The organism is Spirosoma utsteinense (genome assembly GCF_014282275.1).
GTDB lineage: Bacteria > Bacteroidota > Bacteroidia > Cytophagales > Spirosomataceae > Spirosoma > Spirosoma utsteinense.
The window spans coordinates 1-57,671 of the sequence record NZ_VFIA01000006.1 but is presented as its reverse complement, the minus strand read 5'-3'; the positions used below and the strand labels follow the sequence as shown (position 1 = coordinate 57,671).

The window sequence follows — 57,671 nt, the reverse complement described above, 5'->3', positions numbered from 1 at the left end:
AAACTGTGCCTTACCACCCAGCGGCTGCTGCGTGATGAGCGAGTAGGGTCCAATCGAACGGGCGTGCATCTTGTCGTCTACCAGGTGGCCCAGTTTGAGCATGTAAATGATACCAACTGTTACCGACTGATCGAAACGTTCACCCGTCAGGCCATTGTAAAGGTACGTCCGGCCAAAAGAAGGCAAACCTGCTTCGTCCAGCTCATCGGCAACCTGCTGCTCCGTTGCGCCATCGAAAATTGGCGTTGCATATTTACGGTTCAGCTTCTGACCCGCCCAGGCAAGCACCGTTTCATAGATCTGACCCAGGTTCATCCGGGACGGTACGCCAAGAGGATTCAGAACGATATCCACTTTTGTTCCGTCTTCGAGGAACGGCATATCTTCATCACGAACGATACGGGCAACAACCCCTTTGTTTCCGTGACGACCAGCCATCTTGTCCCCTACCTTCAGCTTGCGCTTTTTGGCGATATACACCTTGGCTAGTTTTACGATACCTGCTGGTAGTTCGTCACCCACTTCAAGGGCAAACCGCTCCCGCTTGAACCGGCCGGTTATTTCGCTGCGACGGTTATTGTAGTTCTTTATTAAAGAAACAATCATACCGTTCAGTTTCTCATCGTCTGTCCATCCTTCGAGGTTCAGATCTGATAACAGATTGGCTTCTTCGGGAACAGCATACGTGCTTTCGTCGCGGTAGTTGTTCTTATCGGGAAACAGATTCTCTGTAATGTTTTTACGGGAGAACTTGACGCCTTTACTAACTACCTCATCGCCAAATTTGTGCTTGACACCCTGGGTGGTTTTGCCATCCAGCAGGTCAACTATTTTGTCGATCATACGGGTCCGGAAGTCATTTAACTCACGTCCGTACCGCTTCATCAGCACTTTCACTTCGTCTTTGTGCTTACCCCGGTCTTCTTTGGCCGGGCGCGCAAATAACTTCGTGTCGATAACAATACCCTTTAACGATGGTGGTGCTTTTTTAGAAGCATCCTTCACGTCACCAGCTTTGTCACCGAAGATGGCACGCAGCAGTTTTTCTTCCGGTGTCGGATCGCTTTCTCCCTTTGGTGTAATCTTACCGATCAGGATATCGCCTTCTTTCACTTCCGTACCCACGCGAACAATACCGCTTTCATCGAGGTTACGAACAGTTTCTTCGCTTACGTTTGGAATCTCCGAGGTCAACTCCTCTTCGCCCCGCTTCGTATCACGAACTTCCAGTTCGAACTCTTCAATATGGATCGATGTGAAAATATCTTCGCGCACAACGCGCTCCGAAATCACGATAGCATCCTCGAAGTTGTAACCCTGCCAAGGCATGAAAGCAACTTTCATGTTCCGGCCCAAGGCCAGTTCACCCGCCTGGGTGGCATACCCTTCACATAATACATCCCCTTTCTTCACCTTCTGGCCTTTCAGCACAGTTGGCTTGATGTTGATGCATGTGTCCTGGTTAGTCCGGCGGAACTTGATCAGATTATAGGTCTTGCGATCTTCGTCAAACGATATAGCCAATTGATCATCATCGAGCATGTACCGGACAATAATCTTCGTTGAGTCAACAAACTCAACCGTACCATCTGCTTCTGCAATAACCAGCGTCCGGGAATCGACAGCTACGCGCCCTTCCAAACCTGTGCCTACAATTGGCGCTTCAGGACGAAGTAACGGCACAGCCTGACGTTGCATGTTCGAACCCATCAGGGCACGGTTAGCATCATCGTGTTCAAGGAATGGAATCATCGACGCGGCCACCGACACAATCTGGTTGGGGGCAATGTCCATGAAAGTTACATTCTGTGGCTCAGCAATCGGGAAGTCACCTTCAAAACGGGCTTTCAGCTTATCGACCATGAAGTTACCTTTCTTGTCGATGCCTGCATTTGCCTGCGCGATATAGTGCGTGTCTTCCTCTTCAGCCGTCAGGTACATGACCGGCTTATCCATCGATACCTTACCGTTTTCAATGATGCGATAAGGTGTTTCAATGAAGCCCATGCTATTGATTTTAGCATAGACGCAAAGCGATGAGATCAGACCAATGTTCGGACCTTCCGGGGTCTCGATCGTACACAACCGACCGTAGTGAGTATAGTGTACGTCACGAACTTCAAAACCAGCGCGCTCCCGCGACAGACCACCAGGTCCGAGTGCCGACATACGACGCTTGTGCGTCACCTCGGCCAACGGATTGGTTTGGTCCATGAACTGCGACAGCTGATTGGTACCAAAGAATGAATTGATAACCGAGGACAGTGTCCGGGCATTGATCAGGTCAACAGGTTTGAAGTCCTCATTGTCCCGAACGTTCATACGTTCTTTGATTGTCCGTGCCATACGGGCAAGGCCAACACCAAACTGAGAGTACAATTGCTCACCCACAGTCCGAACACGCCGGTTGCTCAGGTGGTCAATATCATCGACAACAGCTTTCGAGTTGATTAGTCCGATCAGGTACTTCACGATACACACGATATCGAGTGTGGTGAGTACCTTCATTTCAGATGAAATGTCGAGACCCAGCTTCTTGTTGATCCGATAGCGGCCAACATCACCAAGGTCATAACGCTTATCTGAAAAGAACAGGCTCTGAATAATTTCACGAGCAGCCTGCTCATCAGGGGCATCAGCATTCCGAAGCTGCCGGTAGATCTGTTCCACAGCCTCTTTCTCCGAGTTGGAACTATCTTTTTGCAGCGTATTGTAGATGATATTGTAATCGGCCATATTCATGTCCTCCTTATGCAGGATGACCGACTTCTGTCCCGACTCTGTAATTACATCGATATCATCTGCCTTGATAGCCGAATCACGCTCCAGGAGCACTTCATTCCGGCTAATAGAGACCACTTCACCTGTATCCTCATCTACGAAATCTTCCGTCCAGGTTTTCAGCACCCGGGCAGCAAGACGACGACCAATGGCTTTTTTCAGGTTTGCAGGCGTTGCAGGTACTTCTTCCGACAGGCCGAACAAATCAAGAATGTCTTTGTCCGAACCATATCCAATAGCCCGCAACAGCGTTGTAACCGGAAATTTCTTCTTCCGGTCAATGTACGCATACATAACGTTGTTTACATCCGTTGAGAACTCGATCCATGAGCCCTTGAACGGGATAATCCGCGCCGAGTACAGCTTGGTACCATTTGTGTGTTTGCTCATCGAGAAGAACACACCCGGCGAGCGGTGCAATTGTGAAACAATCACCCGTTCAGCACCGTTGATGACAAACGAGCCTTTCTCAGTCATGTACGGTATGTTGCCCAAAAACACTTCCTGCTCGATCGTTTCAAAATCCTCGTTATCGGGATCATTGTTGGATAAGCGTAGTTTAGCTTTCAGCGGCACTGAATACGTCAACCCCCGATCGATAGACTCATCAACTGAGTACTTCGGCGGATCGACCAGATAATCGATGAACTCCAGTTTGAAATTCTCACGAGAGTCTGAAATTGGGAAGTTTTCCTGAAAAACCTTGAACAGACCTTCTTCCGACCGTTGGTTGGAGGGGGTGTCAAGCTGGAAAAAATCTTTGAAGGATTTTACTTGAATATCCAGAAAATCAGGATACCCAATCACTGGCTGAATCGTCGCAAAATTTTTGCGCGTACTGATTTTCGCGTTTGTAGCCAAGATTGTGTTTCGTTTAGTTGCGTAACCGGTTCACCATGAGTACGTTGCGGAGAGTTGCAACGGTACCCGAACTAAGCGGTCATTCAGGCTCCGGGCGTCACCCGACCCGTGGAGCGTAAATAGACAACGTAAGGCAATACGAATAAGTTTGTCTTTTGCAAGGGCATAGACAAAAAAGTCTCCAAACAGGAAAAGACCAGACGATGGTCTGGCCTCCCCTGCCTGGAGCGATATACAAAAGGGCTTTTGCTTACTTTACTTCAACTTCAGCACCAGCTTCTTCGAGTTGTTTGCGCAGGGCTTCAGCCTCGTCTTTGCTAACACCTTCTTTCACCGGCTTCGGTGCTGTGTCAACTAGTTCTTTGGCTTCTTTCAGACCCAGACCGGTCAGATCTTTCACCAACTTCACCACGGCTAGCTTAGCGGCACCAGCCGACTTCAGAACCACGTCGAATGAGGTTTTCTCAGCAACAGCTGCTGGTGCATCAGCACCACCGCCACCACCGGCCATCATTACAGGAGCCGCAGCAGCCGGCTCGATACCATATTCGTCTTTCAGGATGGTAGCCAGTTCGTTAACTTCTTTAACCGTTAGGCCTACAAGCTGCTCAGCGAACGCTTTCAAATCTGCCATTTTAGTATTCTTATTTGATTGTGATACAATTGGATGGAGTGCAAACATCTTGTCTGCACTTTATTAGTTATTTATCGGATAGTCAGACAGTATGTCCGCAATACTAGGCTTCCTCGCGCTCCGACAGCGTTTTGAGAATGCCAGCCAGTTTGTTGCCACCACCTTGCAACGCCGAGATGACATTTTTCGCAGGTGACTGTAACAAGCCAATGATTTCGCCAATCAACTCCTCGCGGCTCTTCAGCGCGATGAGGGTATCGAGTTGGTCTGCACCAATGAATAAGCTACTATCGATAGAAGCGCCTTTCAGTTGGAGTTTGTCACTCGTCTTGCGAAATTCTTTAATCAGTTTTGCTGGTGCTTTACCATTGCTGGGGTGAAACATCACCGCCGACTGGCCTTGCAATACCGTATCGTTGAAGGGAGAAAAATCCGCTTCGAGGGTTTCGAGTGCTTTTTTGATGAAGGTGTTCTTCACCACTTTGTACTCGATGCCCCGCTCAAAACACATCCGACGGAGGTTGTTTGTTTCAGCAACCGTCATGCCATTGGCTTCCGTGATGTAGAAGAAGGGAATCGACTGGAACTTGCCGGTCAACTCCTCAATTATTGCTCCTTTTTCGTCGCGCTTCATGGCTTAAATTCCGGCTACCGTGCCTTTGTCGATGTTTACTCCTGGACTCATTGTGCTCGACAGGTAGATTGTTTTTACATACGTGCCTTTCGCCGACGATGGCTTCAGACGCATAAGCGTTGCAATTACTTCCTGCGCGTTTTCAACCAGTTTATCCGGCGTGAACGATACTTTACCAATACTTGTGTGAATGATACCCGTTTTATCAACTTTGAAGTCGATTTTACCGGCTTTCACCTCACGAACGGCTTTAGCCACATCGGGTGTAACTGTACCCGACTTAGGGTTTGGCATCAGACCACGTGGACCCAGTACTTTACCCAGACGACCAACCTTAGCCATTACGTTCGGCATCGTGATAATCACATCGATGTCGGTCCAGCCTTGTTCGATTTTCTGAATGTAGTCATCTAGACCCACGAAATCAGCACCAGCCTCTTTCGCTTCGTTCTCCTTGTCCGGTGTGCAAAGCACCAGAACGCGAACCGTTTTACCTGTACCATGGGGTAACGTAGCAACGCCACGTACCATCTGGTCGGCTTTACGCGGATCAACGCCCAGACGGACATCAATATCCACGGAAGCATCGAATTTCGTGAACGAGATCTCCTTCAGAATCTCGGCTGCCTGCGCAAGCGAGTATTCCTGAGAAGCGTCGTACTTCGATTGAGCTTCCTTTTGTTTTTTCGTTAACTTAGCCATGTGTGTGTTTGCCTCGGCAAGTCTATTAGTTCTCGAATGGCGCTGCACCCGTCACCGTGATTCCCATGCTGCGGGCTGTACCAGCCACCTGTTTCATTGCTGACTCAACCGTAAAGGCATTCAAATCGGGCATCTTCGTTTCCGCGATAGTCCGAATTTGATCCCACGATACTGTGCCAACTTTGTTCCGGTTTGGTTGAGCGGAGCCGCCTTTCAGCTTTGCCGCTTCCATCAGCAGAATTGGTGCAGGCGGGGTCTTAATTACGAAATCAAAGGACTTGTCCTTGTAATACGTAATCAGAACTGGCAACACCGTACCCATCTTATCCTGCGTACGGCCATTGAACTGCTTGCAGAATTCCATGATATTCAAACCCTTGGAACCCAATGCCGGACCGATTGGAGGTGAGGGGTTGGCTTGCCCGCCTTTGACTTGCAGCTTTACGTAGCCACCTACTTCTTTTGCCATTGTCTTGATTAATTTGCGATTGTTACCTACTGATTGCTGGATGATCCGTCACATTCACAGTCCAGTCTCATCGATGCCAATCCACTTGTTGTGGCCGTTTGTCTCCTGAGGGAAGCATAAGACGCCCGACCGATTGAAAGAAAGTTAGGTTGCCCTTAGCTTTCCTTCTCCACTTGCGCGTAACTGAGTTCTACCGGAGTATTCCGGCCAAATATCTTCACGACGACGTTCAATTTCTTGCGGTCATCGAATACTTCTTCTACTGTGCCAATGAAACCGCCGAAGGGTCCATCAACTACTTTTACGGATTCTCCACGTATGTAAGCAACCGTACTCGTGGCAACTTCCTGAGTTTCTTCTTCTACTTTACCCAGAATCCGATTCACTTCAGCTTCCCGCAGAGGTACCGGCACCTTCGATGTCGTACCAACCTGTGAATTACCTAAAAACCCTAAAACGCCCGGCATATTCAGGATCATGTCAAGCGCGCGATTATTGCCGAGATCAGCCGAAATCAGAATATAACCAGGAAAAAATGATTTTTCCCGAACGCGCTTCTTACCGTTGCGCATTTCGTATACCTTTTCCGCCGGGATTAAAACCTGCGGAATTACTTCGTCCAACTTTTGCCGGATAATCTCGTTATCGAGATAGGATTTGATCTTCTTCTCCTGTCCCGACACCGCCCGAATGACGTACCACTGTATGCCGATCATATAATTTCAAGTTTTTAAGTGTTTGATACCTACGCTTTTAATGGGCTTTAACTAAGCCACGCAACTATCAAGCGACTCAAATACCACTTTAGAATGACTGATAAAATGCGTTCAGTCCATTCTCAAACACTAAATCGATCAGCCCGACCATCATCGCAAAAATCAGCGAAGCGACCAGTACCAATGTTGAACTGGATTGCAGATCGCTGAATTTCGGCCAGGTTACGTTATGCTGAACTTCCTCCCAGGAGGCTTTCAGAAACGAGATAAACTTATCCATTGTGCGTAAGGGATTTGCACGGGTGGAGAGATTCGAACTCCCATCAACGGTTTTGGAGACCGCTATTCTACCCTTGAACTACACCCGTGTATGTGTGTTTAAACGAGAAACGCCGGAAGTTGGATAGTCGATCATTGTTGACAACTGACCGCCCTGTCTAACACCCAGCGTCTTACGTCTTCAATCCGATTTCGGACTGCAAAAGTACGAAATAATCTCAAAAAACAAGTGCATCTCCAAAGAAATGCACTTGTTTTGAGTTACTTACTTAGTCGAGGATTTCCGTTACCTGACCGGCACCAACGGTACGGCCACCTTCGCGGATAGCGAAACGGAGACCTTTTTCCATGGCGATTTTGCTGATCAGCGATACATCAATCGTGATGTTATCACCTGGCATTACCATCTCAACGTTTTCTGGCAATACGATCTCGCCAGTTACGTCGGTGGTACGGAAATAGAACTGAGGGCGGTACTTGTTAAAGAACGGCGTGTGACGGCCACCTTCCTCTTTCGAGAGTACATAGATCTCAGCCTTGAAATGTGCGTGTGGCGTTACGGAACCTGGCTTGCAGATTACCATACCACGACGGATGTCGCTTTTTTCAATACCACGGAGCAACAGACCTACGTTGTCACCGGCTTCGCCACGGTCCAGAATTTTCCGGAACATTTCAACACCCGTTACAACTGATTTCAGGTTTTCTGCACCCATACCGAGGATTTCAACTGGCTCACCCGAGTTGATGATACCCCGTTCGATACGACCCGTTGCTACCGTACCACGACCCGTGATCGAGAACACGTCCTCAACCGGCATCAGGAATGGCAACTCCGTTTGACGCGGAGGCAGTGGGATGAAGTCATCCACGTTCTGCATCAGGTCTTCGATCGTTGCAACCCATTTAGCATCGCCGTTCAGGCCACCAAGAGCCGAACCTTGAATAACTGGGATGTTATCACCGTCGAAGTTGTAGAAACTCAACAGTTCGCGGATTTCCATCTCAACGAGTTCCAGCAATTCTGGATCGTCGACCATATCCACTTTATTCATGAATACAACAAGCTGAGGCACACCTACCTGACGAGCGAGCAGGATGTGCTCACGTGTTTGTGGCATTGGACCATCTGTTGCTGCTACGACAAGGATAGCACCGTCCATTTGAGCGGCACCCGTTACCATGTTCTTCACATAGTCGGCGTGACCTGGGCAGTCAACGTGAGCATAGTGGCGGTTGGCCGTAGAATACTCAACGTGCGATGTATTGATGGTGATACCGCGCTCTTTTTCTTCGGGAGCGTTGTCGATTGAGGAGAAGTCCCGGATTGCAGCCAGACCCTTTCCGGCCAGCACTTTCGTAATGGCAGCCGTAAGCGTCGTTTTACCGTGGTCAACGTGACCAATCGTACCGATGTTAACGTGCGGTTTCGAGCGGTCAAAATTCTCTTTTGCCATGTTTTTAAAACGCTATTGTGAACTGTTGATTGTTTTGAATGAACTCGTTAAACGGCGTTTTAGCCCACGAGATCATCCCTTGCGAGATTAGATACAGCTGTGGCTTAAAACCGCACGGGCGGCCCCGTCAAAAAGACTTCACCAAGAAGTCTTGAGCCGTTACGGGGATTTGAACCCCGGACCTCTTCCTTACCAAGGAAGTGCTCTACCACTGAGCTATAACGGCTGGTTGTACTATCAATGAAAAAAGAGCAATGATTAACCTGTCGATAAAGACTGCTTATTCATTACACGTTGTTCATCGACGTTAGCAAAAACTTAGCCATTCAGAATAAGCCATTTGAAATGAGTATCACTTCTTTTACACTTATAGCTCGAAAGGCTATTGCTCTGTTAATGGAGCGGAAGACGGGTCTCGAACCCGCAACCTATAGCTTGGAAGGCTATCGCTCTACCAATTGAGCTACTTCCGCTTACTTAATTATGGTGGGGAGTGGAGGATTCGAACCTCCGAAGGCGTACACCAGCAGATTTACAGTCTGATCCATTTGGCCACTCTGGAAACTCCCCATAAATTACTTCTAAAGAACGTTTTCCGCCCCCCTTTCGAGTTTGGAGTTGCAAAATTACAAGGTTTTACGGTGTTGTCAACACAAGGAGTAAAAAAAAGTGAATTAGTTATGCGCAATCTGCCGCTGGCAAATGACTTCAACACGCTCGTCTACCCAAAAGAGCTGATTTTCTGAGTTTTGACGTTGGCACGTCTAGTCCTTTTCTTTTTGAGTATAGTTAGCTTTCTTTTTCCAGAAGTTGTGTCAAACGGCTGCCATTGGGGTAAAGCATATCCATAATGCGCCACCGTCCGGCTACCTGCTGCATGTCGATCCGTATTTCTTCGGGCTTTGCATTGTGCTCAAACGTTACATATACCACGGCCCGCGTACCAGCTACAGCGCCAGGCTCAACCCACATCTTTTTAATCGCACTTGTTGGTGCGTTGAAAAGCGGGTTGTTTTTCATCTGGTGTATTTTTTCGGGCGACACCGACATATTACGCCAGATAAGATCGGCGGTTGATTTCACAAAAAACTGATCGACCAGAGCACGGTCTTTAGTTTCCAGCAACGGGTTGGCTTTCTTGCTGTGCTCGAAGTATAAAGCTCTCACCAGCCGATCAGCCGCCGAACGTGGGGCGTCGGGACCGGGTCGTTTTGCCAGCATAGCTGCGCTGTCTTCGGGTGGAGATCCTCCGGTTGAGGCTTCCTGCTTGGGCTTTGTCTGGCACGATAGTGCTGTAATCAGCCAGACAACATATAGCATTCTGGGCATAGCTTGGAAAGTGTAGTTCAGGGAAATACAAACTGGTTTCTTTACAGAAATAACTGTATATAAACTGCGATCCTTAGCAAATCTACCCATTCCAAGCCGTTGCAGTACACAGGGTTGTGGCATAAGAAAGCCGCACTCAGTCGACATGAATGCGGCTTTCTCCACAGCGTTGTTCGTTTTTGGCCTGTTACCAGACTTTGATCCGTTGTTCTTTTGTTTTGTACATCTTGTCGCCAGGCTGCACGTTGAACGCCTGATACCAGGCATCTATATTAGACAGCGGCCCATTGCAACGGTATAGACCCGGTGCATGGGGGTCGGTTAGAATCAACTGGGCCTGCGTTTCGGGAAGGACGTTGATACGCCATACTTGCGCCCACGACAAAAAGAACCGTTGATCGGGCGTAAAGCCGTCAATCTTGGTCTTCGATTTACCCTGTGGCGTTTTCTTGAATGCATCGTATGCAATGGCAAGCCCGCCGAGATCAGCGAGGTTTTCGCCGAGCGTAAGCTGGCCGTTTACCTTCAGTGAATCGAGCACTTTAAATCCAAAGAACTGCTCTTTCACCTGATCGGCACGTTGCTTGAAATTGTCGGCGTCTGTTTTAGTCCACCAATCGCGAAGTGTACCATCGGCATCGTACTGCCGACCGGAGTCATCAAAGCCGTGGGTCATCTCATGGCCAATGACGGCACCAATACCGCCGTAGTTGACCGCATCATCAGCATTATAATCATAAAACGGAAACTGTAGAATAGCCGCCGGGAAAGCAATCTCGTTATTAACAGGACTATAATAGGCGTTTACCGTTGGTGGCGTCATGCCCCACTCTGTTTTATCGACGGGTTTACCCAATCGATTGACCATATAGTTGTATGACCACTTACCGGCCGACTGCACATTGCCATAAAAATCGTTCCGGGCAATAGTCACGCCTTCGTACGTTTTCCATTTATCGGGGTAACCGATTTTTCGTTTGAAAGCCAGCAATTTAACCAGCGCCTTCTTCTTGGTATCCTCGCTCATCCAGTCGAGGTTTTTGATATGCTCTTTATAGGACGCTTCGAGGTTGTCGACCAGCGTAAGCATTCGTTGCTTGGCTTCGGGCTTGAAATAACTCTGCACGTATAACTGACCCAGCAAGTCGCCAAGTGTACCATCGATCAGGCCACTTACGCGCTGCCATCGGGGCGTTTGTTCTTTCTGACCGGTGAGGACTTTTGAGAAGGCGAAATTTTGTTTCACAAAGGCGTCACTCAGATAAGGGGCTGCCCCCTTCAGAATATTCCAGCGCATGTAAGTCCGAAGGTCTTCGATAGGTGTTGCAGACACAAGGCTGTCGAGAGACCGGTAAAACCCTGGATTCTGGACAAGCACTGTATCCTGCCCTTTAGTACCAAACTTGACCAATTGATCGGCCCAGTTGATGCCGGGGGTTTGTTTGCTGAATTCAGCAACGGCAAACTTGTTATAGGTTTTATACGGATCCCGCATTTCTACCCGCGCCATTTGTGCTTTTGCCAGCGTCGTTTCCAAACGAATGACTACGTCGGCATCCTGCGAAGCCTGGGTTGGCTCTTCACCAATGAGAGCAAACATCTTGGTTAAGTTATCCCGATAAGCATCGCGGATTTTCTGGCTCCGGGCGTCATTTTTCAGGTAGTAGTCACGGTCGGGTAGCGTGGTTCCGCCCTGGCTTAGCTGCGGCAAATATTTGCTGACGTTCTTACGATCCTGTGCTACAAAAAAGCCGAACAGCATACCATTGCTCTGTGTACGCTGATAGGCCAGTTCGTTCAGAAAATCAACCTTGTTGTTTACTTTTTCGATACGGGCGAGGTCGGGCTTGATAGGATCGAAACCACGCTTATCGATGGTTGCACTATCCATTCCACTCACATAATAATCGCCAACCATCTGGTATAACCGACCTTTCGTTGTCGTTTTCGACGCGTCTTCGAGCAACGCCTTCATGGCGTCGAGGCTTTTCTCACGCAGTTCATTAAAACTACCCCAGGAAGTTTTAGAGGCCGGAATGGCATTTTGGCGCAACCAGTTACCATTGGCATATTGATAGAAATTGTCACCCGGCTTCGTAGCCTGATCCATATTTTGGGGATCGATGAACTTTATCGGTGCCGCCTTGAGCCAGGGTGCCGGCTTCCTGGGGGGCGTTGCCTGGCTGGGTTGAACAGTCATCAGGCCAACGGCTAGCGCTGCCAATGAGAGAAAAGTCAGTTGATGATTCATTTACTTTATAAAATCGGGTTATTGAAGGATGTAAAAATAACATACTCTCCCGAAACAAACCGGTGGTTTACGAATCGAGCGACTAAAAACAGGTGTGTTCCCGTTCTCAGTCGCTCGATTTGTAAACCACCGGTTTGGTTAATTCTCAGCCGTAAGTGATTCCTGAAATGCTTTTGTGTACGTCCCTGCTTTGTACTTGTCGAATGGTTCTTTCTGGTGGTGATTATTGCCAAAATACGTAATGATCTGATGAAACATCCGTGGTTCAAGATAGCCGGGAATAGGCTGAATGAGCTGAAATTTTTCGTCCAGAAAAACCGTCGTTGGATAACTCATCTGGTTTTTCATCAATGCCGCAGCCAGTTCATGAACGCCCCGGCTTCCTCCGCTAACGTATTTGAACGTCTGTTTACCCAGCGTGATATCGGCGGTCTGTTCGGCGTTGAGCTTCACAGCATAATAGTTCTCGTTTACGTAATCGACGATAGCTGGTTCGGAAAACGTTTTACGGTCCATCACCTTACACCAGCCACACCAATCGGTATAAACATCGACAACAAATTTCTTCGGTGTTTTCTGCGTGAGCGCATAAGCTTGCTGGATAGTGAGCCACTTGATGTGTTTAGGTTCCGTGTTTGGTAAGCGTGGAGAATCGGTAGGCAGCGTCGTTCGGAAGGCGCTGAACGTTAGCAGCACAAGTGCTGAAAAGAAGAAGAGCAAACGATTCATAGTTGGACGTTTTTAGATAAATAACGCATTGGGATAAATAAAATTAGCCTGACTTATCGATTTGTACCATTTGCGCCTGAGTCGCTTTTAGCCATTGACCGCTCGCAAAATATCGCGCTTACCGTACGGTCCCGGGTGTTTCTCAACGGTTAGTCCGGCGGCCCGCATATTTCGCTGTACATAGCTTTTTGAGCAGTAGGTAGTCATCATTCCACCAGGGAGCAATAACGTTGCCAGTTGTTGGAAAATGTTGGGCTCCCAAAGTTCAGGCTGAGCCGATGGGGCAAACGCATCGTAATAAATCAGGTGAAACCGCTTTTCCGTCTTCAGGTCCTGCAAAATTCCCTCTAGTTTTGTTAGTGTAAAATAGGGGCTGATGACCAGCGGCTCGTGCCAGGGCGATTCATGAAGGGCTGGCAGGTAGCTGGTATGAAGCAGGGCATCATAATTGAGCTGCCGGGACTCCGCTAAAGGCAAAGGATAAGTGTCGATAGCAACATAGTTGACCCGGCGCTGGTGTAACTCAGCCTCACGGACAGTTAGCAGGGCATTCAATCCTGTGCCGAACCCCATTTCAAAAATCTGCAATTCTTCGTGAGGGAATTTTTCAAGTGCAGCCTGCAAACCTACCTCAATATACACCCGCTGCGACTCCTGGATGGCTCCATGGACGGAATGATAGGGTTTGCCGAGGATTTCGTTAAAAACCGTGTGCGACCCATCGGCCGTTGGTATAACCCGAACAGTTGAATTCATACGCTACGAAAATTTAGGCTATTTTTGCGCTCCAAAAACACAGGTATCACTAATGATCCAACGCGTTCAAACAATTTTTTTATTTCTCATTGTCGTCGCCATGGGCGTCGCTTTATCTAACCCGCTTTGGGAAAAAACGGGCGCAAACTTGTCGGGCCTGGCTCAGTTGACTGCCCTCGAATACAGCCAGCAACAAGCTATTCCGCAACAGGCCGGCGTTCCACCAACCACCTCGCCAACGACTGTTATTACCTCGGTCTGGTACCTGGGATTGTTATTGGCACTAGTGGGCCTATCATCACTTTATGCCATTTTTCAGTACCGTAACCGTCTGACACAAACCGCCCTTTGCGCGGTTAACGCCCTCATGTTAACGGCCATCATGGGTATTATTCTTTATCGCACGCTTTATGCTGGCAAAGCGTACGGGAATGTCGATGATCAGGGGAATTTTCTGATCGGTTTTTACGCGATCATTGCGGCTTTAGTCTGTAACGCACTGGCCAACCGATTTATCCGCCGGGATGAAAAACTCGTTCGTGGGTCGGAGCGGCTACGGTAGAGAGTAGCCATAGGGTTAAGGGTGCTGGTCGGTTTGTTAGCTATAAGCTCAAACCGACCAGCACTTTTATTTTTGGCTTAGTTTTGGGGCCGCCACCCATCGGTTCATGGCCAGATAAATAACTACTGATGAGGCTGTACCAATGAGCGAACCGACATACGCATCTTCAACAAAATGCTGAAATAAATACACCCGCGAATACCCCGTCAGCGCGGCCAGTACGATAAAATACCAACCCCTCCCCCGCCGTTCGTCAATGAACGCCAGCAGACTAAATACCGCAAACGCCGTTGTTGTGTGGCCCGACGGAAAACTATTGTAGCGGTATATGTCCAATCCTTCAATAACCCGGTACTGGTACGTTGAGTGTTCCAGTAGCTTTAGCGGCCGTAACCGGTCTGGAAATACGACCAGTTTCAAAAACAAGGACAGCAGCGATGAGAGCGCAAAGCTGGCAAAACCCATAACACCAACGCGCCGGTTATAAACGAGCAGAACAAGGCAAACGAAGACAAAAAAGGCTCCATCACCGAAATACGTGGCATAGGTAAAGAAAACATCGGCGGCAGGATTGTTCCGAACGTTAACCCATTGCATCAAACTCTCCTGCGTGTACAAAATTTGCAGAACGCCCACAACCAGCAGCAATACAGCATAGAGCAGGAAGAAGACGCGGTTTCTACGAACAAGGTCAAACAACATCGGCAATCGAACACAGATTAGTTGGTGGCATTAACTCGCTCGACAGTAATACCTACGCTCAGTATGTTCGCCAGTGGGTCCTGACGCATATACTGGCGAATTTGCATGGTGTACTTACCCGGCTTCGGAAACCGGTAATTACGCTTTATCAGAAATTTGTGATCGAACAGGTCTCCCAGCCCATCGCCATTGGGCTTTCCCGTTTTAGGGTCCATCAGGATCAATTCATCGAGTCGTGACTCAATTTCCTTGCCACGCTCGTCGCGCAGATAGCGCGTCAGGTATAGATTGTAATAGCCGTAAGACAGGCTGTTTCGGAGGTTATAGTAGATGTTATAAGGCTCTGTGGCGTCTTTGATCTCGAACGTGAAGGAGGGCGCATTTTTAATATACCACTTGCCATCCTCAATGTCTGTGTATTCGCTATACACGGCTTTTGTATCGCAACCGAAAGCCAACAACGCCACCAAAAGCACTAATCCTAATCGTTTCATAGGGTACCTGAAAATAGACAACAAAGCTACGACGGGGCGGTTGGCTTTTCAAACGATAAAAAACTAGACCACTAGTTTCAAAACGACAAAAATAGTTTTAGGTTTGTTCTATGGAAAAGTTGACTGCTAAGGAAGAAGAAGTGATGCAGGTACTTTGGAAAATGGAGCCTGTCTATGTAAAAGACATGGTGCCTCATTTTACAAACCCGCCCCTTCACTATAATACTGTATCGACCATTGTTCGGAATCTGGAAGAAAAAGGTTACGTCGGCCACCGGGCCTACGGCAACACACATGAATACTACGCTGTGGTTAGCAAAGAAGATTACCAGAATCGCTTCGTACTGAAAAAAGTAGTTGGTGATTATTTTGATAATTCGTACAAGAACCTGGTCAGCTACTTTGCGCAGAACGAGAAGATTTCGGCCGATGAGTTGCGGGAGATTCTGGCTATGATCGAGAAAAAGAAGTAAAGGCGGTACGCCCGGCCACCTGCATTACCTATCCATAAACAACCATCCGTGCCAATTAAAGACCGTTAGTATGGAAACCCTGCGTTACGTTGTGTTGGCCAATGGTCTGCTGGCGGTTGTAAGTATTGCCTATCATGTGCTGCTCCGCCGGGAGACATTTTTTGTGGCAAACCGACTCGCACTTTGGGTTGGCCTACTGGCTTCGTTTATACTGCCTCTGCTGGAGTTGCCCGACTGGCGACCTCAGCCCGTGCGGGCCGTCATGCAGCGTACGGCTCAGGTAATCGTTCCAAAGGTGCTGCCCGTTCCTTCTTCGCCAAACTCCGATGTAACGATCACCTTTCCCAACGGCCATACCTTCCGGGCTTTCCCGAATACGACCGTCGAGTACGGCTGGTCATGGCAATCGGGTGCGCTGGCTGTTTATCTGATCGTGCTGGCAGCTCTGCTATGTCGGTTTGTCATTCGACTGGTATCACTCAGGCAGCTAATTTGCCAGTCGACCCGGGAATTATATGATGACTTTACGTTGGTAAAAAATGATAAGCTGACGTCGCCCTTTTCGTTTTTCAAGTGGGTTGTCCTTAACCCGGCCAGCCATGAACCCAGCGAACTTGAACAAATCATGCGCCACGAACGCGTTCACGTGCGGGCGTGGCACAGTCTGGATATGGTGGCTGCTGAGTTAGTGAGCATCATTTTCTGGTTCAATCCGGCGGTCCACCTCTTCCGTCAGCAGGTTCATCAAATTCTTGAGTTCAGCGCCGACCAGACCGTTTTGGCTGAAGGTATCGATGCAAAGTCCTATCAGTATAATCTGGTAAAGGTTAGTTTGTCAGTCAGACCGTCGGTTATCTCGAATCAGTTTAGCCAGCCCTGCCTGCAGGAGCGGGTAAGCATGATGAATCGCCAGCGATCACGCTCGTCGGCCTGGGGGCGCTACCTGTTTGCATTGATGAGTGTAGCCAATGTTGCTTTCGCCTGTCAACTGGTAAGCAGTAAACCTTCATATCGATACATAGAGCAGCCTGGTTCTGACTTTTATGGTCTTATCACCAGCCACACTTCACAGCAAGATCTCGATACGTTACGCCGGGAACTCAGCCAACTCAAAGTTGGTCTCGATGTCAACGATTTGAAGCGGCTCCCCAACGGACAAATTCATCAGGTTACCGTAAAATTGAACGTGCCCAAACCAGGGCATATGATCGATGTGTCTGTTGGCTCATCATTAAAACGCGCGCCAATACCGGCCCTTGGCTTGCACTGCGATGTCTACGGATGCCAGCTCGGCTTCGTCGATGAACAGTTCCCAAAGCGTCTCCGGGAAATAGCCTCCCGTGAAAGCCGTAAATTTCCAGGCGAGTCTGAAACGCTCCCACTGATTACTGATGCCAATTCTGTGTTTGGCCTGTTTCGGGTCTACTTCAGAAACGATTTTCTGGAGAGTAACTATTTTGGATTACGCAGCACTGGTTTGCGAATGACGCCGGATTTTCACCTCGACGTATACCCTGAATACAAACATGCCGTGATTTTTCTGGATGGTCGTGAAATAACGCGTGACGAACTAACGCCCCTGCGGGCTATTGACTTAAAAAAAGTAGTGATTTTCGATGGCCAGGCAGCCGTTGTCCGTCTGGGTGACAAACGAGCGAAGAATGGCCTGATTCTCGTGTCTCGTTTAACGAACATTACGCGACGCGATAAGTATGCGTCGACTCCGCTGCTTGCTCAGGTTTACCCGCAACTTTTCAATATACCACGGTAATCATGTATGCCTTCACGAATCAGTTTAGCGGGTCAGCACTGCGTCATCGCATCAGCATGATCAACCGCCAACAGTCCGGCTATCTGGACTACAGCCGGTATGTGCTTTGGGCTGCGTTAGTAGGGATGATGGTGCTAGCGTGCCAACATCGAAAACCCGAAGAAGCTACGACCAAGCCACATGCCTTACCCGCCACCAGCCCAACCCGGGCGCTGGCGGTGGCGCTGGAAGATAAAAGAAACTGGTACATGCACTCCGCATTGTATCAAACACGGTCAGGAACCCGGTCTATTCAAGGCGAGCCTGTGGTGCTACAGATCAACAATGACCGTATGGCAGTAAACAGCGATCACCTTTACGAGTCTGACCTATATATCGATGGGAAAGAAACCCCTATCGAATCGCTGGCCCGGGTAGCGCCGGAATATGTCAGGGAAGCATTTGTCATGCATAAGTGGGAAGATCAACCGGACGTTGATCCCAAGGCGAAATCCTACCAGATACTGATTCAAACCAGTCCGATCGCTGTTGCATTTACTCCGGAGCGCCGACGGTTTTTCACGTTTCTTCAGGCGGCTGCCATTTCAAAGCACCCGCAGGGCGACTCGTATATGTTCACAATGAATTCGTTACTTGAAGCCACCTTCTTTCATAATAAAAACGCGCTTGTCGAACGTACCAAAAATGAGCACCTGAAAGTGTACGATGAGTTCAAAAATGACGTCGAGGTCTACATAAACCAGCTGCCTGCCACCGTTGCCGATGTTGAAACCGTACACGTGCGGGAGGTAGCGCGGCTCTACATCAAGGAACGCCCCTACACCGATTGGTTTCGGGCCAATAGTCCATTGCCCCGCTTTGAACTCTACATCCAGACAGCTCCCAAACGAGCTAAACGGGATAGTTCTTATTACGTGTTCAGTCCGTTTTATTCGGGTGATTTCTAAAAATCGGGGGGAGACTAAACGGGATCGTACGTTTCGCGTCTAACGGTCGTTCTGTCAATAACACAGCCCGCCCATGATCATGCGATTACTTTTTTTGCTGTTCCTCACAACCGGTTCAGGTATGGCATTGCCAAGGCTTACCCCCAGGACCGATACCCTGCCGCCCGCGCCTGTATCCAGACAGGCTAACCCAAACTCACGGCTAGCCCCCGCACCGATGATTATGCCCGGTGTTCGGCTCGATAATAATTATAACGCGCTACCGGCCCAAAGCGCAACCGTTAAAGAGGCCGCTCCCTTGTGGCTTCGTGCCAAAGCCAGTGGATCACCCATGTATGTCATAGACGGTAAAGTGGCTACGGCCACCGTACTTAAGACATTACGCCAGAATGAAGTAGCCTCAGTAAACGTACTGGAAGGTAGCCGGGCAGCGACGTTTTACGGTAAGAACGCCCGCCACGGTTTGGTAATCATTACAACCAAAAAGGCGGTAAACCGGTAGCCTTGCCCCACGTAGCCGCTACCAGGGTCTTCGACCGGAACGCCGGACCGCACTGGCAGGGCTACTTTAAAACAACGAACCCCGGCGTAATAAGCCAGGGTTCGTAGTATTTAAGCAACACCATTCGTGGTCGGTTTGGGTGAGTTACCACCCGGACTTACTCCGCCTTTTGGCTTCTTCTTTTTCTTCTTCGTGTTCCGGGTCGCGTATTTGGCGTCCAGTTTCTGCAGGTCACTATTGAGAGCCGCCAGCACGATTGGCTCCTTCTCCCCAATGGGCGTCAGCACATCAAACGATTCAGGAACGATACCCCGCTTGTTCAACTCAAGAATCTCAACGACCCGCGCAATAGGCAGGGGATGCCAGGTACTTTCCGAACTGTACCCAAACCACATCAACCGACGGAAGATATCAGTCTTCTGCAGCCAGGCACGGCCCTTCTGCGTTTCCAGTGGTTTTTCAATCGTTGGAATATCGCGCAGGGCATCCATGTATGTATCCAGCTCGTAGTTCAGACAGCATTTCAGCCGTCCACACTGACCGGATAGTTTAGCCGGATTGAGCGACAGGTTTTGATACCGGGCTGCCGAGGTCGCAATATTTTTGAAATCGGTAAGCCAGGTCGAGCAGCAGAGTTCACGGCCGCAGGAGCCAATGCCACCCAGACGCCCGGCTTCCTGCCGTAGACTGATCTGCCGCATTTCAATCCGCGCCTTAAATTCACCGGCCAGCATTTTGATCAACTCCCGAAAATCAACACGCTCTTCGGAGGAGTAATAAAACGTTGCTTTCGTGTTGTCGGACTGGAACTCCACGTCAGACAGCTTCATGTTCAGCTTCAGCTCACGGACAATTTCGCGCGAGCGGTATAGAGCAGGAAGATCACGCAAAACAGCCTGTTCATGCCGTTCGAGGTCTTTTGCTGTGGCTGTGCGGTGAATTACCTTCGTGTCGTCATTGATTTTAACAGCACGTTTTTTCACTTGCAGCCGGACCAGCTCACCCTGCATCGATACTGCACCGAGGTGAAACCCCGACTGCATCTCAACCACTACATAATCACCCGTTGTAAGATCAAGTTGGTGAACGTTGCGGTAATACTCTTTACGGCCACCTTTGAATTTCACCTCAACAACGTCGTACCCTTTACCTGGCATCGCGATATCGCTCAGCCAGTCAAATGAATTCAGCTTATTACAGCCTCCGGTGCTGCACCCACCACTCGAGCATCCTGCCACGGCAGCCACGGCCGGTGAGCCATCGGATGCAGTAGTAGACGCTGTGCGTTGGGTTCCACACCCACCGGTTGCACAGGATTTACAAGACATATTCTTATTGGTATAAGGTATGGGTTATAGGCGTTCGATACGGCTTTGCACTTAAAAAAGTGTTCACATCATCTACCAACGCCTGTAACTCATAATAATCACTAGTCAGCGTACCGGATCAGGTCGAGCCCAATATCTTTTCGGTACTGTTTCCCATCAAATTGCACCGTTCGGGCCGCTTCCTGCGACTTCCGAACCGCGTTTTCGAGCGAGTTCGCCTGAGCTGTCAAGGCCAGGACCCGCCCCCCGTTGGTCAGCACATGACCGTCTTTTGCCAGCGTTCCTGCATGGAACGCCATAATATCATCCAGACGTTCCAGGTCTGAAATGACTTTGCCTTTCTCGTAGGCATCCGGATATCCCCCAGCTACAACTACCGTAGTAACAGCTGTTTGGGGCGACACTTGTAATGTTATGGTATTCAGTTCGCCGGAAGCGGTAGCCATCATCAGTTCGGCAAAGTCGTTCTGAATTCGGGGCAACACCACTTCTGTTTCGGGGTCGCCCATCCGGGCATTATATTCAATAACGACCGGTTCGCCATTTACCTTCATCAAACCGACAAAAATAAATCCCTGGTACCGGATACCCTCCTGCTTCAGACCAGCCAGCGTTGGCTTTACAACTTTTTCTTCGACTTTACGAAGGAACGTTTCACTGGCGAATACAACTGGCGAAACTGCGCCCATACCACCTGTGTTAGGTCCCGTATCGCCTTCGCCGATCCGTTTATAGTCTTTGGCCTCGGGTAAAATTTTGTAGTTTTCGCCATCGGTCAGCACAAACACCGATAGCTCTATACCACGTAAAAATTGCTCGACAACGACTTTACTACTTGCTTCACCAAACTTTTGCCCATCCAGCATATCGCGTAAAGTGGATTGCGCTTCAGCGACGGTATCGGCAATGATAACCCCTTTGCCAGCGGCTAGTCCATCGGCTTTCAACACAATTGGAAGGGAGTGCGTTTCCAGGTAGTTCAGGCCGCTGGTAAGCGTGTCGACCGTGAACGTTTGCGACGATGCCGTTGGAATACCGTAACGCTGCATAAACTGCTTCGAGTAATCTTTACTGCCTTCCAACTGCGCCCCCTTGGCATCAGGGCCAACAATCGGCAGATGAGACAGATCCGCTTGCTGACGAATGAAATCAACAATGCCTTTCACCAAAGGTTCCTCTGGCCCAACAATAAGCAGATCGATGCTATGCGCCCGAATGGCGTCGGCGACAGCAGGAAAATCAGAAAAACCAATTGGCAAGTTGGTGGCCACCTGCGCTGTGCCGGCATTGCCCGGTGCTACAAACAGCGTATCACATAACGGGCTTTGTGCTAATTTCCACGCAAACGCGTGCTCACGCCCACCCGAACCCAGTAGTAGTATGTTCATAAAAGAGTTAGTCAGTCAAGAAGTCAAGAAGTCAGTAAGTGGGTAAGTCAGTTCATATGCTTACTGACTTACCCACTCACCGACTTACCAACTCATCAACTCTAGTTAGCTACTTCCGACAGGAACTTGATGCGCATCAAGCGTAAATCCTGTTCGGTGAAATCATCGCCCCCAAATTCGCGCAGGGCAATGGCAATATTATCCGTTTCGGCCCGCATGAAATACTCAAATATCTCATCCTGCCGGTCTTCGTCCATTACCTGATTGATGTAGTAGTCGAGGTTCAGCCGTGTACCCGAATAACAGATATGTTCGATTTCTTCCATCAGGTCCTCCATAGACAACGATTTCGCTTCAGCGATCTCATCCAGATCGACTTTTCGGTCGATCTGCTGAATGATATAGATTTTAACCTTCGATTTATTGACGGTCGATTTAACAACAACGTCTTTATCAGTCTCAATCTCGTTCTCCTCGACGTACTTGGTGATCAGATCGATAAACTGCTTGCCAAACTTCTGCACTTTACCCATCCCGACGCCGTTGATCTGCGCCATTTCTTCACGGGTAGTAGGATAAGTCGTTGCCATTTCTTCCATGGACGGGTCCTGGAAGATCACATAAGGAGGCAGGTTTTTCTCCCGGGCAACTTTTTTCCGGAGTGCTTTCAGTAAGCCAAGTAATTCTTCGTCATAAGCTACGCCACCCGATGCGGCATCTGCATCTTTTTCATCCTCACCCGTATCGACAGCTATGTGGGCATAGTCATGATCTTTGGCCAGCGTAATGGGATACGGATCTTCGATGTAGTTCATCCCACGCTGTGTCAGCTTCAGAATCCCATAGTTATCGACGTCTTTCTCAAGATAGCCGTATATGGTAATCTGTTTGATGAGCGAGCACCAGAACTCAGCCGTCTCGTTGAATTCACGTCCTTTACCGTATACATCGAGCCGATTGTGTTCGTAGCTGGTCACATACTGGTTGCTGGTGGCTGTCAGTACATCGCTCAGGTGCGACACGTCGAACCGCTGATCGGTCTGCAATACCGTTTGCAGGGCCAGTACCACTTCGTGCTGAACTTTGAATTTTTCTGTCGGCTTCATGCAGTTGTCGCAGAAACCGCAGTCCTCCTTCATAAATTCACCGAAATAGCCTAACAATTGCCGACGCCGACACACACCGAGATTGGAATAGGAAACCATCTCCGACAGTAAATGCCGCGCATTGTCGCGTTCGGTAACGGGTTTGTCTTTATTAAATTTCTCGAGCTTTACGATATCGTCATAGCTATAGAACATAATGCAGTTGCCCTCCAGCCCGTCCCGCCCCGAACGGCCGGTTTCCTGATAATACCCTTCCAGCGACTTTGGCGCATCGTAGTGAATGACAAACCGGACGTCGGGCTTGTCGATACCCATCCCGAAAGCAATGGTCGCGCAGATAACGTCAACATCTTCGTTGAGGAAGGCGTCCTGATTATGCATCCGCGTTTGGGGGTCCAGACCAGCGTGGTAGGGCAAGGCCTTTACATCGTTCACGCTGAGCAGTTCGGCAATTTCCTCTACCGTTTTCCGGCTCAGGCAATAGATAATACCTGATTTGCCTTTGTTCTGCTTGACAAATTTTATGAGTTGCTTTTTGGCCTCAACCTTAGGCTTGATCTCGTAGTATAGGTTTTTCCGATTGAACGACGTTTTGTAGAGGTCAGCTTCCTCCATTTGCAAGTTTTTCTGAATATCCTGCTGCACTTTTGGTGTAGCGGTAGCCGTCAAAGCGATCACGGGCAGGTTGCCGATGTCATCAACAATACCACGTATTTTCCGGTACTCCGGACGGAAGTCATGGCCCCATTCCGAGATACAGTGTGCTTCGTCTATGGCAACGAATGAGATGGTGGCTTTCTTCAAAAAGTCCAAATTCTCCTCTTTCGTTAACGACTCGGGAGCGATGTAAAGAAGTTTCAGCGTACCGTTGAGTGTGTCTTTTTTGACCTTGTTCATTTCGGCCTTCGACAGGGTCGAATTAAGAAACTGGGCGTTGATACCGAAGGCGTTCAACTGGTCAACCTGATTTTTCATCAGGGCAATCAAGGGGGAAATAACGATGGCAGTCCCCTCACTAACAATGGCAGGCAGTTGGTAGCACAGGGATTTACCCGCTCCTGTGGGCATGATAACGAACGTATTACGGCCCGCCAGAATGCTGTGAATAATTGCTTCCTGATCACCCCGGAACTGACTGTATCCGAAAATTTCTTTTAGCCGCTCTTTGATGGTCACATGGACCGTCTGATCAACCTGCATCATTTCTAGAAATCGTACAAAAGTTACTTTACTCTATTTGCTTACCGTATCTTTGCTATATAAAGTTAGCGAATATACGTTGCAATCCATTCTACACCGCGAAACTGACGTTGAAACTATCAAAAAATCATCAAAGCATCGCCCGGTCGGTCCTGACAGCCGAAGCCGAAGCCATTCGCCAAATTGTGGACCTGCTCGATGCGCAATATGATGCTACCGTAGAAACCGTATTGAACTCATCCGGGCGGCTCGTCGTAACAGGTGTGGGGAAAAGCGCGCTGGTTGGCCAGAAGATAGTAGCGACGATGAACTCGACTGGTACACCCGCTTTGTTTATGCATGCTGCCGATGCCATTCATGGCGATTTAGGAATGATCCAGACCAATGATGTGGTTATGGTGATTTCTAAAAGTGGCAATACGCCTGAAGTGAAGGTACTGGTGCCCTTACTGAAGCGCACAGGTGTCCGGCTGATCGCTCTGGTCTGTGACCGCCATTCCTACCTGGCTCAGCATGCCGATCATATTCTCCACGCTTATGCTGAACGCGAAGCCGATCCTATGAATCTGGCTCCTACTACCAGCACGACAGTGGCAGTGGCCCTCGGTGATGCGCTGGCGGTGAGTCTTTTGGTGGCTCGGGGTTTCACCCGTAACGACTTCGCCCGTTACCACCCTGGTGGAGCCTTAGGTAAAAAACTTTACCTGAAAGTTGCCGACATATTTCCCCACAATCCGTGCCCACAGGTATCACCCGATATGATGGTGCGGGACGTTATTTTCGAGATTTCAGCTAATCGGCTTGGTGCAACCGCTGTGGTAGACGAAGCTGGCCAACTGGCAGGTATCGTTACAGATGGAGACATCCGGCGAATGGCTTATCGGTATGACTCGTTTTTACAGCTCAAGGCCCGAGATGTAATGACTACCTCGCCGGTGTGCGTTTCACCCGATGAATATGCCGTTTTAGCCCTACAGATCATGCAGGAACGCAATATCACTCAACTCGTTGTTGCAGATGAGGGCTACGTGAAAGGCTTCATCCACCTTCACGATCTACTAAGAGAAGGTTTGGTTTGAGGAAAAAGGGACAAGGCCACAACGGTATGTGCCCATATCGTTACATAACTATTCCCATCTTGTTTAACGGAAATCCAACTACGTTAAACAAATTCCACACCGCATTTTCCACACAATGGGGGAGATCTTCCACACTCCACACTGTGGAACAAAGCGCTACTACAGGCAGACATTTTTTTTTATAAAGCCTAATATCCTGTTTTACAGCAGTTTATTGCTAAAATCAACAGGAGCGGTTTGGGACCGCAAAGGCTGGTTAGTTTTTTGCCTATTGGATACGTAAATTGGTTCAACAGAGAAAAACTTAAACAGCCATGACCGCAATCGAATTCACCAATCATATCGGAAAAGTGTCCAAGTCGTTGCGTCCATTCGCTCTCCGGCTAACAAAAGATGTCGAAGATGCTAATGACCTGTTACAAGATACCTTGCTGAAGGCGTTCACTAACCGCGATAAGTACACGGATGGTACGAACTTGAAGGCATGGTTGTATACTATTATGAAAAATACGTTTATCACCAATTATCAGCGTATGGTGCGTAAAAATACTTTCATTGACACAACAGATAACCTCCATTATATTAACTCAATGGAGAGCAGTACCGATAACATGGCCTACTCGTCGTTCGCACAGGATGACATCAACCGGGCTGTAAACGGACTGGATGATACTTACCGGACGCCCTTCATGATGCACTTCCGCGGTTTCAAATACCACGAGATTGCAGCCAAGCTGGATATCCCCATCGGTACTGTGAAAAACCGCATTCACATTGCCCGCAAAGAGCTAAAAGATCAATTGAAAGTGTATGCACATTATAATGCATAATACGATACTTTTGAGATGACTAGTCGTCTCAAAAATTGATTGAGTAGTTTTTGGTTAAAAAAGAGGAAGGTTCGAAAAGTTGGATGGATTCCGTCCAACTTTTTTTTGTTACAGGTAGTTAGCCATAATGATTACCTACTGCTAACTTCTTCTTGACAAATGCCCCAACGTGTTCTTGTTATCGGTGCCGGATTTGCCGGTTTGGCCGCTGCTACCAGTCTGGCCGATAAAGGCTACGACGTTACAATTCTTGAAAAAAATGCCACGCCCGGTGGCCGTGCGCGCGTTTTCAGCGCTGAAGGTTTCACCTTCGATATGGGCCCAAGCTGGTATTGGATGCCCGATGTATTCGACAATTACTTCGCCCGCTTCGGCAAAAAAACCTCCGACTATTACAATCTTGTTCGACTCGACCCTTCCTATAGTGTTGTGTTCAGCCCTGATGAAGTTGTCGATCTGCCGGCCGGGCTCGAACAATTGGAAACCCTTTTCGAGTCGATTGAGCCAGGTAGTGGCCCTAAGCTGAAAGAGTTTCTCCAGCAAGCGTCGTACAAGTATGATGTCGGCATGAACAAGTTCGTTTGGAAGCCCAGCCGCTCTGTCAGCGAGTTTCTGAGTCTTAAGTTGCTCTATGACGTTACCCGGCTCGACGTTTTCCAATCGTTTGCGAGCCATGCCCGCAAATTCTTCAAACACCCCCGCCTGCTTGAGATTATCGAATTTCCGGTGCTGTTTCTGGGCGCAACGCCAGAAAACACACCTGCCATGTACAGCCTTATGAATTATGCTGAGATGGCTTTGGGAACGTGGTACCCTATGGGTGGTATGCACGAAATCGTACGGGCGATGGTGACGCTGGCCGAAGAGAAAGGCGTTAAGATCCTGTTTAATCAGGTGGTACAGAAAATAGATGTACGCCATGGGAAAGCAACGCAGATTGTCACAGACCAGGGAATATTTGAAACAGAGGTTGTCGTTGCCGGAGCCGACTACAACCATGTTGAAACAAAACTGGTAGCTCCCGAAAACAGAAATTATACCGATACCTACTGGAACACGCGGGTGATGGCTCCCTCGTCGCTGTTGTTCTATCTTGGCGTCGACAAGCGTATTCCCCGACTCCAACACCACAATCTATTTTTCGACGAGGATTTCAAGGTGCATGCGCAGGAGATTTACGAAACGCCACGCTGGCCCGCAAAGCCCCTCTTCTATGCATCGGCACCGTCGAAGACCGATCCGAGTGTAGCCCCTGAAGGCTGCGAGAATTTATTCCTCCTGGTTCCCGTCGCTCCTGACCTAACCGACGACGAAGCAACCCGCGAGCGTTATTTTGACATAATCATGACCCGGCTTGAAGCCTATGTAGGCGAAAACATCCGGGATCATATTGTCTATAAACGCAGCTACGCTCACAGTGACTTCAAAAGCGATTATAACGCGTTCAAGGGCAACGCTTATGGGCTGGCCAATACCTTGAAACAGACTGCAATTCTTAAGCCTTCGCTTAAGAACAAACGGGTAAACAATCTGTTCTACACGGGTCAACTGACAGTCCCAGGACCAGGGGTGCCTCCTTCGCTCATATCCGGGCTGGTCGTTGCTGATGAGGTTGCCAAAGAATTTATATAACTTACAAACCTTTACCCTTCTGACTTCAGACGCTGATCGTTAAGGTTAGGAATACATGATATTGACCAGTGACGGTTGCAGAACATTCTGTTGGTCAGTAGCATAGTCCTTTCATCTTACCAATCGCCGTTGTCTAGCTCCTTTTCTCTTATGATGGCGTTGTTCAATAAAACCGCACTGGAATGTAGTAAGTTGATCACTGAAAATTACAGTACGTCGTTCACATTAGGCATCAAAACACTTGACCGTAAATTTCACCTGCCCATCTATGCCATCTATGGGTTCGTTCGGTATGCCGACGAAATTGTCGATACGTTTCACGATTTTGACAAAAAAACATTACTGGCCCGTTTCAAACATGACACCTATCAGGCTATTGAAGAAGGTATCAGTTTAAATCCGGTGTTGCAGTCTTTTCAACTCGTTGTCCGGCAGTACAATATCGAGCCAGCCCTGATCGACGCTTTCCTGAAAAGTATGGAGATGGATCTTTACAATCAGGATTATGATGCCAACGGTTACAACGAATACATCTATGGATCAGCAGAAGTCGTTGGTCTTATGTGTTTGCGGGTATTCTGCGAAGGCGATTGCACTGATTTCGACCGGCTGCGTGAGCCAGCCCGTAAACTTGGTGCAGCTTTTCAGAAGGTAAACTTTTTACGGGATCTGAAAAGCGACTTCATGGACCGGGGTCGAACTTACTTTCCCGGTGTCGATTTCAACGACTTCGGGCGCGATGCCAAACGACTTATCGAAAGTGACATACAGCGCGATTTCGACGAGGCTTATATTGGCATTATGAATTTGCCCCGGGGTGCCCGGATGGGCGTCTATTTAGCGTATACCTATTATCAAACGCTGTTTAATAAGATCAAACAGTTGCCGGCTTCGCAAATTCAGAGCGAGCGTATCCGCGTACCCAATCCGCAAAAATTTGCGTTGTTAGCACAGACCTACCTGAAATACCGGCTCAACGTATTATAATACGTATCGGCTCAGTCCGTAACGGCCCGGTCTTTCTATGAACTGGTAGCCTCCCCCTGTTTTGCTTATCTTTGTGGGGAACAAGTCCGTTTTTGCCAATGACAGCTGAATTTATTTCTTTGCCTGACGCACAGCCTGAACTACAGCCGAGTACCGGTGGTCCAGCCCTTTATGAAGCCGTAATTGGCCTTGAAGTTCACTGTCAACTCCTGACGAACAGTAAAATTTTTGCGGGTGATGCCAATGCCTTTGGTGCTGATCCAAACACCAATATCAGTGTCATTACATTAGGCCATCCCGGTACCTTACCCAAACTAAACCGCAAAGCTGTTGAATTTGCGGTCCGGATGGGATTGGCCTGCAACAGTACCATCACCCGTCACAATATATTTGCCCGTAAAAATTATTTTTATCCCGACTTGCCAAAAGGCTATCAGCTTTCGCAGGACAAGGGTCCTATCTGCGTAGGTGGGGGCGTTGCTATCACAGCCAAAGATCCTGAAACAGGCCAGCCGTATCACACAACCATTCAGTTGCATCATATCCATCTGGAAGAAGATGCGGGGAAATCGATCCACGATGGCAACGATTGGACAACGCAACTGGATTATAACCGTGCCGGTACACCATTGATCGAAATGGTGACGGAGCCCTGCCTTCGTACAGCTGATGAAGCCGGCCAATACCTGACCGAAGTTCGGCGGATGGTCCGTTATCTGGGTATTTGCGATGGAAATATGGAGGAAGGTTCCCTGCGCTGCGACGTCAATGTTTCTATCCGACCCAGGGGCGCTACACAGTTAGGCACGAAGGTTGAAGTAAAGAATCTGAACTCGATCCGGAATGTAATGCGGGCCGTTGACAGTGAATTTAGCCGGCAGGTGGAATTAACAACGTCGGGCGGGCGAATTATACAGGAAACGCGCACGTTCGATGCCACAACCGGCCGTAGTCAGGCTATGCGGGAGAAGGAGACGATGAATGACTATCGGTACTTCCCCGACCCCGACCTGGCACCGGTCGTCATTTCGGATACCTGGCTGGCTGAGATTGAGGCCCAGATGCCTATGCTCCCGGCCGAACGGTATCAGAAATTTGTTGCTGTGTATGGGTTGCCCGACTATGACGCGGCCTTGCTAACCGACGCCAAAGAGCTGGCCGACTATTACGAATCGGTTTGTGAGCACACGACTAATTACAAAGCGGCTTCGAACTGGATTATGGGGCCGGTAAAAGGGCACCTGAACGAGAAAACACTGCGGGAACGGCAGTTTCCGGTAACGGCGGGCCAGCTGGCCGCTTTGATTACGGCTATTGACAACGGCACGATCAGCCAGACAGCGGGCCAGCAGGTATTCGCTTTACTGGTGAATCAGCCCGATGCAGAGCCTGTTGATCTGGCAACGAAGCACGGACTGCTCCAGAACCGCAATACCGATGTTCTCCAGACGTTGGTAGAAGAGGTATTGTCAGCCTGGCCAGACAAGGTCGAACAATACCGCAAAGGCAAAAAAAACCTGCTGGGTATGTTTGTCGGCGAGGTAATGAAAAAATCGCAGGGATCGGCAGATCCCAAATTAGTAAATCAACTGGTAACAAAGCAATTAGAGACAAAATGACGAGGAAACTGTTTTTCTGCATAGCCAGCCTGATGAGTGTCAGTCTCGCAGTCGACGCTCAGACGACTAAACCGTTCACCGTGACGGGTAAAATTGAAAAAGCGGCACCGGGCAGCTTCGTCTACCTGGAAACCAACTCGCAGCCTACCCGCAAAATCGATTCGACAAAACTGGATGCGGCCAACACGTTTACGCTGAAAGGCCAGGTCGTTGACGGGGGTGAAGTATTGGTGCTGAACGTAGGCGGTGGCCAAAAGCTGGCTCTCTTACTGGAAGGGGGCGAAACGCTTAACGTCGTCGCCGATGGTTACCGGATGGACGGAAAAACCGGAAAAATTGGCAATGGTACGGTTACGGGCTCTAAAAACATGGCGTATTACGACAAGCTGATGGCGCTGCGTACCGACATGGAAACCCGCGTAGCTGGCTGGAACAAGCAGGTTGCTGCTGCTACCGAGAAGAAGGATAACAAGCGTGTGGCTCAGATCGAGCAGGAATACAACGCAGCGGAGCAGGAAGTAGTCAACAAGGTAAAAGCTATGCTACCTGATATGGGCACCTCGCTGGTTTCGCTTTTTGCGCTCAACTTCGTCAATATCGACACTGATTTCAACACCTACGAAACACTGGCCAAACGGTTTGAGAAGGAAAACCCAAACAGCCCACATGCTAAATCGTTGATTGGCCGGGTGGCTCGTATCAAAGGGGTTATGGTTGGCTCGGCGGCACCTGAGATCACACTCAGCGACACCACAGGCAATGCCGTTGCCCTGTCGTCGTTACGGGGCAAGTACGTACTGGTCGACTTCTGGGCATCATGGTGTGGACCCTGCCGGGCCGAAAACCCTAACGTTGTCAGGATGTATAACAAGTACAAAGACAAAGGATTTACCATTTATAGCGTTTCTCTGGACAAGACCAAGACCGAGTGGCAGCGGGCTATCCGTAATGATAACCTCCCCTGGACACATGTATCTGACTTGAAATTCTGGCAGTCAGCCGCAGCGCAACAGTATGGCGTTCAGGCTATTCCTGCTACATTTTTGCTGGACAAGGAAGGTAAAATCATTGCCAAGAACCTGCATGGCGAAGCGCTGGAGCAGAAACTGGAAGAAATCCTCAAGAGTGGTCAGTAGGTAAGCCGCTTCTGAGTTCTTAGTTTTGTGGGGTCAGGTGGTATCACCTGACCTTTTTTCGTTACGCCTTTGTCACTTCATCCCCTTCGTTCGCCCGATCACTAATTCACCTATTGAACTGATGAAAATTGCAATCGTTGGCTGTGGCAACATGGGTATGGCATTTGCCAAATCGTTTGTCCAGTATGACCTGGTTAAGCAGGAAAACCTGCTGCTCATCGAGAAAAGCGCCGACCGCTCAGAAGCCCTTCGGGCGGAGAAAGCGGGCGTAGTCGTCGATACCATCAGCACCCGCGTTGGTGAAACAGACCTGATTATTTTATCCGTAAAACCGCAGGACTTCAACAGTGTACACGAGTCGCTACGGGCCGTTATACAACCGACGCAAGTGGTATTGTCCATTATGGCGGGAATTCCCATTGCCCAGATTCAGGCAAAACTGGACCACGCCCTTGTCGTCAGGGCTATGCCCAACACGCCCGCTATGCTCGGCATGGGTATTACGGGCTTTACGGCTGCCAAAGAAGTAGATATGACCAATCTGCGCCGGATTGAGAACCTGATCAATGCAACGGGCCGGTCTATTTTTCTGGAAGACGAAACGATGCTCGATGCAGTAACGGCGCTCAGCGGCAGCGGACCAGCCTATTTTTATTATGTCGTGAAAGCCATGATCGATGCGGGCAAGCAGATGGGGTTCGACGATGCCGTATCGGCTCTGTTGGTAAAACAGACCATGCTGGGCGCTTATCACCTGATCAATACCTCCGATAAATCACTGGATGAGCTTATCAAAGCTGTAGCCTCCAAAGGGGGCACTACCGAAGCGGCCTTGCGGGAGTTCGAGAACGGCGCTCTTGCCGACACGCTGGTGGCGGGTATCAAAGCTGCCCAAACCCGGTCGACGGAGCTGTCTAAAGGCTAGGGCAGACATCCTGCCTGGCTGTGTTATCGGTTTATAGTTCGTAAGCAGATAACACAGCCAGGCAGGGGCATAAAGCTTATAAACCGGTATAACTAAACGGTGTAATGGCTCTTAATTCGTCCTTTACACCATCTGATACAGCCAGTTCGTCGATGAATTGACGAATGCCATCGGCCGTAATCTTCTGATTTGTACGAGTCAGGGCTTTGAGGGCTTCATAGGGCTGTGGATACCCTTCGCGACGAAGAACGGTTTGAATACCTTCGGCAACAACAGCCCAGTTGTCTTCCAGATCAGCGTGGATAGCCGCCGGGTTCAGCTCGAGTTTGTCCAGCCCTTTCAACAACGAAGTCAACGCAATGACCGAATGGGCAAAGGGTACGCCCAGGCTCCGCAACACGGTCGAGTCGGTCAGGTCGCGCTGGAGCCGGGAGATAGGTAATTTGCCCGACAGGTGCTCGAACAGCGCGTTGGCAATACCCAGATTACCTTCCGAATTTTCAAAATCGATTGGGTTTACTTTGTGCGGCATTGCCGACGAGCCAACTTCACCTTCTTTTAATTTCTGCTTGAAGTAGTTCATCGACACATACGTCCAGATGTCGCGGTCGAGATCGATCAGTATTGTGTTCAGGCGTTTGAAGGCGTCGAGTGTAGCCGCCATCATATCGTAGTGTTCGATCTGGGTCGTAAACTGGCTGCGGACCATGCCCAGACTTTGTACGAATTTATCGCCAAAGGCCTTCCAGTCCTCATGCGGGTAGGCCACCGCATGGGCATTGAAATTACCCGTTGCCCCCCCAAACTTAGCTGCCGTTGGAATACCTGCCAGCAGCTGCAACTGTTTTTCAATCCGTTCGACGAACACACACAACTCTTTCCCCAGGCGCGTAGGCGACGCTGGCTGACCATGAGTTCGGGCCAGCATGGGAATATCGTTCCACTGTTCGGCCAGTTGCTGTAATCGTACGTACACCTTCTGGTACAAGGGTGTAATCTCGTTGGTCAGGGCTTCGTCCAGCGAGAGGGGTATGGCCGTATTATTGATATCCTGCGATGTCAGCCCAAAGTGAACGAACTCCAGGAACGGCTCAACGGGCGATCCTTTGAGTTTCTCTTTTATAAAATACTCAACCGCCTTAACGTCGTGGTTCGTCGTCTTCTCGATGTCTTTGATCCGTTGCGCATCAGCTTCAGAAAACGACTCATACAACGAGCGCAAAATTGGAAACTGCGTAGCATCGACGCTCGACAACTGCGGAACAGGCCATTCACAAAGGGCAATAAAATACTCGATCTCAATCCGAACGCGGTAGCGAATCAGTCCGAATTCAGAGAAATACGGAGCGAGAGCGTCTACTTGGCGACGGTAACGGCCGTCGACGGGCGATATCGCCGTCAGTGCTGATAAGGTCATACTGAAATTTGAAAACGCAAAGGTACACGACCAATCCTTCTGTTCAGCCGCCTGACTAAGTTCAGGCAGCGAATAGAAGGCTCAAAATGAGCACCATCAAAATGGGTTCAGGTACAGGCCAACACCAATCCACGACGTTTGCTGATTCTCGAACTGACTGTAGGGCCTGAATCCGGAATAGCCTTCGAGCATAAACGTCAGGTTATTCTGCGTCCGGCCCACCTCAACACCAATACCACCGTGAATGCCTGGGCGGAAGTCGGTTTGCTGCCAGAACTTAACGTCGAGGCCACCTACTAACCGGGCCGCTTTGTCGGATGGTTTTTTATAGTAAGCACCGAGTTGAGCACTGAGCAGCTTACGTTCTTCAGCCTTGCGCAGCACAAACCCAATACCCCCATATAGGCGCAGTGTTTGAATCATACGGCTATAGGTCACGTCCAGCAGCTCATAGTTCACGGCATTGGCCGTAGGCGCTGTAATGTTGTTACGGAAGATGTAATCATCACCCAGGTGCGACGACAGGTGATACACCCGAAACCGGTAGGTGTTGGCCCCACGCCGGACGTTATAAATAATACTTACTTTATAATCGGTGTTGAGGATGCGACGTCGTGCTTTGTCCAGGGTAGCATCACGGTAGGCCTCAAATTGGGTGAACGATGCCAGATCGAGTACCCACTCCGATGAATGTCCAGGCTGCTTCGTACGTCGGTAAAATGGTTTAGCAAACCCAAACGCGAACGGAACAATGCTGCCTTTGTACCGTTTACCCTCGGTGTTATAGACCGGCAATAGACTGCCGTAGGTCTGCGCTTCGAGCGGATCGAGCAAAATAGGGTCGAACAAGTGGCCTTTGGGCAGAAACTCACCCGTTGACCGGCTCATAGCCGGTTCAGTACCCGTTGCCGATGCAGAATCTATGGCTACAGGGCGGGGGGCACGTTCACGCTTTACCCGCTCGGGTTTGGGCTCCCGGGGTCTGGTCTCGACCGGCGCAGGTGCATCAGGAATCGGTGCCGGTGCTGACGGAGCAGGTTCAACGGTCTGCTCCTGCCTGCGTTTTTCCCGTTTCTCTTTCCGGCTCGGTTCAGGGGCCGCAGCAGGAGCCGCTGGTTGAGGAGCAGGAGTTGGGGTGGGCGCTGTGGTGGAAGGTACGGGAGCCGGTGCTTGAACGGGTGCTTCCTTTACAGATTGATCACGCTCTTTGGCCGCTTTTTTTGCCTGTCGCTGCCGTTCTTTTTCAGCTTGCTTCGCTTCGTACTCGCGTTGTTTTTGCGCCCATTCGGCACGAATCTGACGGTCGCGCTGTACCTCCCGATCTATTCTGTCTTTCTGTTTTTGTTCGGCGGGTGTCAGCGTACGCGAGGCTGGAGGGGTGGTTCTGGACGGGTTGGCCGGTGTTTGTTGGGCCAGCGTCGATGTTCCTGCTAAACCACTCAGCAAGAGAACAAACAGCAATTTCTTCATAAAGTAGAAAAGGGACTGAGTCAAAACCTCTGACTAGGCATTGGCTTCGACTCAGCGTTCATTTATTTCTTCAGGGCTGCGTAATTCTTGTAGAAATACGGAATGGTTTCAATGCCTTTGTAATAGTTAAATAAGCCATAGCTTTCGTTAGGCGAGTGGAGTGCATCGCTGTCCAGCCCAAAGCCCATCAGGATGGATTTAACCCCCAGTTCCTGCTCGAACAGGGCTACAATGGGTATACTTCCGCCACCCCGTGTTGGAATCGGCTTCTTACCCCAGGCGTCTTCAAATGCCTTACTGGCGGCTTCAAACTCGACAGAATCGACAGGCGTTACGTAGGGCAACCCACCATGATGGGGCTTTACGGTAACCGTTACGCCAGCCGGCGCTATGGATTTGAAATGATGCGTGAACAGCTCGGTAATTACATCGGGGGTTTGATTCGGCACCAGGCGCATACTGATTTTGGCCGATGCCTTCGAGGGCAACACCGTTTTAGCGCCTTCACCGGTATAGCCGCCCCAGATCCCGTTCACATCCAGTGTGGGTCGGATGGAAGTCCGCTCGTTGGTCGAGTACCCTTTTTCACCCATCACATCAGCAATACCCAGATCCTGTTTGTAGTCGTCCAGCACGAACGGTGCTTTGGCCAGTTCAGCCCGTTCGGCGTCGCTCAGGTCGGCCACGTCATCGTAGAAGCCGGGAATGGCAATGCGGCCATCGGCATCATGGAGCGATGCGATCATGCTGGCCAGTACGTTGATTGGGTTAGCAACGCCCCCGCCATAGACGCCCGAATGCAAATCGCGGTTAGGCCCGGTGACTTCGACTTCTACGTACGACAGCCCCCGCAGACCCGTTTCCAGCGACGGGGTTTCATTTGAAATAATGCTCGTGTCTGAGATCAGAATAACATCGGCACTCAGCATCTCGCGGTGTTCAGCGACAAAAATGCCAAGGTGATCGGACCCGACCTCTTCCTCGCCTTCGATCATGATCTTGACGTTACAGGGCAGACCATCGGTGGCCAGCATGGCTTCGAGCGCTTTCACATGCATGTAAAACTGCCCTTTATCGTCGCAGGCACCCCGCGCGTAAATCCGCTCGTTACGGATAGTGGGTTCAAACGGGGGCGACAGCCAGAGTTCGTAAGGGTCGGCAGGCTGCACATCGTAATGGCCATAGACCAGCACGGTAGGGCGGCTGGGGTCTACCAGTTTCTCCGCATAAACGATAGGGTGGCCAGGTGTTTCATGAAGCGCAGCCTTGTCCAGACCGGCAGCCGTTAGTTTGTCCCGGACAAATTCGGCCGCCCGCCGAATATCACCTTTAAATTTAGAATCGGCCGATACGGACGGGATACGCAGTAACTCGAGCAATTCGTCGAGAAACCGCTGTTTGTTTTCTTCGAGGTATGTAGTCATGCAGTGGGTAAAATCAGCCTCACTCATAAAAAAATTCGCCCCGAAGTTACGCACTTTCACGCAACGTCGGGGCGGACGTATACTAGGAAATCAGATTATTGAGCGTCGCGTTTTTTGCGGAGTCGAATCAGAACAGTCCGGTTTTCCTGACCACGCAACAGCCGGCCAATGTTTTTCTGATGTGTCAATACCACCAACAAAAAGACAACAAAGCCGAATACAATGAGAATAGGGCTTTCTTTTTGCCCGAAAATGCGTAGCAGCAGTAACACCGGAAAAGCCAGCGCGGCTAGTATAGATCCCAGCGATACATACTGGGATGCAATAACGACCAGCAGAAAAATACCGATGCAGACCAGTGCCATTTCAGGATGAATACCCAGCACCATTCCCAGCAGCGAAGCCACTCCCTTCCCACCCCTGAATTCAGCGAAAATGGGGTACAGGTGGCCTATAACGGCAATGAGTCCAAATATGATTTTAAACGTCAGGATTTCCGTTTCGGTGATTACGCCAGCATACCAGAGCAGCGTAGCCAGGATAGCAGCCGTGTATCCTTTTAGCACATCGACCAGCATAACCACGGTACCGGCGCGTTTTCCCAACACCCGAAATACATTCGTTGCACCGGCATTGCCGCTACCATGCTGGCGAATATCGATATTGAAAAAAGCCTGACCATACCAGACCGCTGTCGGGATAGAACCAATTAGGTAAGCTACTATACAGGTAATGCCAATAAAGAAAATATTCATCAAGAAAACTGCCTCAACAGCCGTTGTAAATAGGAAGTGTCAAACTGAAACGACGAATGAAGTGAGGAGGAACAGGGCGCAAAAGTAAGGTTTTGTTACAAATTAACCAACCATGTACTCTACCAAACCCACGGACTAAACCCACAACAGACCGTTTAGACCTACTTTCCACCAACGACTACCTCCCGCAAATCATCCTGAAGCAGGTACGTCACTGCCGTTTCCATAATATCCGCTGGCGAAACAGAACGCAGCCGCTGGATATACGTGTTCAGAAAATCGGCAGGCAAATCATCCAGCAGAATCACCTTATACCGATCAGCAATTTCGAACGGCGTATTGAGCGAACCAACGAATTCGCCAGCCATATAATTTTTCACCGTTTCCAGTTCGTCGGCCGATGCAGGCTCGGTTTGCAGGATGCGAATTTCTTTCCTGATCTCATCCAGGGTCTGCTGCGTATTTTCCTTATTGACGTCTGTACCGATGAGGAAATAACCATCGCGTCGGAACGAAGGCATATTTGACGAAATGCCATAGGTAAACCCTTTCTCTTCCCGGATATTCTTCATCAACCGGGAGCCGAAATACCCGCCGAGGATCTCATTGGTTACCAGCATTTTAAAAAAATCGGGATGCGACCGGGTAAACAACCGCCTGCCTATCCGGATGGATGATTGGGTGCTGTCAGGCTTCTCGGCCAGTACCGCTACGGCGTCATCAATGGCCTTGCTGCCGGCAAAGGCCAGCAACTGGTCGGTACGAATAGGCAGCGATCCCAACTCGCGGTTAATCAGCAGCAACTCGTTTTCGGACGCCTGCCCGGCTACGACGAGTTGAAACGGACGATTCCGGATGGCTCGCTCGTAAAAATCGACAACGCCCTCGCGCGTCAGTTGCTCGATGGCATCGGGCCGCTGGCTCCGGCCATAGGGATGGTCCAGGCCAAACAGCTTTTCGCGAAACAGCACGCCCGCCAGATAAGCGTTTTTCTCGTAGTTGACGCGTAGGTTCTGGAGCGTGATGTTGCGCAGGTCATCGAGTTCTTTCTGGGGGAAGGTAGGTTCGGTGAGGAGTTCACGGAGGAGCGGCAGGACGTTCGGCAAAAATTTCGTGAGGCAGTAGATCACCATACTGGCCCGGTCGGGACCGCTATTCAGTTCCAGGAACGCTCCATAGCGGTCGAAATATTCGCTGATCTGAGCCGATGAGCGGGTCGTTGTGCCTTCAGCCAGCATCTTGACCGCAAAGAACGCCGTACCCGGTGTCTGCTCATACCAGGTACCGGCATCGAATACACATTCCAGCCGCAATACGGGCTGCTGATCGACTGCAATGAGGTGCAATAAGATACCATTGTCCAGTTTATGCTGCTGAACGGTGGGAAGTTGTATTTCCTGAATAGCCTGAAATGCGGGCGACTGTGTTCTATCGAGAGTCATTGGTGCTGAAATGAATAAAATAAAATGGCATTCCGACTAGAAATGCCATTCGTAAAAACAATGAGTGGGGTGCGGAAAATTAACCGTCACATCTTAGTTATCGGTGTCGCCGGAAACGTCCTCTTCTCTAAACAAATTGTTAGCGCCATTCAGATTAAGTATTAACGAAATCCGGAATGTCTGCGAAAGGGGGCTACCCTGTTGCACCGGTAACAGGTAAGAGAAGTCAACGCCAAACCGATCCTGCAGGCGCAGGCCAAGTCCTGTAGTGACGTACTTACGACCCCCTTTGAGATTTGATTCGCCGAAGTAACCGGCCCGTACCGCAAACTGTTGGTTGTACCAGTACTCGATACCTGTCGACAGGGTGAACTCACGAATTTCTTCGCCGAACCCGCCTGGCGCATCGGCAAACGACCCAAATACCGAACTGAAATAATTTTTTCCGGCGTTCAGGTTGACTTGTGCGCCATTCACATTCTGTATGTTCGGGGTCGGTACCATCAGTTTATTGACGTCGACCACAAAGTTGAACTTGTTATACTGATCGGCAAACAACGTAACGGCCGTTCCCAGACGCAGGTTTGTTGGAATAAAATACCGTTCGGTACCGCCATAATTGATTCGGCCACCGAGGTTGGAAATCATCCCGCCAAACGCCCAGCCCAGCCCTTTACCCGACGCATTGTCGCGGACTTCGTTGCGGTAGAAGGCGCTGATATCGGCCGCAGCCGTAGCCCCTGGTTTCAGGCCGGGCGTGCTACTACCCGACGCCAGGTTTGAATTGAGGTATTTAAGATCGACGCCAAGCGAGAAATTCCGCGAGAGCCGCTGCGCAAACGTGGCCGTAATGGCATATTCGCGGGAGTTGAATGTACCGGCGGCTACGCCCGTTGCCGTTGTGAAGTTGACCGTTCCCAGGTCGAAATACATCAGCGACCCACCCACAACCGAGTTTTTGCCAACTTTGGAATACCCACTCAGATAAGTGTAATACATATCACCGATCAACTCTCGCAACCAGGGCGTATAAGAGATCGATGCGCCTTTGTCCTGCTTGGCAAATACCAGCTTCGACGGATTCCAGAAGATGGCGTTCGCGTCGGCATCGCCTAAGGCTACCCCTGCTTCACCCAGCGCACCGGAACGGGCATCAGGCGTGAAATTCAGGAATGGAACAGACGACGTTGGGACGTTGAGTGTCTGGCCTGTCAGTGCGGTAAAGGACTGGGCGGAAACAAGGAGTGGAAGAAAACTGCAAACGCCGAGAAGAACACGGAAAAAATTGTGCTTCATACAAAAAGTGTTGGTCAGCAACAGAAACTGATGGTGGTAAGTTTGCAGTCCTGCGCGGTCAAAATTACAAGGAAACGTTGGATAAGAAAAAAGTAGGTCAATATAACCCGGCAAATCATTTAGTTAGTAACAAACGGCCGCTTCCATTGGCAACCGATCCATCAGCCGCCGAACGGACCTGCAACCGCAGGATATACAATCCATTTGGCATCAGTTGGCCGGCGTTGGCACGGCCATCCCAGGTTCCCATGTTCAGTGTAGCCGGGCAATCGGTACACTGGCCGGTTTGCTCATTCAACAACCGACCGTTCAGATCGTAGATGCTCACGGTCCAGTCGAGTGGCTCACCGGCCCGATCGAGTTCTGCCATCAGCGTACCCTCTGTCCGAATAGGGTTTGGGCTGGTGCCAAACGACCGAATTGTCAAGCCCGGGCGTTCGGAAACTACTATGCTCAACGCACCCTCTACTGAATTATTGTTTATGTCCCAGGCCTTCGCCCGCACCCGGTAAGTGCCCGGAGCTATGTCAGCAAAGGTGTAAATAACCTCTCCCTGCCGCCCTTCTGCACCATTGGCGACATACATATCATTGAGTATGACGGGGCGCTGGTCGCCGAACTGGGCCGTCAACTCGTGGCCCAAACCCGACCGGGCGATATTGATACCCCGGTTGTCGCTCAGGTTTAGTCGTAGTTTCACATCGGGTCCGGTTACCCGAATTACGTCGCCCTGGGTAGTCCCCCCCACAACCGACAGGGCCATAACCGGCGGCTGGTTGTCAACACTATCGATTGGAACACTGCCACCAACCCGCAGACTGTCGTAACTACCAACCGCATCGAGCAAACTATCGGCGCGTAAGGCGTAAGCATATATTTTTGCCTTTCCTACGGTATAATCAATGTCTTTGGGCATGGTGAAACGAATCCTGAATCGCCCTTGCTGCACAGACACCTGGCCCGCAAAAATAGTATTCGTATACGCCTGATAGCTCATTTTGGGACTGTCGGCCCCAGCGCCCAGGGTCGCTTGTGAGGTTGCTTTATCATACAGTGTCAGCCGGAGAGTACCCGAGAAATCGGGCAGACGCTGGCCCTGCTGCTGAATTTCGCCGGCCAGTTCTACCGTCTGCAATCCCCGTATCGTATCGAGCCGGCTAGCCGTAACAGCCTGCCCGTTAATGCCGGTAACCACGACCTGCGCTTTGGGGTAAGCCAACTGCATGGATGGATCGCCCAGGAGCGCAAAGTTTCGATTGAGCGGTCCGCTCACGCTGTTATTTTTAGTGAGACGCATTACATCGCCCAGACGGGGCATCTGCCCATCGATGGGCGCGAATACGGCTTTGTAAAACGCATCGTTCAGCAGCAGATTGGTGTTGGCATAGACCGGACGCGTCGTTGTCAGCAAACCAATAGCGCCACCTGTCCGGCTCAGGAGCAACAGCTCGGCACCCGATGTGGTGGCGGGATCGTCGTAGCGACCAAACTGACAGGTGGCGGTTACGAACAGCGGCAACCGCCGGTTATCCCACGAACGGATATCTGCCAACGTTACGATCTGCTCATCGGCCAAACTCAGCACACCACCGTGTCCGCTATAATTGATGATGAGCCGCCCGTCGGCCACAGCCCGGTTGATCCGCTGATTGACGAGGGGGGCCTTCTGACCGCCGGATGAAATCTCCTGCGGGAACGCACCCAGATACACCCGTTCAGGGCGGTAGGCTGGTGCCCGGTTTTCCATACTGACAGCCAGCTGCTCGGCATCGCGCTGATGGGTATTGTAATCGCCATCATCGGCGACGAGCATCACTTTGGTTTGCCAGTCGCCGGTTAACGACGGGTCGGACGTGTAGCGAATCAGCTTGTCGACTACCGTCCGGGCCTCGTCGGGGGAGGTTACGGGCAATCGACCAATGCCAATTTCCATAAGGTGGTTATCCGGTCCTGTTTCGGCCCACTCGCCCTCAGCAGCATCCATGAACCCATAATAATCGTCTGATGAATAGCTGAGAACGGGGTGTAATGATTCGCGGCTTTCGTAGACCGGCACCATGTTGGCCGCCTGCGCCGGACTAAGCTGCCCGGACAGATTGCGGTAATCGAATGTCGCATCGCCAAACAGCAGCACATACCGAAGTTGATTGGGCTGCTTCCGGTAGAAATACCGAATGGCATCCCGGATAGCCGTTGGATCGGGCTGACCGGAGCCAAACTCGTTATAGACCTGCGTGGTCGTTACAATCAGGGTAGCCAGTTTATCATGCTCGCGCCGGAAAGCAGCTAACCGTTCTGCCTGCCCAAGCCAGGCAACCGGCGTTACGATCAGCAGCGCTGGCGTAGCCTGACTGTGTATGTCCTGGTTGCCAACCTTCATGAGCGATATCGGCGCAAGCAACCGGGTATCGGCAAACAGAAAGTAATCACCTGACCGGGCACTATTCCAGGCAGCCTCCTGAGCAGCCGACCGGGTATAGGTCTGTTCAACAGGTGCCAGCGGATCGGTCACGTCCCAGACGCGCAGACTGGCCGCTGCCTGACGAACGGCAACCTGACCGGGTTCCAACCGGCGAACCCACGTAGGCTGATCGTACTGCCGCAGTTCGCGCCGGGCCTCAACCGCCAGGAAGTTGAGATACGCCTGAGCCGACCGCTGACCGCCGTTCCGAAACGTCAACGCCAGCCGAAGCGTGCTTTCAGACGTTGCTGGTTTTACCGAGAATGTATCCGTCCGGTTTACACCCTGGTAGTCATATTCATAGCCGGATATGGTTTGCATAGGTAACGAGCCCGCCACCTGACCGTTCACCTGGAGTCGAAACTCTGTTGGCACCTGCGCGCCAGCCATAGCCGATGCGGTAACCCGGATGGGTCTGTTGGCTACCAGACCAGCCATGTCGAAAGAAACGGTTTGGGTGGTGTCGAGGGTCATGTACTCGCCTAACCATTCCCGGCCCGAATGAACACCTGCTAGTTTCTGACTGTCTTTTTCGTGAAACTGATACGCATCGAATGTGGTAACCGTGGGGACGGACGTCAGGTTACCGGCCGACCGGATGCTGATCCGTCTGCCCACCGACGTACCTATGGTGACAAAATAAAAGGTCGTATCGGTATATGGGTTGATCTGGTGGGTATAGCGCCCAGCCACAGAGTCGTAGCGAACGACGTGCGGGCTTTGTCCGAAAAAAAGAAGCGCGTCCCCGGCATCGAAACGGCCGTCGGCTTCTCCCGTCACCTGAATCGCGTTCTCGATCAGGTCAGCGGGGCGGGGTATGGCATTGGATTGAGGGAGTGGTGCACCGCCGTTGCCGTAAAGCCGGATTCGGCGCGGATCAGCCGTGGCAAAAGCTGGGTCAAGCCGGGTAAGGGCGGCCTGGTCAAGCCGGTATACACCCGATTCTGTTACGCCAATTTTCACCCAAATGCCCTGCTGAAGCACTGATTGCGCATTGGAGCAGTAAGGCATCAGGCTACACGCATACGGAAGCAGAAGCACGATGAACCACCGAAACCAGGTAGGCCTCCCCCTGGTTTGCCGATCCTCTCCTGCTCGTTGTTGCGTATTCATTATAGAGTAGCTGCTTGTTCCCGGATATCGACCAGCGCGTGCGCCAGAATGGCATAGGATCGGCCCGAAGCCACTTCTTTACAAACGACGCGGGTTCGGCGTAGCGTACCGCGCACATACGTCTTTTTTGAAAACTGAAACGATTGGCCTTCCGGTACATCCCGCAACAGAACCTTCCCTTCAGTTTGGGAATCGGCTACGGGCGCGTTGGTTTGCCGCAGCGCCAGCATCAGCGCCGGACTGGCCGATGTCGTTGCAGCGGGTCTGCTCATGTAACTCCGTAACGGCTCCAGAACGGGTGCCGGGAACACAGCTTCGGTCAGTAAGGGCTGCATAAGTCGCTGAAATGCCGTTTGCCACGCCCGTCCATGCGGTTTTCCACGTCGGCGCTGCTCCTTATGGACAGCCGCATGGGCAACTTCATGGACGTAAGTAATCAAAAAAGCATGTGGATTCAGGTCGGCGTTAACGGTGATGAACGTTTGCCCCTGTGGAATTACCCGGAAATCGCCCAGCCGTGTCCGGCGCGGCTTGACCACCCGGAAGGTGAATCCATACTGTTGCCAGAGATTTCGGCCATACTCGGCCGATGCTGCCGGTAGGTATGTATCGAATAGATCGGTCAAAATAACGCTATGTATCTTCTTGAAAAGACAGATAAATATACGGCTTTGTTCCGGGCAAACCGCGACTAAGGGCCAGGCTTATCGTTTTGTTGCCACCCGCCACAGCAGGCTCGCCAGACCAACGAATGCCAGCGCCCCGAGCAGCATGTAGCCATCTGTGCCTAACGCACTGGCCAGGACGGGCTCCAGCGTAATCGACGTCAGGGCGTTGTATATGCTGTCGTTTACCGATAGCAAAGCCACCGCCACGCCTGCCAGCGCCCCACCTGCTACCAAACCTGTAGCGAAAAGATTTCCCTTGCCCAGGTCGGCATCCTCTTCGACGGTACCGCGCCGTTTGGCGTTGTAGTCGACGATGTACTTGACCAGACCACCGCCAAAAATAGGCAGCGTCGTCGACAGGGGCAGGTACAATCCCACGGCGAAAGCCAGCGCGCTCACACCAACCAGTTCGAAGACAAAAGCGATGAAAGCCCCTACCAGTACAAACTGCCAGTCGAGGTTGAACGACAGTAGTCCCTTGATGAGGGTAGCCATGAGCGTACCCTGCGGAGCCGGAAACTTATCGGACCCGATGGCGTGGGTAATTCCCTGCGCCAGCAGATCGGGGGTGGGCGTATCCAGCACCTTCACCGTTGCTCCAACCACCAGCGACGACACGATGACCCCGATAAAAAGCGCCATTTGCTGGTATTTGGGCGTAGCGCCAATGAGGTAGCCCGTTTTCAGATCCTGTGACGTAGCACCGGCATTGGCCGCAGCCACACAAATCATACTACCCACCACCAGCACCGCCGGTTCGTACACCTTACCCGTTAGCCCGAACGCAATGAAAACGAGGGATGTACCCATGATCGTAGCAATCGTCATGCCCGATACCGGCGACGACGACGACCCGATCAGTCCAACGATACGGCTGGCAACGGTCACGAAAAAGAACCCGAATACGATTACCAGAACAGCAATCAGCAGCTTCGTCAAAATCGAGTCGCCCGGAATCTGCGGTAACAGCACCATAAGACCCACCAATACGGCGCTGCCAATAACCACGATCCTGACCGAAAGGTCCTGCTCGGTACGGGGAACGCTGGTGCCTGTAGCCTGGCTTTTCGTTGCACCGCCACTGCCCGAAAAACTTTGTTTGAACGAGGATACAATGGTCGGGATAGTCTTGATCAGTGTCATGAACCCGCCCGCCGTAACCGCTCCCGCCCCGATCTGCCGGATATAAGCGCGGTAAATAGCCGCTGCCGTATCGGCGAAGGTGTGGGTCGCGGGGTTCCAGCCGCCGGGCCCGCCCGCCGTTTGCAGACTGTCGAGGTAGCCGAGCTTCTGAAGCTGGAGTGCAATCGTATCGCCCGGCACCACCGATGCCAGCAGCGGAATCAGCCCCAGCCACGCCAGGATACCGCCCCCTACCAACACCGCCGATATCCGAAATCCGATGATGTAGCCCACACCCAGGTATTCAGGCGTAATCTCGCCCGACACCTGCGCCGAGGGAAAATAGCGGTTCGTTTGTTTCGTGGCCCAGACGGGTACTTCAGCAATAACATGCAGCACCTTTTGCAGCAGCGCATAGAGTAAAGCGATGCCCAGGCCCTGGTAGGCCGTTTTGGCGAAGTCTCCGCCCCGCTCACCGGCAATCAGCACCGATGCGCAGGCTGTTCCTTCGGGATAGGGCAGGGTTTCGTGCTCCTGTACAATGAGCGACCGGCGCAGCGGTATCATCATCAGCGTTCCCACCAGCCCACCCAGAATGGCCAGCGTCAGGATCGTCCAGTAGTTGAAGAAGTCAGCGCTCACGCTATCGGTCAGAAACAGAAACCCCGGCATCGTGAAGACCACACCCGAAGCAATGCTCTCCCCTGCTGAGCCGGTGGTTTGGATAATGTTGTTTTCAAGGATCGTTGTGTTCAGAAACCGGCGTCCCAGCGAGATAGCCAGCACCGCAATGGGAATCGACGCCGACACCGACAGGCCTGCTTTCAGGGATAGGTAAACGGTTGCGGCACCAAACAGGACGCCAAATACGGCGCCGGTGATAATGGCTTTGAGAGTGAATTCTGCCGGTGAATCGGTAGCAGAAACGAAGGGCTTATGGACAGGCGTAGCGTTCGGCAGCATGTTGACGTAATTTGGCCCAAAAGAAAGGAAAAATCGGCATCTACCGACAAGGCTTGACAATGTGGGTAGTTTTGCCTTATGTTTGTTCTACCAAGACCACAAAAAAAGCGGGAGTAGCTCAGTTGGTAGAGCGGCAGCTTCCCAAGCTGCAGGCCGTGGGTTCGAACCCCATTTCCCGCTCCATGATTCCGTGTTCACCGTCAGGCACTTGCGATATCTTTCGCGAGTGCCTTTCTTGTTTTAGGCGGGAGCGGTTGAAACCCTGGTTGAAACATTTGATTCAATGCTTCCCCATTTTTTCATTAAATTCTTCCCAAATCAATGCTACCCATCTTAAGTATAAGGTTAATAGATGTCAGCTCTGGCTTAGTGTAGATCTTGATAATTAATCATCGTTAGCAAATGTGTATACTCGTCCAGGCAACAATTGGCCGTCATGGGATAACTCGCACACAGCTACCTCATAACGGCCAATTCCTTAGCACACCTGATCAATTAGCTTATATCTGTTAAAGACTGGTAGCTTTCTTGCCAACTCGCTTAGTTAACAGTTGGCGAAACATAGGCCACAAGAACATCAGCAGTATTAAAAATGAAAAAGCCATGTCCGTTTCATGGCTCTCTGAAATAGTTTTGAACACGGTTTCTGGTAGCCCGTCCATAACTCCTGTTACCGTCATTTTAACGCCAAGCAAGCATACGACCCATAGTGCAATTCGGCTTACGGATGGATATTTCTCCAGTAGTTTCGAGAAAATTGATGAGGCAAATCGCATGCCTAACATGCCAACCATTGTACCAAAAGCAGCTATCCAGAAACCTGAATGTTGCACCAATACAGCCATGTCCTGTCCAATTGTCGAAAGACTAGGTTTAAGCACTGGCAGGAAACGCCTGACTCGCCGAACTATCTGCTTTTCAAAACAGTCCGCCGTGGCGGTCGATTGCGGTTCATGACACGATAATCAGCCTATTTATCAATCAGTTCTTCTTCGCCGATAAACGCAGTTAAGCCACTACCACAAACGCCAGCTACCACCGACAGAGCCGCTGGTCTTCCGCTATTCACAGAAGCAACTTTATGAGCGCAGCCACGTCGGAGAAGGTTTCTACTAACCCTGACTTACCCGCTATGACGAGACCAGCTGGTTCAGGCGTTGACCCGGGCGGCTCTTTTTAAGGGGCTTACGGCGGTTTAAATGGCGGCAGCTTAAGCAAGCCACTTTACCCCCCATGCCAACCCGGTGCTGCGTATGAAGGATACTTTTCGCCTGAGGACACTGGGAGTTGGTGTGATAGACCAGTTGCTGGAGGCAGTAGAAAGGAGCAACCTGAAAAGGAGTAGCAGAATTCATAGATCAAACAGGGCTGAAGGCAGCCAATAGGTAAACGGGTAGGGCTATAACGTATCAGGCTGATACATTCGTACAGTGCCATCTTCCTCACTGCTCACAATGAGCAGGCTGCGGCCGTTGGGACTGTGCTGCGCCGACACGAACAACACCCCCTCGGGCGCGTCTCCCGTCTTGAAGAGTTGTAAAAACCGGGGAGACTTCGGGTCGCTCACGTCATAGACCGCTACCGCATCGGCCCGCTCCATACCCACAAACGCAATGGGCTTCCCGTTGATGAGACCCACCGTGACCCCTTCGGCCTCCACGCCCTTATCATCCGACCGGTCATCGTCGTACAGGTTGGCCGCAATGACCCGCTCCTCCAGACTCTTGTCTGAATCGTAGACCCGCTCACCCGTGGCCGCCGAGTAAATACTGAAACCCCGGCCGCCAAAGCCGTAGAGCGTTTCGTAAACGCCGTTGGTGTTGCCCGCAGTTCGGGTAACGCGCAACCGACCTAAGGACGCCGTTTGTTTGAGACTGGCCGCGTTCGGAAATTTTGCAGGATCGAGCGTCAGGCTACCTACCCGAACTTGCTCGTCAAAGGCCGTGTATTCCCGGGCATCGCCCTCGTTGGCGGTAATGAGGTAGCCCCCGCCAGCCGCGGTAAAATGAGCAATGGCATCCGGCAGATAAAACGACTTGACAGGCCAGGGAGCCAGACTGATCTTCGAATCCCGGTCGCTGGGATCGATTGCATGCTGAGGCAGACTGTAGTCTTTGGTCCCCAGTGGATAAATGCGCACGATAACCCCTGCCACCAGATCGACTTCAGCAATCCCATTATTCTCCTGTAAGGTGACCCAGGCCTTTTTCGAATCGGGTGACATGGTGACGTATTCCGGTTCAATATCCTGAGCCAGACTGGCATTGGGTCCGTAGACGCGAAAGCCACCCGCGGCCAGCTGGGGCAGCGAAGCCGTAAATGACTCAAAGCTTAAGGTTCGTACGCTATATCCGTCTGTGGTATTGATGATCGACACCGAGCCAATGGGGTCCGTTGTATAAGTGGCATTGGGTTCACCTTCGTTGGCGGTCATAATGTAGGTGCCATCGGGGCTGAAGGTGACCATATCGGGCAGCGCACCTACGGTAACTTGCTGGATCAGGGCGAGGGTACTCGTGTTGAAGACCAGTACGCTGCCATTGGCCTGCTTGTTGGTAGCCTCCAGGGCAATCGCCAGTTTACCCCCGGAAACGGCCACACTATTAGCGACCCCGCCCAGGGCAGACACATTAATGGGGGCCAGCCTGGTCACGGCGGGATAGGCCGTTAAATCCAGCACGTCTACCTTCGCTGCCGACTCGTTATTGACCACGAATACGCGTTTACTAATCGGATCGTAGGCGGCAATTTCGGCCGAGGCTACCCCGCCCAAGTCGACATTGGCTATTTCCCGGAACGTCGCGGGATTTTCCTGTTGTAAGGCGGGATCCCGGTGATCAGTGATGCAGGCATTAAGCAGCAGGGGTATACCAATGGTAACCAGCAGTCCTCGGAGGTGAAGCATAGTATCGACGCAGTTTGATGGGGCAAAAATAGCCCCCTGCTCCCCGGCTATATGGCCGTTGAGGAAGGGTAATGATTATTTAACAAACTACCGGTCAGCGCCCTCAACCCTGCCTGTTAGGCGATGCTTTAGTCGAACACGCTGCCGGGCTTACATGCCCTCATCGGCTGCGAGGGACATAGTACCAAAGCAGCGCCATCCACTCTGTAAAGGCCACCTGTTAAATAATCGTTATGCTTTTAACGGAGGCCCCTGGTTGCAGCCTGTATCCCTATTTTTGTCTCCTTGCTTAACGGCTCACGGTTATGAGAAAATACCAGGGATTGATGGAATGTATGCTGTTAGGGCTCCTGATCAAGAGCTGCCTTACCAATCAGCGCAACAGTCCCGGCACCGAAAAGGCAGCCGCCTTGACGAAAACGACATCGGCCTATTGGGGCGAGTCGGCCCGCGCCAGGATTCCGCTAGGTGGGCAACCTAACCCCGGCGACGTAGCCGAGGGTGCCCTGTTCATTTAACAACGCCGTCATGGGTGCAGGCCGGGAGCAACCACGGGCCCCTGATCACCCGGTACGATTCAGATCAGCCCACCCAGCGGGCGTAGCAAAAACACCTGCGTATGTGGCGGCATTGGATGGACGAACTTCTGAATACGATTTCGGGTAACAGCCGGTATATTCATTACCCGGCCCGTATCCAGTGGCTGGCGCTGCTTGTTATCCTGAGCTTGATCAGCATTCCTATCCTCCTGTACTGGCTTACCTAAACCGGGCATTATACGTACACGCTACGAGTAACGTAAGGCGTGTAAGCCAGGCTCATCCACTCAAAACCGGATCTATTCCGATGAAGTCTTACTTACCCGTTCTATTGCCCTTACTGTCTGGTTTAGTGCTTTTTCTGTTTGCCCTCAATTACCTCTCGGAGGGGTTGAAAGCAATCTCAGGTGATAGACTGAAAGAGTGGCTGGGCCGATTTACGCGCAACGTAGTCACCGGCATTTTGACCGGGGTGGCCATCACAACCCTCCTGGATTCGTCGTCGGCGGTCATCATCATGACCATCGCCCTGGTGAACACCCGGGCCCTAAGCTTTCGGCAGGCGCTGGGTGTAGTCCTGGGTGCCAACATCGGCACCACGTTTTCCAGCCAGCTCATTGCGTTCGATATCGGTCAGTGGGCGGGCCTGCCTATGGCGGTGGGCCTTGGTCTGATGTTGCTCAGCCAACGTGACTGGGTAAGCCAGTCAGGCCAGGTCCTACTGGGGTTGGGTATGTTGTTTCTGGGTCTTTTTCTGATGGAAGAAGCGGTTGAGCCGCTCAAGCACATGCCGACCGTTAAAACCTGGATGCAGGGACTGGACAGCGCCTGGTGGGGGGCGCTCATCGGGGCCGGTGTTACGGTATTGCTGCAATCCTCATCGGCAACTGTTGGTATGGCAGTCATTTTAGAAGGCCAGCAGCTGCTGACGCTTCCGGCCGGTATTGCGCTCATGATGGGTGCCGAACTGGGCACATGCGCCGATACCCTGGTGGCATCCATTGGCCGAAGCCGGGCCGCCCTTCGTACCGGCCTGTTTCACCTGACCTTTAACCTGTTCTCGATCGTGCTGGGCCTGTTACTCATAAAGCCATTTACGGCGCTGGTACAGACTTTATCAGCAGGGGCTCCCGCGGGTCGCCAGTTGGCCAACGCGCACGTATTTTTCAATGTGATCGGCGTAGTTCTCATCGTCGGCTTTGTTCCCTTCATAGCTACCCGGCTGGAGCAGTGGCTACCCGATAATCATTCAGAAAAACCTCAGCCGGTAGCTAATTGAGTGGAACACCCTCCCCGCTGGTCAGCCAACGGCGGTAGCCTGCGTGAGCATGACACCCCCAACTCACCCGCCAGCGGCCAGGTGACACCCGATACGTTCGCAAGCTCTCTGCGGAACGAACCTGCCACTATCGGGTCACCAGATAACGTCCCACAACGCTTTTCGTAAATAGGCTGCTTATTATAGGGGTACTTTCCTTACTTTGTAGGATAAACTCAACAGAAGTGAATGAGTGTCACTACTACTCCCTCCGGTCAACATAAGGAAGTCAGCCAGCCAAACCCTTACCCGTTTCTGGTAGGCGGGGGTGAAATGGGCACCTTGACCCGGTCTTTCGACTGGTCGGCTACGGTGCTTGGCGATCCCAACACCTGGCCCCAAAGTCTGCGTACGCTGGTTGGTATGCTGCTAGCGGCTAACTCGCCCATGTTTTTATGGTGGGGCCCTGACCTGATTCAATTTTATAATGACGCCTACCGCCCCAGCCTCGGCAATCAGGGGAAACACCCAGGCGCGCTGGGTCAGTGTGGCCAGGAGTGCTGGCCCGAGATCTGGCCTGAAATAGGGCCACTCATCGATCAGGTTCTGAACGAAGGACTGTCGGTTTGCCGAGAAGATCAGCTCTTACCCATCTACCGGAATGGCCAGTTGGAAGATGTTTACTGGTCCTATGCCTATACACCTGTCCGGGATGAGTCGAACCAGGTAGCAGGCGTACTGGTAACCTGTACCGAAACGACCGTCGCCGTAGGCAAACGGCTGCAACTGGAGCAACGGGAGCATTACCTGCGGGAATTGACCGAGACTGTACCCGCTATCTTATGGGTTACCCAGTCAGATGGCCGATGTACTTACCTGAACAAGCAATGGTACAATTACACCGACCAGTCTCCTGAGACGGCAGAAGGATTTGGCTGGCTGGACGCAACACACCCGGACGACAGAGCCGAAGCAGCCAGAAAATTTCTTTACGCGCATGAGCGTCAAATCCCTTTTAATACCCATTACCGGTTGCGGGGAAAAGATGGCCAGTATCGATGGTCCATCGACAAAGGTAGCCCCCGATTTGGCCCAACGGGCCAGTACGAAGGCATGGTCGGCACGGTGGTCGATGTGCATGAACAGAAACTAGCCGAGGAAGAAACCCGTAAACTGGTAGCTGTTATTGACGCTAGTCAGGAATTTATTGGCCTGGCAAACCCCGATACGACGATTCAGTATGTCAATCCGGCCGCGCTGGCTATGCTGGGCTGGACCTCGATTACCGACAAACGGCTGGCCGATGGCATCTATCCCCCCGATTGGCCGCTGGCCCAACAGCTGCTGAAGCAGTTTATGGAGCAGGGCCATTTTTCTCAGGAGATCCGCTTCGTAAATGCCCTGACCGGTAACCCGTTTTGGTTAAACTGGAACGCGGTGGCTATCCGGGAGGCTACAACGGATGCAATCGTTGGGCTGGCAACGGTAAGTCCGAACATTGACCGGCGTAAACGTGATGAGCAGGATCTACGGGAGAGCGAGGCCAAATACCGCTCCCTTATTGAGCAGGCTCCTGTAGCAACGGGCTTATTTGTAGGTCGTGACTTACGCATCGAGCAGGCCAACGCACCCATGCTTAGAATTTGGGGAAAGGGAAACGATGTACTGGGTAAACGACTTGCCGATGCGTTACCCGAGCTAAAAGGCCAGCCGTTTCTTGAGATTCTGGAAAACCTGTTTACCACCAAAGAGCCCTTTGTGGGTAGCAGTATCCCCGCCGATATCCTGATTGACGGGCAACTGAAAACGTCTTATTTCGATTTTACGTACCAACCCCTCTTCGATGAACAGGGGCAGGTCTACGCCATTTTAGACATGGCAACCGATGTTACGGAGCAGGTGCTGGCCAGACAGAAGGGAGAAGAAAATCAGCGTCAGGTGCTGGATTCGTTCGAACAGTCGCCGGTAGGTATCACCATCATTAAAAAGCAGGATCTGACATTCCGGATGGCGAACGCCTTCTACGCGCAACTCGTAGGCCGAACCCCGGATGAGCTAATTGGGAAACCCATGCTCGAAGCTATTCCTGAACTTAAGGGGCAGGGGTTCGATGAGTTGCTCCAACAGGTCATAGACACCGGCATACCCTATGTGGCTACAGAAGTGGCGGTTGATCTTGTCCGTAATGATCAGCTGGAAACACTTTACGTCGACATGACCTACCAGCCGGAGCGCAGCACTGATCCTGCCAGTTCAGCCGGTGTTCTGGTGGTGGCGATCGATGTTACGCAGCAGGTGAGAGCGCGGAAGGCCATTGAAAGCAGCGAAGCCAAACTACGGTCTGTTATTACCACAGCCCCCGCTGCCATGGGTTTGTTTGTGGGGCGGGACCTGATCGTCGATCTACCCAACCAGACCTTTATCGATATTGTTGGCAAAGGACCGGATATTGCGGGTAAGCCCCTGCGTGAAGTGATGCCCGAACTGGAAAGCCAGCCCTTCCTGCAAATTCTGGACGAGGTCTATACATCGGGCAAAATGTATCAGAGCTTCGGTACGCAGGTCGATATTGTACAGCAGGGAGTGATGACCCATAATTTTTACAACATCACCTACACCCCGTTGCTGGATGCCGAAGGTCAGGTATACGCCATTCTCGATATTGCGATCGATGTTAGTGAGCAGGTTCTGGCGCAACAGCAGCTTACGCAAAGTGAAGAACGCTACCGGACCCTGTCGGCCGAGCTGGACCTCCAGGTGCAGCAACGAACCGCCGAACTGGAGGCCAGGAACAACGAGTTTATCATGGCCAACGAAGAGCTGGAACAGGCCAATCAAAACCTGACCCGGTCTAACAAGAACCTGGAACAGTTTGCCTACGTGGCCAGTCATGATTTGCAGGAGCCCCTGCGAAAAATTCAACAGTTTGGCGATTTGCTCAACGCGCAGTATGCGGCCTCGATCGGTGATGGGGTAGTCTATCTGGAACGGATGCAGTCGGCTGCCAGCCGGATGTCGAGGCTCATCAGAGACTTACTGAGCTTCTCCCGCATCTCTACCCAACAAGAGCTCACTCAGCTCGTTTCCCTCAACAAGGTAGTTGAACTGGTATTGAATGACCTGGAGCTGACAATCCAGGAAAGCGGGGCCGCTATTCAGGTCGACCCGTTACCCACAATACCAGGCGACAAGCTACAGCTTGGGCAGCTTTTCCAGAATCTGTTGACGAATGCACTTAAATTTCGCCGTAAAGATCCTGCGGGTAGTTACATACCTCCCCAGATCCATGTCAGCCATCAGCAAGTAACGGCCCTCGACCTGCCACCGTCGGTGAAACCCCTCCGGTCGGCTCCGGTGTATTACCGTATCGACGTGTCGGATAATGGTATCGGTTTCGCCGAGCACTATACCGACCGCATCTTTCAGGTCTTTCAGCGGCTCCATGGCCGAAATGAATTCAGCGGTACGGGCATTGGCCTCGCCATTTGCCAAAAAGTGGTAGAGAATCACAACGGAGCCCTTGTGGCTACCAGCCAGCCGGGTCAGGGAGCCACCTTCTCCATATACCTGCCGCTGCAATCCGGGCGTGATGGGGTCCTGCCTGTAGCCTCCTGACCGATACGGCCGACATCGGCGACAAAGCGTCTTTCCGGATTACCCGTCATGAAAATGCCCCAGCCATGGCCGGGGCATTTTCATGACGATAAACCTTGTTTCTCTGACTAGTTCGACTTGATCAGTTTTATCGTTTGAGTCTCCGTAGCCGTAGTAGCCCGCAGCAGCAGTGTACCAACAGACCGGCGGCCGACCTCGAACGTATGTACCTCCACAGAGCCAGCCTTATCGACACGACGCGTTTCCAGCAGTCTTCCCTGGGCATCTGTCAGATTGAGCTGCAACAGCTGCTCCCCTGCCCCCCGGACTTCAACCGATACCTGATCGTTGTTGATTGGGTTGCCCAGTACCCGTACGTCCAGTTTCGTCGATAGCTCTGCGTTTATGCCGGCGCTTAACCGAGCACTGCCGGACGTACAGGCCGCCAGCCAGTTGTAAGCAAAACTAGTTTCACTACCCGCCTGCACCGCTTTCAGGGTAATGACCGGGTTGTCGGTATACAGGTTCAGGGTGTACGGGCCGGGGCTCGTGGTGGGCAGCAATTCATTGACAACCGAAAAGCTGACAGGCTCACCACTCAGACCCGTATAGACCGGCGTAAACGTTACCGTACGCAGACCCGCCGTTACCGTCTCGCAACTTACCGTTGTAACGCCTGTGATGGCAAAGCCGCTCGGCGGAGTTGGCGTTGAGCCACCTTCACAGGCAGCCAGCCAATTATAACCGAAACTCACTTCACCCTCCGTACCCGCTTGCTGGGCCTTCAGGATTATGATCGGGTTGTCGGTATACAGGTTCAGGGTATACGGGCCGGGGCTCGTGGTGGGCAGCAACTCATTGACAACCGAAAAGCTGACGGGCTCACCGCTCAGACCCGTATAGACCGGCGTAAACGTGATCGTACGCAGACCTGCTGTTACCGTCGCGCAGCTTACCGTCGTGACGCCTGTGATGGCAAAGCCGCTCGGTGGCGTAACAGGCGTGATTGCCTGGATTGCCCGATCGGCCTGAATGAAACCATAACCGGTACCAAAGTCAAAACCAGTATCAAAACCGGCGGTCGATGGATCGTCCATATCCAGCGCCGTCTCTTCCAGCGCCGTCAGAATCGTGCTCGGGGCCAGGGCATTGTTCCCTTTTTCCTGCATCAAAGCCGCTACCGCTGCGGCATGAGGAGCAGCTGCCGACGTACCGAAAAAGTTCGGGAACGTATCTGGGTCGGACGGCGAATCGGCGATGAAGAAAGTGGTGTTTGTACCATCCACAGCGGTAATTTCGGGCTTCTGGCGAACGACAGGTTGCGAAAGGCGCTGGCCGTTTACCGAAAACAGGATGGGAGTACCACCCGCCGACGAGAATGGCTCGATGGTTGCCGTCGTCAGGTTCGCGTTGAAGGCCGGCGTGTTGAAGAAAGGAGCCGCCCCAACCGCGATACAACGACTTGAGTTCGAGTGACCCACCGACGTTGAACTTTTCGTATCGTATTCGATGGGAACCGTACTGCCAAAATTAACCCATTTAACAAGGGTAGGATCAGGACCTTCGTATTTGACCAGCACGAGTTCGATACTGGCGGTAGAACTGCCGTTGTTGGTCACCCCAATAATTTCAACCGGATCAGCGCCAATGTTGGAATCAAACGAAGACAAACCTCCCTGAAGAGAGCCATTCACATAAACCAGCAGGTCCATATCCGTTTGAGCCCCATCGCCACCACTCACCGAGAAGAACGGATCGTCCCACTGAAAACTGATAATGATTTGTCTGCCGGGACCGAGCGTGATCGACTGAAACTTGTCTCCATTACTAAAATCATGCGCTGTATACGAAGCACTCGGATCGTACTGGACGTCACTGAATGATGTACTCCTGTAGGGACTCTGGTAAGAAGAGCGCCCGGAGTTACCCGCCGAGGAGAAATAAGTGACCTGGTTGTTGTTCACCACATCATCGATTGCCTGCGCGATGGGGCCATCCTGAAAGAAAGGTTCAGCAAAATAGCTCACGTCATCGGTAATGATTTTACAACCGGCAGCGGCTAAATCGCGGATACCCTGCGCAAATTCAAGATCGCCGGTGAACGCGGTATGGAAGGCCAAAGGCGATCCGGGCGCTACATCGTGAACGAGTTCGGCCATGGCCCGCCCTTCGTCGATATTATTTGGGTCGATGAGATCCTCCAGTACCTCCACGCCCTCAGCCGGTAAATCGCCGGAAGCGATACCGGCACTGGCACCACCCAGGGAGTTATAGGAATCAGAAAGAATACCCACCTTCACCCCCGCACCCGTTACGCTGTAGGTTGTACGGGCCACGTCGGCCCGCATGGCAGCATCGCCCTGAGACGTCACTGAGCCCACGTTGTGGATTGGCCGGTAGGCAGGGCGCGCATACTTCAACGCAGCTACGTCCTTCAGCGCATTCAGTTTGTCGATTGGCAAATAACCTGATACCCGCTTCGCCGATATGATCCCATTGCGAAGCCCGAGCGCCTGTAACGATTGAAGCAACGCCTGTGGTGCCTGACCTTCGTTAACTACAGCATCGATAGCGATGGTATTTCCCGAAACCAGATACAGATTTGTCCGTTGTACTCCGCCAGATGGAGCCTGGTTAGGAATACCGTTGTTGTTAATAACATTGAGTAAGTCGGAGCTTACTTTGGCAGTCTTTGTCGCCCTTTTGATATCGGCCGGATTCTGAGCACTGCCCACCAGGGCTGAACACAGCAGTCCGAAAGCAACAATCGCCGATCGGCCATTTTTTTGTAACTTTTTTAACATAATACTAAATCAAATTCAATAAGTCGTATCTTTGGTTATGGATTACGCTACTAAAATCAGCCAGACCGTTGACGAACTGCAACAGCTTGAAAAACAGCAGACTAATGTCGCCAATCGCGATTACGTCCGCTTCATTCGTTTGCTCAAAGAGAAACAGGCTA

General features: G+C 51.2%; 47 protein-coding genes and 5 tRNA genes (1 of these 52 running past the window's edge). 18 read left to right on the top strand and 34 right to left on the bottom strand.

The features are described 5' to 3' along the window. The 16 genes from rpoB to mnmC2 all read right to left on the bottom strand — a co-directional run. Positions 1 to 3,642 carry the 5' portion of a DNA-directed RNA polymerase subunit beta gene (gene rpoB, locus FH603_RS06325; protein ID WP_186736622.1) on the bottom strand. It extends 228 nt beyond the left edge of the window, so only the first 3,642 of its 3,870 coding nucleotides appear in the window; its start codon is at positions 3,640 to 3,642; the stop codon falls past the left edge of the window. A gap of 250 nt (positions 3,643 to 3,892) precedes the next feature. After that, the gene (gene rplL / locus FH603_RS06320) at positions 3,893 to 4,276 is read right to left on the bottom strand and encodes a 50S ribosomal protein L7/L12 (RefSeq protein WP_186736621.1); all 384 of its coding nucleotides are present in this window, start codon (positions 4,274 to 4,276) and stop codon (positions 3,893 to 3,895) included. Positions 4,277 to 4,379: 103 nt separating this feature from the next. Then, entirely contained in the window at positions 4,380 to 4,910 is a 531-nt protein-coding gene (gene rplJ / locus FH603_RS06315; protein ID WP_186736620.1) for a 50S ribosomal protein L10, read from the bottom strand. A gap of 3 nt (positions 4,911 to 4,913) precedes the next feature. After that, entirely contained in the window at positions 4,914 to 5,612 is a 699-nt protein-coding gene (gene rplA, locus FH603_RS06310; RefSeq protein WP_186736619.1) for a 50S ribosomal protein L1, read from the bottom strand. Between the two features lie 25 nt (positions 5,613 to 5,637). Beyond that, the gene (rplK, locus tag FH603_RS06305; RefSeq protein WP_080237286.1) at positions 5,638 to 6,081 is read right to left on the bottom strand and encodes a 50S ribosomal protein L11; all 444 of its coding nucleotides are present in this window, start codon (positions 6,079 to 6,081) and stop codon (positions 5,638 to 5,640) included. Between the two features lie 155 nt (positions 6,082 to 6,236). Then, the gene (gene nusG, locus FH603_RS06300; RefSeq protein ID WP_186736618.1) at positions 6,237 to 6,797 is read right to left on the bottom strand and encodes a transcription termination/antitermination protein NusG; all 561 of its coding nucleotides are present in this window, start codon (positions 6,795 to 6,797) and stop codon (positions 6,237 to 6,239) included. 88 nt (positions 6,798 to 6,885) lie between these two features. Beyond that, positions 6,886 to 7,077 (bottom strand): preprotein translocase subunit SecE, encoded by a 192-nt coding sequence (gene secE, locus FH603_RS06295; RefSeq protein ID WP_186736617.1) that lies wholly within the window; start codon positions 7,075 to 7,077, stop codon positions 6,886 to 6,888. Positions 7,078 to 7,094: 17 nt separating this feature from the next. Beyond that, positions 7,095 to 7,165 (bottom strand) — tRNA-Trp (locus tag FH603_RS06290). 180 nt (positions 7,166 to 7,345) lie between these two features. Beyond that, entirely contained in the window at positions 7,346 to 8,533 is a 1,188-nt protein-coding gene (tuf, locus tag FH603_RS06285) for an elongation factor Tu (protein WP_186736616.1), read from the bottom strand. Positions 8,534 to 8,687: 154 nt separating this feature from the next. Further along, positions 8,688 to 8,759: transfer RNA gene (locus tag FH603_RS06280), tRNA-Thr, on the bottom strand. 171 nt (positions 8,760 to 8,930) lie between these two features. Continuing rightward, a tRNA-Gly gene (locus FH603_RS06275) sits at positions 8,931 to 9,006 on the bottom strand. Positions 9,007 to 9,017: 11 nt separating this feature from the next. Then, positions 9,018 to 9,103: transfer RNA gene (locus tag FH603_RS06270), tRNA-Tyr, on the bottom strand. 219 nt (positions 9,104 to 9,322) lie between these two features. Beyond that, positions 9,323 to 9,862, bottom strand: coding sequence for a hypothetical protein (locus FH603_RS06265; RefSeq protein WP_186736615.1), 540 nt, complete (start codon positions 9,860 to 9,862; stop codon positions 9,323 to 9,325). A gap of 187 nt (positions 9,863 to 10,049) precedes the next feature. Beyond that, positions 10,050 to 12,113: a M13 family metallopeptidase gene (locus FH603_RS06260; protein ID WP_186736614.1), complete on the bottom strand. Its 2,064-nt coding sequence runs from the start codon at positions 12,111 to 12,113 to the stop codon at positions 10,050 to 10,052. A gap of 138 nt (positions 12,114 to 12,251) precedes the next feature. Then, positions 12,252 to 12,842, bottom strand: a complete 591-nt coding sequence (locus FH603_RS06255) for a thioredoxin family protein (protein ID WP_186736613.1) — start codon at positions 12,840 to 12,842, stop codon at positions 12,252 to 12,254. Positions 12,843 to 12,929: 87 nt separating this feature from the next. After that, positions 12,930 to 13,598, bottom strand: a complete 669-nt coding sequence (gene mnmC2 / locus FH603_RS06250; RefSeq protein ID WP_186736612.1) for a tRNA (5-methylaminomethyl-2-thiouridine)(34)-methyltransferase MnmC2 — start codon at positions 13,596 to 13,598, stop codon at positions 12,930 to 12,932. 52 nt (positions 13,599 to 13,650) lie between these two features. Between mnmC2 and FH603_RS06245 the strand changes: the two genes are divergently transcribed. Then, a complete protein-coding gene (locus tag FH603_RS06245; RefSeq protein ID WP_186736611.1) occupies positions 13,651 to 14,160 on the top strand; it encodes a DUF4293 domain-containing protein in 510 nt (169 codons plus the stop codon). Between the two features lie 66 nt (positions 14,161 to 14,226). On the opposite strand, the gene FH603_RS06240 is transcribed toward FH603_RS06245, so the two are convergent. Together FH603_RS06240 and FH603_RS06235 are read right to left on the bottom strand one after the other, a co-directional pair. Continuing rightward, positions 14,227 to 14,862, bottom strand: a complete 636-nt coding sequence (locus FH603_RS06240) for a phosphatase PAP2 family protein (protein WP_186736610.1) — start codon at positions 14,860 to 14,862, stop codon at positions 14,227 to 14,229. Between the two features lie 17 nt (positions 14,863 to 14,879). After that, positions 14,880 to 15,356 carry a gliding motility lipoprotein GldH gene (locus FH603_RS06235; protein ID WP_186736609.1) on the bottom strand — a complete coding sequence of 159 codons (477 nt, stop codon included), beginning with the start codon at positions 15,354 to 15,356 and terminating at the stop codon, positions 14,880 to 14,882. Positions 15,357 to 15,466: 110 nt separating this feature from the next. On the opposite strand from FH603_RS06235, the gene FH603_RS06230 reads away from it, so the two are divergent. The 4 genes from FH603_RS06230 to FH603_RS06215 all read left to right on the top strand — a co-directional run bounded on the left by FH603_RS06230 (position 15,467) and on the right by FH603_RS06215 (position 19,049). Beyond that, entirely contained in the window at positions 15,467 to 15,829 is a 363-nt protein-coding gene (locus tag FH603_RS06230) for a BlaI/MecI/CopY family transcriptional regulator (RefSeq protein ID WP_186736608.1), read from the top strand. A gap of 70 nt (positions 15,830 to 15,899) precedes the next feature. Continuing rightward, the gene (locus FH603_RS06225; protein WP_186736607.1) at positions 15,900 to 17,600 is read left to right on the top strand and encodes a M56 family metallopeptidase; all 1,701 of its coding nucleotides are present in this window, start codon (positions 15,900 to 15,902) and stop codon (positions 17,598 to 17,600) included. 2 nt (positions 17,601 to 17,602) lie between these two features. After that, positions 17,603 to 18,547, top strand: coding sequence for a hypothetical protein (locus FH603_RS06220; RefSeq protein WP_186736606.1), 945 nt, complete (start codon positions 17,603 to 17,605; stop codon positions 18,545 to 18,547). 79 nt (positions 18,548 to 18,626) lie between these two features. Continuing rightward, a complete protein-coding gene (locus tag FH603_RS06215) occupies positions 18,627 to 19,049 on the top strand; it encodes a hypothetical protein (RefSeq protein WP_186736605.1) in 423 nt (140 codons plus the stop codon). Positions 19,050 to 19,159: 110 nt separating this feature from the next. Here FH603_RS06215 and FH603_RS06210 read toward each other — a convergent pair whose 3' ends face one another. The 3 genes from FH603_RS06210 to recQ all read right to left on the bottom strand — a co-directional run bounded on the left by FH603_RS06210 (position 19,160) and on the right by recQ (position 24,074). Then, entirely contained in the window at positions 19,160 to 20,377 is a 1,218-nt protein-coding gene (locus FH603_RS06210) for a PSP1 domain-containing protein (RefSeq protein WP_186736604.1), read from the bottom strand. A gap of 101 nt (positions 20,378 to 20,478) precedes the next feature. Beyond that, the gene (gene purD, locus FH603_RS06205; protein ID WP_186736603.1) at positions 20,479 to 21,765 is read right to left on the bottom strand and encodes a phosphoribosylamine--glycine ligase; all 1,287 of its coding nucleotides are present in this window, start codon (positions 21,763 to 21,765) and stop codon (positions 20,479 to 20,481) included. Between the two features lie 101 nt (positions 21,766 to 21,866). Beyond that, a complete protein-coding gene (gene recQ / locus FH603_RS06200) occupies positions 21,867 to 24,074 on the bottom strand; it encodes a DNA helicase RecQ (protein ID WP_186736602.1) in 2,208 nt (735 codons plus the stop codon). A gap of 107 nt (positions 24,075 to 24,181) precedes the next feature. Here recQ and FH603_RS06195 point away from each other — a divergent pair, with 107 nt between their 5' ends. From FH603_RS06195 to proC, 7 genes are all read left to right on the top strand, one after another. Next, the gene (locus FH603_RS06195; protein ID WP_186736601.1) at positions 24,182 to 25,150 is read left to right on the top strand and encodes a KpsF/GutQ family sugar-phosphate isomerase; all 969 of its coding nucleotides are present in this window, start codon (positions 24,182 to 24,184) and stop codon (positions 25,148 to 25,150) included. 314 nt (positions 25,151 to 25,464) lie between these two features. Further along, a complete protein-coding gene (locus FH603_RS06190) occupies positions 25,465 to 25,980 on the top strand; it encodes an RNA polymerase sigma factor (RefSeq protein ID WP_080237303.1) in 516 nt (171 codons plus the stop codon). Between the two features lie 159 nt (positions 25,981 to 26,139). Further along, on the top strand, positions 26,140 to 27,612 hold the full coding sequence (locus tag FH603_RS06185) for a phytoene desaturase family protein (protein ID WP_186736600.1): 1,473 nt from the start codon (positions 26,140 to 26,142) through the stop codon (positions 27,610 to 27,612). 150 nt (positions 27,613 to 27,762) lie between these two features. Continuing rightward, positions 27,763 to 28,599, top strand: coding sequence for a phytoene/squalene synthase family protein (locus FH603_RS06180; protein WP_186736599.1), 837 nt, complete (start codon positions 27,763 to 27,765; stop codon positions 28,597 to 28,599). A 98-nt stretch (positions 28,600 to 28,697) separates the two neighbouring features. Then, entirely contained in the window at positions 28,698 to 30,218 is a 1,521-nt protein-coding gene (gene gatB, locus FH603_RS06175; RefSeq protein WP_186736598.1) for an Asp-tRNA(Asn)/Glu-tRNA(Gln) amidotransferase subunit GatB, read from the top strand. Further along, a complete protein-coding gene (locus FH603_RS06170; RefSeq protein WP_186736597.1) occupies positions 30,215 to 31,354 on the top strand; it encodes a TlpA disulfide reductase family protein in 1,140 nt (379 codons plus the stop codon). Before gatB ends, FH603_RS06170 begins: the two co-directional genes overlap by 4 nt. Positions 31,355 to 31,475: 121 nt before the next feature. Next, positions 31,476 to 32,279 carry a pyrroline-5-carboxylate reductase gene (gene proC, locus FH603_RS06165; protein WP_186736596.1) on the top strand — a complete coding sequence of 268 codons (804 nt, stop codon included), beginning with the start codon at positions 31,476 to 31,478 and terminating at the stop codon, positions 32,277 to 32,279. 76 nt (positions 32,280 to 32,355) lie between these two features. On the opposite strand, the gene purB is transcribed toward proC, so the two are convergent. The 9 genes from purB to FH603_RS06120 form a co-directional block, all read right to left on the bottom strand. Further along, entirely contained in the window at positions 32,356 to 33,696 is a 1,341-nt protein-coding gene (purB, locus tag FH603_RS06160; protein WP_186736595.1) for an adenylosuccinate lyase, read from the bottom strand. 96 nt (positions 33,697 to 33,792) lie between these two features. Further along, entirely contained in the window at positions 33,793 to 35,166 is a 1,374-nt protein-coding gene (locus tag FH603_RS06155) for a DUF1207 domain-containing protein (RefSeq protein ID WP_186736594.1), read from the bottom strand. 62 nt (positions 35,167 to 35,228) lie between these two features. After that, on the bottom strand, positions 35,229 to 36,590 hold the full coding sequence (locus FH603_RS06150; RefSeq protein ID WP_186736593.1) for a dipeptidase: 1,362 nt from the start codon (positions 36,588 to 36,590) through the stop codon (positions 35,229 to 35,231). Between the two features lie 95 nt (positions 36,591 to 36,685). Continuing rightward, a complete protein-coding gene (gene plsY / locus FH603_RS06145) occupies positions 36,686 to 37,345 on the bottom strand; it encodes a glycerol-3-phosphate 1-O-acyltransferase PlsY (RefSeq protein ID WP_186736592.1) in 660 nt (219 codons plus the stop codon). Between the two features lie 161 nt (positions 37,346 to 37,506). Further along, entirely contained in the window at positions 37,507 to 38,787 is a 1,281-nt protein-coding gene (locus FH603_RS06140; protein WP_186736591.1) for a M16 family metallopeptidase, read from the bottom strand. Between the two features lie 93 nt (positions 38,788 to 38,880). Continuing rightward, the gene (gene porV / locus FH603_RS06135) at positions 38,881 to 40,083 is read right to left on the bottom strand and encodes a type IX secretion system outer membrane channel protein PorV (protein ID WP_186736590.1); all 1,203 of its coding nucleotides are present in this window, start codon (positions 40,081 to 40,083) and stop codon (positions 38,881 to 38,883) included. 115 nt (positions 40,084 to 40,198) lie between these two features. After that, positions 40,199 to 43,657: a type IX secretion system sortase PorU gene (gene porU, locus FH603_RS06130; protein ID WP_186736589.1), complete on the bottom strand. Its 3,459-nt coding sequence runs from the start codon at positions 43,655 to 43,657 to the stop codon at positions 40,199 to 40,201. Next, positions 43,657 to 44,283 (bottom strand): SprT-like domain-containing protein, encoded by a 627-nt coding sequence (locus tag FH603_RS06125; RefSeq protein WP_186736588.1) that lies wholly within the window; start codon positions 44,281 to 44,283, stop codon positions 43,657 to 43,659. The genes porU and FH603_RS06125 overlap by 1 nt, the downstream gene beginning before the upstream one ends. 78 nt (positions 44,284 to 44,361) lie before the next feature. Continuing rightward, positions 44,362 to 46,410 (bottom strand): OPT family oligopeptide transporter, encoded by a 2,049-nt coding sequence (locus tag FH603_RS06120; protein WP_186736587.1) that lies wholly within the window; start codon positions 46,408 to 46,410, stop codon positions 44,362 to 44,364. A gap of 107 nt (positions 46,411 to 46,517) precedes the next feature. Here FH603_RS06120 and FH603_RS06115 point away from each other — a divergent pair. Then, positions 46,518 to 46,593 (top strand) — tRNA-Gly (locus FH603_RS06115). 326 nt (positions 46,594 to 46,919) lie between these two features. Here FH603_RS06115 and FH603_RS06110 read toward each other — a convergent pair. The 3 genes from FH603_RS06110 to FH603_RS06100 form a co-directional block, all read right to left on the bottom strand. Further along, a complete protein-coding gene (locus FH603_RS06110; protein WP_186736586.1) occupies positions 46,920 to 47,291 on the bottom strand; it encodes a TerC family protein in 372 nt (123 codons plus the stop codon). A 249-nt stretch (positions 47,292 to 47,540) separates the two neighbouring features. After that, on the bottom strand, positions 47,541 to 47,765 hold the full coding sequence (locus tag FH603_RS06105; RefSeq protein WP_186736585.1) for a hypothetical protein: 225 nt from the start codon (positions 47,763 to 47,765) through the stop codon (positions 47,541 to 47,543). Between the two features lie 44 nt (positions 47,766 to 47,809). After that, positions 47,810 to 49,315: a choice-of-anchor I family protein gene (locus FH603_RS06100; RefSeq protein ID WP_186736584.1), complete on the bottom strand. Its 1,506-nt coding sequence runs from the start codon at positions 49,313 to 49,315 to the stop codon at positions 47,810 to 47,812. A gap of 305 nt (positions 49,316 to 49,620) precedes the next feature. Here FH603_RS06100 and FH603_RS06095 point away from each other — a divergent pair, with 305 nt between their 5' ends. The 5 genes from FH603_RS06095 (at position 49,621) to FH603_RS06075 (ending at position 54,727) form a co-directional block, all read left to right on the top strand. Beyond that, on the top strand, positions 49,621 to 49,833 hold the full coding sequence (locus tag FH603_RS06095; protein WP_186736583.1) for a hypothetical protein: 213 nt from the start codon (positions 49,621 to 49,623) through the stop codon (positions 49,831 to 49,833). Positions 49,834 to 49,934: 101 nt separating this feature from the next. Next, positions 49,935 to 50,081, top strand: a complete 147-nt coding sequence (locus tag FH603_RS06090) for a hypothetical protein (RefSeq protein WP_186736582.1) — start codon at positions 49,935 to 49,937, stop codon at positions 50,079 to 50,081. Positions 50,082 to 50,161: 80 nt separating this feature from the next. After that, on the top strand, positions 50,162 to 51,133 hold the full coding sequence (locus FH603_RS06085) for a Na/Pi cotransporter family protein (RefSeq protein ID WP_186736581.1): 972 nt from the start codon (positions 50,162 to 50,164) through the stop codon (positions 51,131 to 51,133). After that, positions 51,134 to 51,301: a hypothetical protein gene (locus FH603_RS06080; RefSeq protein ID WP_186736580.1), complete on the top strand. Its 168-nt coding sequence runs from the start codon at positions 51,134 to 51,136 to the stop codon at positions 51,299 to 51,301. A 60-nt stretch (positions 51,302 to 51,361) separates the two neighbouring features. Next, positions 51,362 to 54,727 carry a PAS domain-containing protein gene (locus FH603_RS06075; RefSeq protein ID WP_186736579.1) on the top strand — a complete coding sequence of 1,122 codons (3,366 nt, stop codon included), beginning with the start codon at positions 51,362 to 51,364 and terminating at the stop codon, positions 54,725 to 54,727. A 107-nt stretch (positions 54,728 to 54,834) separates the two neighbouring features. On the opposite strand, the gene FH603_RS06070 is transcribed toward FH603_RS06075, so the two are convergent. Beyond that, positions 54,835 to 57,510 (bottom strand): S8 family peptidase, encoded by a 2,676-nt coding sequence (locus FH603_RS06070; RefSeq protein ID WP_186736578.1) that lies wholly within the window; start codon positions 57,508 to 57,510, stop codon positions 54,835 to 54,837. Positions 57,511 to 57,671: the final 161 nt, after the last annotated feature.

Bases quoted from the DNA above. Each gene is read 5' to 3' on its own strand.
- rplL (WP_186736621.1), bottom strand. From the start codon at position 4,276: ATGGCAGATTTGAAAGCGTTCGCTGAGCAGCTTGTAGGCCTAACGGTT.
- rplJ (WP_186736620.1), bottom strand. From the start codon at position 4,910: ATGAAGCGCGACGAAAAAGGAGCAATAATTGAGGAGTTGACCGGCAAG.
- rplA (WP_186736619.1), bottom strand. From the start codon at position 5,612: ATGGCTAAGTTAACGAAAAAACAAAAGGAAGCTCAATCGAAGTACGAC.
- rplK (WP_080237286.1), bottom strand. From the start codon at position 6,081: ATGGCAAAAGAAGTAGGTGGCTACGTAAAGCTGCAAGTCAAAGGCGGG.
- nusG (WP_186736618.1), bottom strand. From the start codon at position 6,797: ATGATCGGCATACAGTGGTACGTCATTCGGGCGGTGTCGGGACAGGAG.
- secE (WP_186736617.1), bottom strand. From the start codon at position 7,077: ATGGATAAGTTTATCTCGTTTCTGAAAGCCTCCTGGGAGGAAGTTCAG.
- tuf (WP_186736616.1), bottom strand. From the start codon at position 8,533: ATGGCAAAAGAGAATTTTGACCGCTCGAAACCGCACGTTAACATCGGT.
- FH603_RS06265 (WP_186736615.1), bottom strand. From the start codon at position 9,862: ATGCCCAGAATGCTATATGTTGTCTGGCTGATTACAGCACTATCGTGC.
- FH603_RS06260 (WP_186736614.1), bottom strand. From the start codon at position 12,113: ATGAATCATCAACTGACTTTTCTCTCATTGGCAGCGCTAGCCGTTGGC.
- FH603_RS06255 (WP_186736613.1), bottom strand. From the start codon at position 12,842: ATGAATCGTTTGCTCTTCTTCTTTTCAGCACTTGTGCTGCTAACGTTC.
- mnmC2 (WP_186736612.1), bottom strand. From the start codon at position 13,598: ATGAATTCAACTGTTCGGGTTATACCAACGGCCGATGGGTCGCACACG.
- FH603_RS06245 (WP_186736611.1), top strand. From the start codon at position 13,651: ATGATCCAACGCGTTCAAACAATTTTTTTATTTCTCATTGTCGTCGCC.
- FH603_RS06240 (WP_186736610.1), bottom strand. From the start codon at position 14,862: ATGTTGTTTGACCTTGTTCGTAGAAACCGCGTCTTCTTCCTGCTCTAT.
- FH603_RS06235 (WP_186736609.1), bottom strand. From the start codon at position 15,356: ATGAAACGATTAGGATTAGTGCTTTTGGTGGCGTTGTTGGCTTTCGGT.
- FH603_RS06230 (WP_186736608.1), top strand. From the start codon at position 15,467: ATGGAAAAGTTGACTGCTAAGGAAGAAGAAGTGATGCAGGTACTTTGG.
- FH603_RS06225 (WP_186736607.1), top strand. From the start codon at position 15,900: ATGGAAACCCTGCGTTACGTTGTGTTGGCCAATGGTCTGCTGGCGGTT.
- FH603_RS06220 (WP_186736606.1), top strand. From the start codon at position 17,603: ATGTATGCCTTCACGAATCAGTTTAGCGGGTCAGCACTGCGTCATCGC.
- FH603_RS06215 (WP_186736605.1), top strand. From the start codon at position 18,627: ATGCGATTACTTTTTTTGCTGTTCCTCACAACCGGTTCAGGTATGGCA.
- FH603_RS06210 (WP_186736604.1), bottom strand. From the start codon at position 20,377: ATGTCTTGTAAATCCTGTGCAACCGGTGGGTGTGGAACCCAACGCACA.
- purD (WP_186736603.1), bottom strand. From the start codon at position 21,765: ATGAACATACTACTACTGGGTTCGGGTGGGCGTGAGCACGCGTTTGCG.
- recQ (WP_186736602.1), bottom strand. From the start codon at position 24,074: ATGATGCAGGTTGATCAGACGGTCCATGTGACCATCAAAGAGCGGCTA.
- FH603_RS06190 (WP_080237303.1), top strand. From the start codon at position 25,465: ATGACCGCAATCGAATTCACCAATCATATCGGAAAAGTGTCCAAGTCG.
- FH603_RS06185 (WP_186736600.1), top strand. From the start codon at position 26,140: ATGCCCCAACGTGTTCTTGTTATCGGTGCCGGATTTGCCGGTTTGGCC.
- FH603_RS06180 (WP_186736599.1), top strand. From the start codon at position 27,763: ATGATGGCGTTGTTCAATAAAACCGCACTGGAATGTAGTAAGTTGATC.
- gatB (WP_186736598.1), top strand. From the start codon at position 28,698: ATGACAGCTGAATTTATTTCTTTGCCTGACGCACAGCCTGAACTACAG.
- FH603_RS06170 (WP_186736597.1), top strand. From the start codon at position 30,215: ATGACGAGGAAACTGTTTTTCTGCATAGCCAGCCTGATGAGTGTCAGT.
- proC (WP_186736596.1), top strand. From the start codon at position 31,476: ATGAAAATTGCAATCGTTGGCTGTGGCAACATGGGTATGGCATTTGCC.
- purB (WP_186736595.1), bottom strand. From the start codon at position 33,696: ATGACCTTATCAGCACTGACGGCGATATCGCCCGTCGACGGCCGTTAC.
- FH603_RS06155 (WP_186736594.1), bottom strand. From the start codon at position 35,166: ATGAAGAAATTGCTGTTTGTTCTCTTGCTGAGTGGTTTAGCAGGAACA.
- FH603_RS06150 (WP_186736593.1), bottom strand. From the start codon at position 36,590: ATGACTACATACCTCGAAGAAAACAAACAGCGGTTTCTCGACGAATTG.
- plsY (WP_186736592.1), bottom strand. From the start codon at position 37,345: ATGAATATTTTCTTTATTGGCATTACCTGTATAGTAGCTTACCTAATT.
- FH603_RS06140 (WP_186736591.1), bottom strand. From the start codon at position 38,787: ATGACTCTCGATAGAACACAGTCGCCCGCATTTCAGGCTATTCAGGAA.
- porV (WP_186736590.1), bottom strand. From the start codon at position 40,083: ATGAAGCACAATTTTTTCCGTGTTCTTCTCGGCGTTTGCAGTTTTCTT.
- porU (WP_186736589.1), bottom strand. From the start codon at position 43,657: ATGAATACGCAACAACGAGCAGGAGAGGATCGGCAAACCAGGGGGAGG.
- FH603_RS06120 (WP_186736587.1), bottom strand. From the start codon at position 46,410: ATGCTGCCGAACGCTACGCCTGTCCATAAGCCCTTCGTTTCTGCTACC.
- FH603_RS06105 (WP_186736585.1), bottom strand. From the start codon at position 47,765: ATGAATTCTGCTACTCCTTTTCAGGTTGCTCCTTTCTACTGCCTCCAG.
- FH603_RS06100 (WP_186736584.1), bottom strand. From the start codon at position 49,315: ATGCTTCACCTCCGAGGACTGCTGGTTACCATTGGTATACCCCTGCTG.
- FH603_RS06095 (WP_186736583.1), top strand. From the start codon at position 49,621: ATGAGAAAATACCAGGGATTGATGGAATGTATGCTGTTAGGGCTCCTG.
- FH603_RS06090 (WP_186736582.1), top strand. From the start codon at position 49,935: ATGTGGCGGCATTGGATGGACGAACTTCTGAATACGATTTCGGGTAAC.
- FH603_RS06085 (WP_186736581.1), top strand. From the start codon at position 50,162: ATGAAGTCTTACTTACCCGTTCTATTGCCCTTACTGTCTGGTTTAGTG.
- FH603_RS06075 (WP_186736579.1), top strand. From the start codon at position 51,362: ATGAGTGTCACTACTACTCCCTCCGGTCAACATAAGGAAGTCAGCCAG.
- FH603_RS06070 (WP_186736578.1), bottom strand. From the start codon at position 57,510: ATGTTAAAAAAGTTACAAAAAAATGGCCGATCGGCGATTGTTGCTTTC.